The 56,276-nt window shown below is 73.9% G+C and carries 49 protein-coding genes and 1 tRNA gene (1 of these 50 running past the window's edge); 33 read left to right on the top strand and 17 right to left on the bottom strand.

Annotated elements, in window-relative coordinates:
* From ACFU74_RS09095 to ACFU74_RS09060, 8 genes are all read left to right on the top strand, one after another.
* Positions 1-808, top strand: partial view of an ROK family protein gene (locus tag ACFU74_RS09095; protein ID WP_380754089.1) — the 3' portion only. Its footprint begins 383 nt before the window's first position; the window shows 808 of its 1,191 coding nt (coding positions 384-1,191); its start codon lies beyond the left edge, outside the window; it ends in the stop codon at positions 806-808.
* A gap of 107 nt (positions 809-915) precedes the next feature.
* Positions 916-2,277 (top strand): ABC transporter substrate-binding protein, encoded by a 1,362-nt coding sequence (locus ACFU74_RS09090; protein WP_380754087.1) that lies wholly within the window; start codon positions 916-918, stop codon positions 2,275-2,277.
* 38 nt (positions 2,278-2,315) lie between these two features.
* Positions 2,316-3,314, top strand: a complete 999-nt coding sequence (locus ACFU74_RS09085) for a carbohydrate ABC transporter permease (RefSeq protein WP_380754085.1) — start codon at positions 2,316-2,318, stop codon at positions 3,312-3,314.
* 14 nt (positions 3,315-3,328) lie between these two features.
* Positions 3,329-4,252 (top strand): carbohydrate ABC transporter permease, encoded by a 924-nt coding sequence (locus ACFU74_RS09080; protein WP_380754082.1) that lies wholly within the window; start codon positions 3,329-3,331, stop codon positions 4,250-4,252.
* Positions 4,252-5,547, top strand: a complete 1,296-nt coding sequence (locus ACFU74_RS09075) for a 6-phospho-beta-glucosidase (RefSeq protein WP_380754080.1) — start codon at positions 4,252-4,254, stop codon at positions 5,545-5,547. Before ACFU74_RS09080 ends, ACFU74_RS09075 begins: the two co-directional genes overlap by 1 nt.
* A 130-nt stretch (positions 5,548-5,677) precedes the next feature.
* A complete protein-coding gene (locus ACFU74_RS09070; protein ID WP_380754077.1) occupies positions 5,678-6,697 on the top strand; it encodes an N-acetylglucosamine kinase in 1,020 nt (339 codons plus the stop codon).
* A 134-nt stretch (positions 6,698-6,831) separates the two neighbouring features.
* Positions 6,832-7,374: a hypothetical protein gene (locus tag ACFU74_RS09065; protein WP_380754074.1), complete on the top strand. Its 543-nt coding sequence runs from the start codon at positions 6,832-6,834 to the stop codon at positions 7,372-7,374.
* Positions 7,375-7,484: 110 nt separating this feature from the next.
* Complete coding sequence (locus ACFU74_RS09060) at positions 7,485-7,919, top strand: YybH family protein (protein ID WP_380754072.1); 435 nt, start codon at positions 7,485-7,487, stop codon at positions 7,917-7,919.
* A gap of 72 nt (positions 7,920-7,991) precedes the next feature.
* Here ACFU74_RS09060 and ACFU74_RS09055 read toward each other — a convergent pair whose 3' ends face one another.
* Together ACFU74_RS09055 and ACFU74_RS09050 are read right to left on the bottom strand one after the other, a co-directional pair.
* On the bottom strand, positions 7,992-8,399 hold the full coding sequence (locus ACFU74_RS09055) for a RidA family protein (RefSeq protein WP_380754069.1): 408 nt from the start codon (positions 8,397-8,399) through the stop codon (positions 7,992-7,994).
* A gap of 85 nt (positions 8,400-8,484) precedes the next feature.
* A complete protein-coding gene (locus ACFU74_RS09050; RefSeq protein ID WP_380754066.1) occupies positions 8,485-9,051 on the bottom strand; it encodes a DUF4291 domain-containing protein in 567 nt (188 codons plus the stop codon).
* 209 nt (positions 9,052-9,260) lie between these two features.
* Between ACFU74_RS09050 and ACFU74_RS09045 the strand changes: the two genes are divergently transcribed.
* Genes ACFU74_RS09045 through ACFU74_RS09035 form a run of 3 tightly spaced genes read left to right on the top strand, consistent with a single transcriptional unit; the run spans position 9,261 to position 11,348 of the window.
* Complete coding sequence (locus tag ACFU74_RS09045; protein ID WP_380754063.1) at positions 9,261-9,677, top strand: hypothetical protein; 417 nt, start codon at positions 9,261-9,263, stop codon at positions 9,675-9,677.
* 2 nt (positions 9,678-9,679) lie between these two features.
* Positions 9,680-10,417, top strand: coding sequence for a hypothetical protein (locus ACFU74_RS09040; RefSeq protein WP_380754060.1), 738 nt, complete (start codon positions 9,680-9,682; stop codon positions 10,415-10,417).
* A gap of 22 nt (positions 10,418-10,439) precedes the next feature.
* Positions 10,440-11,348, top strand: coding sequence for a transporter substrate-binding domain-containing protein (locus ACFU74_RS09035; protein WP_380754057.1), 909 nt, complete (start codon positions 10,440-10,442; stop codon positions 11,346-11,348).
* 26 nt (positions 11,349-11,374) lie between these two features.
* Here the strand turns inward: ACFU74_RS09035 and ACFU74_RS09030 are convergent, their stop codons facing one another.
* Positions 11,375-13,153, bottom strand: coding sequence for a glycoside hydrolase family 3 protein (locus tag ACFU74_RS09030; protein ID WP_380754054.1), 1,779 nt, complete (start codon positions 13,151-13,153; stop codon positions 11,375-11,377).
* Positions 13,150-13,902 carry a tyrosine-protein phosphatase gene (locus ACFU74_RS09025; protein WP_380754051.1) on the bottom strand — a complete coding sequence of 251 codons (753 nt, stop codon included), beginning with the start codon at positions 13,900-13,902 and terminating at the stop codon, positions 13,150-13,152. Before ACFU74_RS09025 ends, ACFU74_RS09030 begins: the two co-directional genes overlap by 4 nt.
* A gap of 237 nt (positions 13,903-14,139) precedes the next feature.
* Between ACFU74_RS09025 and ACFU74_RS09020 the strand changes: the two genes are divergently transcribed.
* Positions 14,140-14,937 (top strand): GntR family transcriptional regulator, encoded by a 798-nt coding sequence (locus tag ACFU74_RS09020; protein ID WP_380754048.1) that lies wholly within the window; start codon positions 14,140-14,142, stop codon positions 14,935-14,937.
* Between the two features lie 4 nt (positions 14,938-14,941).
* Here ACFU74_RS09020 and ACFU74_RS09015 read toward each other — a convergent pair whose 3' ends face one another.
* Entirely contained in the window at positions 14,942-15,574 is a 633-nt protein-coding gene (locus ACFU74_RS09015; RefSeq protein WP_380754045.1) for a TetR family transcriptional regulator, read from the bottom strand.
* A gap of 237 nt (positions 15,575-15,811) precedes the next feature.
* Between ACFU74_RS09015 and ACFU74_RS09010 the strand changes: the two genes are divergently transcribed.
* The 7 genes from ACFU74_RS09010 (at position 15,812) to ACFU74_RS08980 (ending at position 23,154) form a co-directional block, all read left to right on the top strand.
* Positions 15,812-17,386: an ABC transporter substrate-binding protein gene (locus tag ACFU74_RS09010; protein WP_380754042.1), complete on the top strand. Its 1,575-nt coding sequence runs from the start codon at positions 15,812-15,814 to the stop codon at positions 17,384-17,386.
* The gene (locus ACFU74_RS09005) at positions 17,383-18,354 is read left to right on the top strand and encodes an ABC transporter permease (RefSeq protein WP_380754039.1); all 972 of its coding nucleotides are present in this window, start codon (positions 17,383-17,385) and stop codon (positions 18,352-18,354) included. Before ACFU74_RS09010 ends, ACFU74_RS09005 begins: the two co-directional genes overlap by 4 nt.
* Positions 18,341-19,207: an ABC transporter permease gene (locus ACFU74_RS09000; RefSeq protein WP_380754036.1), complete on the top strand. Its 867-nt coding sequence runs from the start codon at positions 18,341-18,343 to the stop codon at positions 19,205-19,207. The genes ACFU74_RS09005 and ACFU74_RS09000 overlap by 14 nt, the downstream gene beginning before the upstream one ends.
* A complete protein-coding gene (locus ACFU74_RS08995; RefSeq protein ID WP_380754033.1) occupies positions 19,204-20,223 on the top strand; it encodes an ABC transporter ATP-binding protein in 1,020 nt (339 codons plus the stop codon). The genes ACFU74_RS09000 and ACFU74_RS08995 overlap by 4 nt, the downstream gene beginning before the upstream one ends.
* The gene (locus ACFU74_RS08990; RefSeq protein WP_380754030.1) at positions 20,220-21,251 is read left to right on the top strand and encodes an ABC transporter ATP-binding protein; all 1,032 of its coding nucleotides are present in this window, start codon (positions 20,220-20,222) and stop codon (positions 21,249-21,251) included. The genes ACFU74_RS08995 and ACFU74_RS08990 overlap by 4 nt, the downstream gene beginning before the upstream one ends.
* A gap of 136 nt (positions 21,252-21,387) precedes the next feature.
* Entirely contained in the window at positions 21,388-22,509 is a 1,122-nt protein-coding gene (locus ACFU74_RS08985; RefSeq protein ID WP_380754027.1) for a PucR family transcriptional regulator, read from the top strand.
* A 186-nt stretch (positions 22,510-22,695) separates the two neighbouring features.
* Complete coding sequence (locus ACFU74_RS08980; protein ID WP_380754024.1) at positions 22,696-23,154, top strand: hypothetical protein; 459 nt, start codon at positions 22,696-22,698, stop codon at positions 23,152-23,154.
* 21 nt (positions 23,155-23,175) lie between these two features.
* Here the strand turns inward: ACFU74_RS08980 and ACFU74_RS08975 are convergent, their stop codons facing one another.
* A complete protein-coding gene (locus ACFU74_RS08975; RefSeq protein ID WP_380754021.1) occupies positions 23,176-24,843 on the bottom strand; it encodes a 4Fe-4S binding protein in 1,668 nt (555 codons plus the stop codon).
* Between the two features lie 51 nt (positions 24,844-24,894).
* Positions 24,895-25,836: a diiron oxygenase gene (locus tag ACFU74_RS08970; RefSeq protein ID WP_380754019.1), complete on the bottom strand. Its 942-nt coding sequence runs from the start codon at positions 25,834-25,836 to the stop codon at positions 24,895-24,897.
* Positions 25,837-26,077: 241 nt separating this feature from the next.
* On the opposite strand from ACFU74_RS08970, the gene ACFU74_RS08965 reads away from it, so the two are divergent.
* Together ACFU74_RS08965 and ACFU74_RS08960 are read left to right on the top strand one after the other, a co-directional pair.
* Positions 26,078-28,651, top strand: a complete 2,574-nt coding sequence (locus ACFU74_RS08965; RefSeq protein WP_380754017.1) for a SpoIIE family protein phosphatase — start codon at positions 26,078-26,080, stop codon at positions 28,649-28,651.
* Between the two features lie 525 nt (positions 28,652-29,176).
* Entirely contained in the window at positions 29,177-29,413 is a 237-nt protein-coding gene (locus tag ACFU74_RS08960) for a chaplin (RefSeq protein WP_380754014.1), read from the top strand.
* Positions 29,414-29,507: 94 nt separating this feature from the next.
* Here ACFU74_RS08960 and ACFU74_RS08955 read toward each other — a convergent pair whose 3' ends face one another.
* Positions 29,508-30,857 (bottom strand): glycoside hydrolase family 18 protein, encoded by a 1,350-nt coding sequence (locus ACFU74_RS08955; RefSeq protein WP_380754011.1) that lies wholly within the window; start codon positions 30,855-30,857, stop codon positions 29,508-29,510.
* A 278-nt stretch (positions 30,858-31,135) separates the two neighbouring features.
* Here ACFU74_RS08955 and ACFU74_RS08950 point away from each other — a divergent pair, with 278 nt between their 5' ends.
* Both ACFU74_RS08950 and ACFU74_RS08945 read left to right on the top strand, forming a co-directional pair.
* Positions 31,136-31,609: a carboxymuconolactone decarboxylase family protein gene (locus ACFU74_RS08950; protein WP_380754008.1), complete on the top strand. Its 474-nt coding sequence runs from the start codon at positions 31,136-31,138 to the stop codon at positions 31,607-31,609.
* 58 nt (positions 31,610-31,667) lie between these two features.
* Positions 31,668-32,591: an RNA polymerase sigma-70 factor gene (locus ACFU74_RS08945; protein ID WP_380754006.1), complete on the top strand. Its 924-nt coding sequence runs from the start codon at positions 31,668-31,670 to the stop codon at positions 32,589-32,591.
* A gap of 9 nt (positions 32,592-32,600) precedes the next feature.
* Here ACFU74_RS08945 and ACFU74_RS08940 read toward each other — a convergent pair whose 3' ends face one another.
* A complete protein-coding gene (locus ACFU74_RS08940; RefSeq protein WP_380754003.1) occupies positions 32,601-33,242 on the bottom strand; it encodes a TetR/AcrR family transcriptional regulator in 642 nt (213 codons plus the stop codon).
* Between the two features lie 172 nt (positions 33,243-33,414).
* Here ACFU74_RS08940 and ACFU74_RS08935 point away from each other — a divergent pair, with 172 nt between their 5' ends.
* A complete protein-coding gene (locus tag ACFU74_RS08935; protein ID WP_380754000.1) occupies positions 33,415-34,650 on the top strand; it encodes a glycoside hydrolase family 1 protein in 1,236 nt (411 codons plus the stop codon).
* Positions 34,651-34,693: 43 nt separating this feature from the next.
* On the top strand, positions 34,694-36,985 hold the full coding sequence (locus ACFU74_RS08930; protein WP_380753997.1) for a glycoside hydrolase family 3 C-terminal domain-containing protein: 2,292 nt from the start codon (positions 34,694-34,696) through the stop codon (positions 36,983-36,985).
* A 6-nt stretch (positions 36,986-36,991) separates the two neighbouring features.
* On the opposite strand, the gene ACFU74_RS08925 is transcribed toward ACFU74_RS08930, so the two are convergent.
* From ACFU74_RS08925 to ACFU74_RS08910, 4 genes are all read right to left on the bottom strand, one after another.
* Positions 36,992-37,864 (bottom strand): ABC transporter ATP-binding protein, encoded by an 873-nt coding sequence (locus ACFU74_RS08925; protein ID WP_380754092.1) that lies wholly within the window; start codon positions 37,862-37,864, stop codon positions 36,992-36,994.
* A gap of 53 nt (positions 37,865-37,917) precedes the next feature.
* Complete coding sequence (locus ACFU74_RS08920) at positions 37,918-40,758, bottom strand: hypothetical protein (RefSeq protein ID WP_380753994.1); 2,841 nt, start codon at positions 40,756-40,758, stop codon at positions 37,918-37,920.
* 37 nt (positions 40,759-40,795) lie between these two features.
* Complete coding sequence (locus ACFU74_RS08915; RefSeq protein WP_380753991.1) at positions 40,796-44,143, bottom strand: FtsX-like permease family protein; 3,348 nt, start codon at positions 44,141-44,143, stop codon at positions 40,796-40,798.
* 244 nt (positions 44,144-44,387) lie between these two features.
* The gene (locus ACFU74_RS08910; RefSeq protein WP_380753989.1) at positions 44,388-44,708 is read right to left on the bottom strand and encodes a hypothetical protein; all 321 of its coding nucleotides are present in this window, start codon (positions 44,706-44,708) and stop codon (positions 44,388-44,390) included.
* A gap of 283 nt (positions 44,709-44,991) precedes the next feature.
* Here ACFU74_RS08910 and ACFU74_RS08905 point away from each other — a divergent pair, with 283 nt between their 5' ends.
* The 5 genes from ACFU74_RS08905 to ACFU74_RS08885 all read left to right on the top strand — a co-directional run bounded on the left by ACFU74_RS08905 (position 44,992) and on the right by ACFU74_RS08885 (position 52,878).
* Positions 44,992-45,438 carry a peptidase inhibitor family I36 protein gene (locus tag ACFU74_RS08905; RefSeq protein ID WP_380753986.1) on the top strand — a complete coding sequence of 149 codons (447 nt, stop codon included), beginning with the start codon at positions 44,992-44,994 and terminating at the stop codon, positions 45,436-45,438.
* 104 nt (positions 45,439-45,542) lie between these two features.
* Entirely contained in the window at positions 45,543-49,292 is a 3,750-nt protein-coding gene (locus tag ACFU74_RS08900; RefSeq protein ID WP_380753984.1) for an endonuclease/exonuclease/phosphatase family protein, read from the top strand.
* Positions 49,293-49,425: 133 nt separating this feature from the next.
* On the top strand, positions 49,426-50,778 hold the full coding sequence (locus ACFU74_RS08895; protein ID WP_380753981.1) for an NAD(P)/FAD-dependent oxidoreductase: 1,353 nt from the start codon (positions 49,426-49,428) through the stop codon (positions 50,776-50,778).
* A 99-nt stretch (positions 50,779-50,877) separates the two neighbouring features.
* The gene (locus ACFU74_RS08890) at positions 50,878-51,975 is read left to right on the top strand and encodes a hypothetical protein (RefSeq protein ID WP_380753979.1); all 1,098 of its coding nucleotides are present in this window, start codon (positions 50,878-50,880) and stop codon (positions 51,973-51,975) included.
* A gap of 33 nt (positions 51,976-52,008) precedes the next feature.
* On the top strand, positions 52,009-52,878 hold the full coding sequence (locus ACFU74_RS08885; protein ID WP_380753977.1) for a DUF3592 domain-containing protein: 870 nt from the start codon (positions 52,009-52,011) through the stop codon (positions 52,876-52,878).
* Positions 52,879-52,926: 48 nt separating this feature from the next.
* On the opposite strand, the gene ACFU74_RS08880 is transcribed toward ACFU74_RS08885, so the two are convergent.
* From ACFU74_RS08880 to ACFU74_RS08870, 3 genes are all read right to left on the bottom strand, one after another.
* A tRNA-Leu gene (locus ACFU74_RS08880) sits at positions 52,927-53,010 on the bottom strand.
* Between the two features lie 43 nt (positions 53,011-53,053).
* Complete coding sequence (locus ACFU74_RS08875; protein ID WP_380753974.1) at positions 53,054-53,194, bottom strand: DUF397 domain-containing protein; 141 nt, start codon at positions 53,192-53,194, stop codon at positions 53,054-53,056.
* Positions 53,151-54,104, bottom strand: a complete 954-nt coding sequence (locus ACFU74_RS08870) for a helix-turn-helix domain-containing protein (RefSeq protein ID WP_380753972.1) — start codon at positions 54,102-54,104, stop codon at positions 53,151-53,153. The genes ACFU74_RS08875 and ACFU74_RS08870 overlap by 44 nt, the downstream gene beginning before the upstream one ends.
* 167 nt (positions 54,105-54,271) lie before the next feature.
* Between ACFU74_RS08870 and ACFU74_RS08865 the strand changes: the two genes are divergently transcribed.
* From ACFU74_RS08865 to ACFU74_RS08855, 3 genes are all read left to right on the top strand, one after another.
* Positions 54,272-54,733: an ATP-binding protein gene (locus tag ACFU74_RS08865; protein ID WP_380753969.1), complete on the top strand. Its 462-nt coding sequence runs from the start codon at positions 54,272-54,274 to the stop codon at positions 54,731-54,733.
* Between the two features lie 40 nt (positions 54,734-54,773).
* Positions 54,774-55,145 carry a hypothetical protein gene (locus ACFU74_RS08860; protein WP_380753967.1) on the top strand — a complete coding sequence of 124 codons (372 nt, stop codon included), beginning with the start codon at positions 54,774-54,776 and terminating at the stop codon, positions 55,143-55,145.
* A 129-nt stretch (positions 55,146-55,274) separates the two neighbouring features.
* Positions 55,275-55,568 carry a hypothetical protein gene (locus ACFU74_RS08855; protein WP_380753965.1) on the top strand — a complete coding sequence of 98 codons (294 nt, stop codon included), beginning with the start codon at positions 55,275-55,277 and terminating at the stop codon, positions 55,566-55,568.
* Positions 55,569-55,624: 56 nt separating this feature from the next.
* On the opposite strand, the gene ACFU74_RS08850 is transcribed toward ACFU74_RS08855, so the two are convergent.
* A complete protein-coding gene (locus tag ACFU74_RS08850; protein WP_380753962.1) occupies positions 55,625-56,128 on the bottom strand; it encodes a cupin domain-containing protein in 504 nt (167 codons plus the stop codon).
* Positions 56,129-56,276: the final 148 nt, after the last annotated feature.

Raw genomic sequence — 56,276 nt, 5'->3', positions numbered from 1 at the left:
TCCCCGGGTCGCCGGCGCGGTCGCCGAGGCGGTCCGCGCCGCCGGGCTCGCCGAGGACGCGCTGCACACCGTGGTGATCGGCGTCGGCGGCGCGCCCGACCCGGTCACCGGCAAGCTGCGGTACGCCTCCCACCTGCCGGGCTGGCACGCACCGCGGCTGGCCGAGGGCCTCGCGCGGGCGATCGGCGCCCCGGTGACCATCGAGAACGACGTGAACCTCGCCGCCGTCGCCGAGCAGGCCTCCGGCGCGGCCCGCGGCTTCGAGGACTTCGTCCTGCTCTGGGCCGGCGAGGGCATCGGCGCGGCGATCGTGATCGCCGGCCGGCTGCACCGCGGCTTCACCGGCGGCGCCGGGGAGGTCGGCTACATGCCGGTGCCCGGCGCACCGGTGGTCAAGGACGTCCGCCGCCGCAACTCCGGCGGGTTCCAGGAGCTGGTCGGCGCCCCCGCCGTCCGGGCCCTGGCCAAGGAGCACGGGCTCGGCGCGCCGACCGCCGAGGAGTCGGTCGCCAAGGCCCTGGAGACCCCGGGCGCCGGCGACGCGTTCCTCGCCGAGCTGGCCACCCGGCTGGCCGTCGGACTGGCCGTGATCGTCGCCGTCGTGGACCCCCGGCTCGTGGTGGTCTCCGGCGGGGTCCCGAACGCCGGCGGCGAACGGCTGCGGGCCCTGGTCGCGGAGGAACTGGCCCGGATCGCCGCCGCCCGGCCGGAGGTGCGCGGCAGCGCGCTGACCGGCTCCCCCGTCCTGCTCGGCGCACTGCAACGCGCGCTGGCGGCCGCCCGCGAGGCGGTCTTCTCCACACACTGACGCTCCGCCCGCTCCACCGCACGTCCCTGCACCCACCTCTCCCCCATCCCCCAACGCGGGACCCGAGGCAATGACGCCTGCCCGCGCAGCCCCAGGAGGACCTCGAAGTGCACTCCACCACCTCACGCTCGCGCAGAAGCCGCCGGACCCTCGCCGCCGTCACCGGCAGCGCCGTCCTCGCCCTGCTCGCCACCGCCTGCACCGGCAGCAGCGACGGCAGCGGCAGCGACGACTCGGCGAGCGGCAAGGACGTCACCATCACCTTCTGGCACGGCTGGAGCCAGGAATCCGAGGTGAAGGCGATCAACGACAACATCGCCGCCTTCGAGAAGGCCCACCCCAACATCAAGGTCAAGGCCGTCAGCAACATCGCCGACGACAAGGTCAACCAGGCGCTGCGGGCCGGCGGCGACGACGCCCCCGACGTGGTCTCCTCCTTCACCACCAACAACGTCGGCATGTTCTGTTCCACCAAGGCCTTCGCCGACCTCAAGCCGCTGCTCGCCAAGGACGGCATCGACCCCGCCAAGACCTTCCCGGCCGCGATGCTCAACTACACGCAGTTCCAGGGCAACCAGTGCTCCCTGCCGCTGCTCGGCGACGCCTTCGGCCTGTACTACAACAAGAAGGCCTTCGCCGACGCGGGCATCACCAACCCGCCGAAGACCTTCAGCGAGTTCGCCGAGGCCGCCAAGAAGCTCACCATCGCCGAGGGCGACAGCTACAAGCAGCTCGGCTTCATGCCGCTGTACCACGGCTACGAGTCGACCACCGAGCACCTCCTCGGCCAGTACGGCCCCAGCTACTTCGACGCCGCGGGCAAGTCCACCATCGCCACCGACCCGAAGATCGCGGCGATGATGAACTGGCAGAAGGGCCTGGTCGACCAGCTCGGCGGCTACGACAAGCTGGAGAAGTTCCGCGCCACCTTCGGCGAGGAGTTCAGCGCCAAGAACCCGTTCCACACCGGCCAGGTCGCGATGGCCATGGACGGCGAGTGGCGCACCGCCTCGCTCGCCGCCGACAAGCCGGACTTCGAGTGGGCCACCGCGCCGTTCCCGGTGCCGGACGACCAGGCCGGCACCTACGGCCGCGGCTACCAGACCGGCACCATCGTCGGCATCGCCAGCACCAGCAAGAAGCAGGCCGCGGCCTGGGAGTTCGTCAAGTTCCTGACCACCGACACCGACGCGGTCGTCTCCTTCGCCAACACGATCCACAACGTGCCGAGCACCTTCGCCGCGCTGGAGTCGCCGAAGCTGATCGCCGACGAGAACTTCAAGACCTTCGTCGAGATCGCGAAGAACGCCAACTCCGGCACCACGCCGCCGGTGGTCAACGGCGGCGGCTACATCGTCTCGCTGCAGAACCTCGGCTACGACTACGAGTCCGGCAAGCAGACCGATCTCGCGGCCGGCCTCGCCGCCACCGCCAAGGAGATCGACGCCGCCATCGCCCAGGCCAAGTAGCGCCCGGCGCGTCCGGCCGGCCCGTCCACGGAGCTCCCATGTCACTCGCGTCCGCCACCCGCAAGGGGGCCGGAGCGACCGCCCCGGCGGCGCCTCCCGCGCAGCAGTTGCTGCGCCGGAAGCGCCGCCGGGCGGCGGCCCGCACCCTCGCCTTCCTCTCCCCCTGGCTGATCGGCTTCAGCGTCTTCTTCCTGTACCCGCTGATCTCGACCATCTACTTCTCGTTCACCAAGTACAACGGCTTCGGCTCGCCCACCTTCAACGGCCTGAAGAACTGGGACTACGTCTTCAACGACCTCCCGGCGTTCTGGCAGGGCATGCGCAACACCCTGTGGCTGGTCGTCATCATGGTGAGCCTGCGGGTGGCGTTCGGCCTCGGCATCGGCATGCTGATCACCAAGATCAAGAGCGGCGTGGGCCTCTTCCGCACCGCCTTCTACCTGCCGTACCTGGCCCCGCCGGTGGCCGCCACGGTCGCCTTCGCCTTCCTGCTCAACCCCGGCACCGGCCCGGTCAACCACTTCCTCGGCGAGATCGGGCTGCCGCAGCCCGGCTGGTTCGCCGACCCGGAGTGGTCCAAGCCCGCGCTCACCCTGCTCGCCATGTGGGGCGTCGGCGACCTGATGGTCATCTTCATGGCGTCCCTGCTGGACGTCCCGAGGGAGCAGTACGAGGCCGCCGAGCTCGACGGCGCCGGCCCGTTCCAGCGCTTCCGGTACGTCACGCTGCCGAACATCTCGCCGATCATCATGTTCGCGGTGGTCACCGGCGTCATCCAGACCATGCAGTACTACACGCAGGCGATCGTCGCCGGCAAGGTCGCCGGCGGCATCGCGGGCAACTCCGGCCAGCAGTTCGAGCCCGGCTACCCGTCCGGCTCCACCTGGACCCTGCCGCAGATGGTCTACAACCTCGGCTTCCAGCGCTTCAACTACGGTGCGGCGTGCGTCGTCGCACTGGTGCTGTTCGTCATCTCGATGGCCGTCACCTCGGTGCTGATGCGCCGCCGGTCCGGCTTCATGGCCAGCGACGACTAGCGGGGACACGAATCATGACTCTCAGCCAGACCCTCCCCGCCGAGGCACCCGGCAAGCGGCCGGGCCGGGGCACCGCCCGCGGCCCCGTCACCGCCGCCGCCCGCACCGCCCGCCGCCGCGCGCTGCTCAACTGGGTGGCCGTCCACTCGCTGGCCGTCGCCGCCGCACTGTTCTTCCTGCTGCCGTTCGTCTTCGCCTTCCTGACCTCGGTGATGTCGGACGGCCAGGCGCTCACCACCAACTACTGGCCGACCTCCTGGAACTGGGGCAACTACGGGAAGGTGTTCGACACCCCCGGGTTCCTCACCTGGTGGCGCAACACCCTGCTGTACGCGGGCCTCGGCACCGTGCTGACCATCGTCTCCAGCCTGCCGGTCGCCTACGCGCTCGCCAAGTTCCGCTTCCGCGGCCGCAACCTGGCGCTGATGGCGGTCATCGCGATGATGATGCTGCCGCCGCAGGTCACCATCATCCCGATGTACCTGTTCTGGGCGAAGCAGATGGGCCTGGGCGGCTCGCTCTGGCCGCTGATCATCCCGATGGCCTTCGGCGACGCCTTTTCGATCTTCCTGCTGCGGCAGTTCCTGCTGACCATCCCCCGCGAGTACATCGAGGCGGCCCGGATCGACGGCTGCGGCGAACTGCGCACCCTGCTGCGGGTGGTGCTGCCGATGGCCAAGCCCGCCATCGCCGCCGTCGCGCTGTTCCAGTTCTTCTACTGCTGGAACGACTACTTCGGCCCGCAGATCTACGCCAGCAACAACCACGACGCCTGGACGCTCTCCTACGGCCTGGAGTCCTTCAAGGGCGCCCACCACACCAACTGGAACCTCACCATGGCCGCCACCCTCCTCGTGATGGCCCCGGTGATCGTCCTCTTCTTCTTCGCACAGAAGGCCTTCATCGAAGGCGTGACACTGACAGGGGTCAAGGGCTGATGTCCGCACTCAAGCTGGCCATCGTTGGCGGCGGTTCGACGTACACCCCGGAGCTGATCGACGGCTTCGCCCGGCTGCGCGACACCCTGCCGATCGGGGAACTCGTCCTCGTCGACCCGGCCGCCGACCGGCTGGAGCTGATCGGCGGGCTGGCCCGGCGGATCTTCGCCAAGCAGGGCCACGGCGCGGCCGTCACCACGACCACCGACGTCGCGGCGGGCGTCGCCGACGCCGACGCGGTGCTGCTGCAACTGCGGGTCGGCGGGCAGGCGGCCCGCAACGAGGACGAGACCTGGCCGCTGGAGTGCGGCTGCGTCGGCCAGGAGACCACCGGCGCCGGCGGCCTCGCCAAGGCGCTGCGCACCGTCCCGGTGGTGCTCGACATCGCCGAGACCGTCCGACGCGCCAACCCCGACGCCTGGATCGTCGACTTCACCAACCCGGTCGGCATCGTCACCCGCGCCCTGCAGAACGCCGGCCACAAGGCCGTCGGCCTGTGCAACGTCGCCATCGGCTTCCAGCGGCGCTTCGCCAAGCACCTGGGCGTCGAGCCGGAGCTGGTCCGGCTCGACCACGTCGGCCTCAACCACCTCACCTGGGAGCGCGGGGTCACCCTGCTCGACGCCCCGGGCGCGGCGGGCGGCCGCGAGGTGCTGCCGGAACTGCTCGCCGGCTTCGGCAGGGAGATCGCCGAGGACCTGCACCTGCCGCAGCGGGTGATCGAGCGGCTCGGCGTCGTGCCGTCCTACTACCTGCGGTACTTCTACCAGCACGACGTGGTCGTGGAGGAGCTGAGGACCAAGGGCTCGCGGGCCGCCGAGGTCGCCGAGATCGAGCGGCAGCTGCTGGAGATGTACGCCGACCCGGCCCTGGACACCAAGCCGGAGCTGCTCGCCAAGCGCGGCGGGGCGTTCTACTCCGAGGCGGCGGTGCAGCTCATCGCGGCGCTGCTGGGCACCGGCGGCGGCACCTCCGTGCAGGTCGTCAACACCCGCAACGACGGCGTGCTGCCGTTCCTGCCGGACGACGCCGTGATCGAGGTCCCGGCCGAGGTCGACGCGGCGGGCGTGCGCCCGCTGCCCCAGCGCCCGCTGGAGCCGCTGTACGCCGGCCTGGTGGCCGCCGTCACCGCGTACGAGCACCTCGCCCTGGACGCCGCCCTGCGCGGCGGACGCGACCGGGTCTTCGACGCACTGCTCGCCCACCCGCTGGTCGGCCAGATCGAACTCGCCGACCAGCTGACGGACCGGCTGCTCGCCCACAACCGCGAGCACCTCCGCTGGGCGCGGGCCTGACCCGCCCGGCCCCCGGTCTCCGGCCCGCGCTCCGTGGGGGAGTGCGGGCCGGATCGCGGGCGGAGCCACGCCACCCCCGGCCGGGAAAGACCCCCGGCCGGGCCACGTACGACGAGCCGCGGGAACCCCAATGACCCACCAGCCCGAACCGCACCTGCCCGGCGTCCTCGCCATCGACGCCGGCAACTCCAAGACCGACGTCGCCCTCATCGGCGCCGACGGCACCGTACTCGGCTCGGCCCGGGGCGGCGGCTTCGTCCCGGCGTCCGTCGGCGCCGCCGCCGCCGTCGCCGGACTCGCCCCGCTGGTCGCGGAGGCCGCCGCGGCCGCCGGCGTCACCGGCTGGAGCGGCCCGCTGACCACCCACGTCAGCGCCTGCCTCGCCAACGCCGACCTGCCGGTCGAGGAGGAGGCGCTGCGCGCCGCCCTGGAGTCCCACCCCTGGGGCGCCAGCAACACCGTCGTCAACGACACCTTCGGCCTGCTGCGGGCCGGCACCGACGGCCCGCGCGGCGTCGCCGTCGTGTGCGGCGCCGGCATCAACTGCGTCGGCCTGCTGCCCGACGGCCGCACCGCCCGGTTCCCGGCCCTCGGCCAGCTCACCGGGGACTGGGGCGGCGGCTGGGGCCTGGCCGGTGCCAGCATGTGGCACGCCGTCCGGGCGGAGGACGGGCGCGGCGGGCCGACCGGCCTGGCCCCCGCCATCGCCGAGCACTTCGGCCTGCCGACCACCGGCGCCGTCGCCGAGGCCGTCCACCTCGGCCACCTGCCGTCCATCCGGCTGCACGAGATCGTCCGGGTGCTCTTCGCCGTCGCCGGGACCGGGGACGCCACCGCCCTGTCGCTGATCAACCGGCAGGCCGACGAGATCGTCCGGCTCGCCGTGGTCGCCCTGCGGCGCCTGGAGCTGCTGGAGACGCCCACCCCGCTGGTGCTCGGCGGCGGGGTGCTCGCCTCCCGGCAGCCGCTGCTGCTCGACAACCTGACGGACCGGCTGGCGGCGGTGGCACCGCTCGCCGAGCCGCGGGTCGTCGTCGCCCCGCCGGTCCTCGGTGCGGCGCTGCTCGGTCTCGACCACCTGGAGGCCGGGCCGCAGGCCCAGGAGCGGGTCCGCAAGGCCTACGACCCCGCGCACCCGGTCGCGGCGTAGCGGCCGCGCTCCGCCCGCCTCCGCCCCCGCCGGGTCCGCACACCCGGCGGGGGCGGGCCCCTCCGGCCCCGGTCCGGCGGATTCCACATGCGGCCGGATGTCCCGTCCGGCCCGCTCCTGGGAGACTTCACCCCATGACCGCGCCCCGTCGCCTCCTCCTCGCCGTGCTGCTCTGCTGCACCGCCACCGCCGGGCTCGCCGCCTGCACCCCGATCGACGAGGACCCGACACTGGCGATGGCCTCGGACGACCTGGAGGGCCCCGAGGATCCCGAGGACCCCGCAGACGCCGGGACCGACGGGGACGCCGGGGCCGACGTGTTCGGGGCCGCCCCCGACACCTACTCCCCCGACGCCTGCGCCGCCCACACCACCCGCCGCACCGTCCAGGTCCTCGACGCCACCGCCGGCCGCCTCACCGTCCGCCCCACCTGCGCCCCCGACGCCGCGTCCGCCGTGCACCCCCTCGCCGCCCACGCCACCGCCACCCTGGTCGACCTCCCCCACGACGAGCCCGCCAAGGAGGTCCAACTCCCCGTCCTGCTGGACCACCTGGACTCCTGCCTCGCCCCCGACGCCGCCCCCGAACCCCCGTACGCCTGCTACGGCAACACCTACGACATCGTCCTCGACTCCCGCGGCCGGATCACCCGGATCCGGGAGCTTCCGGACCGGTGACCGGGCCCGGCGGCCCCCGGACTTGACCTCAAGGGCGGTTGAGGTTGTCGGATGGGGGTCCGGCGGTGATCACCGCCGGATGTCACCGAGTTCGGGGAGAGGTGCTGGTCATGGCCGGCGAGGTGCTGGTGGCGGGAGACGTACCGGTGGAGGTTCGGGAGGCGGTGGCCGGGGTGGTCGCGGCGCTGGAGGAGGCGTTCAACCGCAAGGACGCGGAGGCGCTCGGCGCGCAGTTCGGCGAGCGGGCGTCCTGGACCAACGCGGCGGGGCGGCGGCTGGACGGGCGGGCGGAGATCACCGCGTTCAGCGCGCCGGCGATGCGGGAGTTCCTCAAGGACTCCTTCGCCCGGTACGAGGTGGTGAAGCTGCTGGCGATCGCGGACGGCGTGGTCGCCGTCAACGTGGCCCAGACGCCCACCGACGCCGAGGGCCGGCCGGTGGAGGGTCCGCACGGGCGGGCGCTCTACGTGGTCGCCCGGCAGCCGGAGGGGTGGAAGATCGTGGCCGGTCAGAACAACGCGGTCGATGCCCAGTCCGCGGCGTAGTTCCTGACCGGTCCCGGACCGGGGCCGCCTCCCGATCCCGTGATCGTGCCGGGGAGGCGGCTCCACCGTCCGTCAGGGGGCCGGACGCACGGCGATGGCGTCGATCTCGACGAGCATCCCGGGCAGCGCCAGGGTGGCGACCCCGCTGAGGGTCTGCGCGGGCAGGCGCTCGCCCCAGGTGTAGCGCAGGGCCTTGTTGAGGACCGCCAGCTTCTCCTCGTCGTGGTCCACGATGAACGAGCCGAGCCGGACGACGTTCTCGAAGCCGAGGCCGACGGCGGTCAGCGCCCGGCGGAGGTTCTCCAAGGAGAGCTCGACCTGGGCGGCGAAGTCCTCCACCGCCACCTGGCCGTCGGCGCCGGAGGCGTACTGCCCGGCGAGGTAGACCGTGTCGCCGGGGGCGGAGACGATGTGGCTGTAGCCGAACGGCCTGGGGTCGTGCAGGTCGGCGGGGTTGATGATGGTGCGGTTGTCGGTCACGGGTGGTTCCTCTCCGGTGCGGTGCGCGCGGTTCGACCGGGACAACGCCGCACCGGTGCGCGATCATCCGGCACTTGACGGAACATCACCCGTTGGCACCAATCCTGGCGGCGAGCGGGCGCGGGAGCGGGTACGGGCGCTCCGGGGGCAGCAGGCGCTGGGCGTGGGCGGTGCGGCCCTGCTGGAGCAGGCCGGCGATCCGCCGCACCTGCGGGGTGAGGTCGGTGATCCCGGTGATCCACTCCTCGGCGAAGGTCCGGATCAGACCGCGGCCGACGCCGACCTGGATGCTGTAGTGGTTGAGCGCGGCGCCGCGCAGGGAGCGCTCCGGGTCCCACTGGACGTGCACCTCGGCGCGGTCCAGCAGCGCCGGGTCGCCGGTGGTGAGCACGGCCCTCCCCAGCGCCTCCTCCCAGCCCGCCCGGGTGATCCGGACGGCCAGCACGCGTTCCTGACCGGGCTTGCGGGCCCAGTTGCTGCGGTGCATCAGCCAGCTGAACGAGGGCTTGATCCACGTCATCCGCCCGAAGGAGAACGGCGCGACGAACCGCCCGGCGGCGAGCGCCGGCCCGGCCACCGCGGGGGCGTACGCCTGGTAGACGACGATGGTGTCGGCGTCGAAGTCGGCCCGGATCCCGTACAGGTGCTGCATGACGGCGGACTCTGCCAGCGCACCGCCGCCCGGCGCGAACGGTTTTCGGCACGCCCCCGCCGACCTGCGGCTCTCCGCCCCGCCCGCCGCGCGGGCCGAGCACCCCGGAAACGATTCGGTGAGGACCAGTGCGCCGCCGCCCCTCCATCGCTACCATCGCAGTCGCCGCGGCCACCGACAGCGAGTGGCCAGGACATTCTGGGGGGCCTGTGTCCGAGCTGCTCACCGACATCACCGCGATCGCTCCGTACTTCACGGTAGCCGCGACCGCCTTCGGAACCCAGCTGGCCGAGGAGGCGGCCCAGCGCGTCGCCACCGGGACGGCGGACGCGGGCGAGGGCTTCTTCCGCCGGCTGTTCGGCCGGCGCTCCGGCGAGGTCGCCGAGGTGCTGAACCGTCACGACCTGCCCGAGGAGCGGGTCGACGAACTGCTGACCGGCCTCGACGAGGCCGATCGCGCCCGGCTGTCCGAGGCGCTGAAGACCTGGCTGCAGGGCCCGGAGGCGGAGCCGCCCTCCGCGGAGCGGCTGGTGGAGGCAGTCCGGACGGTCACCATCAACTCGTACGGCGACCGGGCGTTCATCGCCTCCCACATCGAGAACTCCACGTTCAACTTCAACAACTAGCGGTGGACGAGCACCCGGGCCCGGACAAGCCCGTCGACATCAAGACGTACGGCGACAACTCGTGGAGCGCCGGCCACATCTACCGCTCCACGTTCAACTTCCTGAAGAAGCTCGATTCGTGGCCGCTCGTGGCGCCGCTGCCGCTCCTGCTGGCCGTCGGCACCGCCGGGTACGCGGCCCTGTCCTGGCCCGGCGGTCCGCAGGACCAGTACCTCTGGTTCTACGCCGCCCTCGTACCCGGCTTCGTGCTGTCGGTGAAGTGCGCCGTCACCGGATCGGCGGGGGCCTCGCGCAAGTGGCCGAGGGCGGGCCTGCTCGTCCTGGCGTCCGCGCTGGTCCTCTCCCTGCTCGGCCTGGCCGGCCTGGAGAACGTCCGGCGCAACGGCGAGGTCCCGGTGGACGTCTCCGTCCGGGGTACCGGGCCGCTGACCGCCACCGGGCCGCAGACCCTCGTGCTGCCCGCGCAGGCCCCGGGGAAGGCCCGTGACCGGCTCCGGCTCGCGCTGACCATCGCGGACGACGATCCGGCGGCGCCGACCTGCGTCCACCGGACGACCGCGACGCTGACGGTTCTCACGCCGGGGGTCACCCCGGGCGTGCAGCGGGTGCCCGCGCAGTCGGTGGTGGAGTTCGACCTCGGCGGACAGCGCGGCGAGGTGGCCGTCGAGCTCTCGCTGCAGACCCGGGAGAACTGCGTGATGCGGGTGGCGAAGGCCGACGGGACGCTCTTCAACGACTGACCAGGACCATGGGGGGAAGCACATGAAGGACACCGGACGGCGGGTGCCGCCGCTCCGGGCCGCCACGGCGGCGGCCCTGCTCGCCGTCACCGCCGCGGGGTGCGGGGCGGACCCGGATCCGTCGATCTTCGCCGACCGGAAGAAGGTCCGGATCGGGGCGAAGAGCGACCAGCCCGGCACCAGCCTCGAACGGCACGCCGGCGACTTCGACGGGCTGGACATCGCGGTGGCCAGGGAGCTGCTGGACCGGGTCGGGGCGGAGCCCCCGATCTTCAGCGGCATCCTCTCCAAGAACCGCGCCCCCGCCCTGCGGGAGGGGGAGGTCGACCTGGTGGTGGCGACCTTCTCGGTCACCGCCAAGCGGATGCTCCCGGTCGGGGAGGGCGGCGACGGGCTCGACTTCGTCGGCCCCTACGCCTCCACCCAGCAGGGCATGCTGGTGCGGGCGGCCGACCTGGAGCGCTACCGCACCCTGGACGACCTCAACGGCCGGCTGGTGTGCGTGTGGAAGGGCACCACCTCGGCCGACGAACTGCGCAAGCCCGCCTACCAGGCGATCCGGCTGCGGGAGGAGGAGGACGCGGGCTACTGCGTCAACGCGCTCAAGGCCGGCGAGGTCGACGCGGTCTCCACCGACCAGCTGATCCTCTACGGCTTCATGGAGGCGGAGCCGACCCTGGCGGTCGCGCCGGCGATCGCGTTCGCGGAGACCAACGACTACGGCGTCGCCATGGCGAAGGGCCACCGCGAGGACTGCGAGCGGCTGCGGGACGCGCTGAAGAAGTACGTGGTCAGCAACGAGTGGGACCGCGACGTCGAGAACAACCTGCCCCGGCTGCCCCTGGAGCGGCGCAACGAGGCCAGGCCCACGGAGGCCGAGATCGACGGCGTGTCCTGCCGCGACCGCCCGGTCGGCGCACCCGTGGGCTGACCCCGGGTGCGCCGGCCGCGCGGGTGTCAGACCGTGCGCGGGGCCGTCGGGTGGCCGGCCGGGAAGAGCGGGTCCTTCGTGTCGAAGGGCACGTCCTCGCGGGAGGCCGCGACGGCGGCGTCCGAGCGGGGCAGGTCGAACGGCAGCGTGCCGGGCATCGGGGCGCGGCCGAACACGGCGTCCAGCACGACCTCGTCGGCGGCGCCGAACTCGCCGACCAGCAGGGCCGCGTGGGGCGCGAACGGGGTCAGCACGGCGGGGCGTTCGAGCAGCGCCACGACGGCGGTGGGGACGGCGTCGGCCAGCGCGGCGATCCTGGCGGCCTCGGCGGGCTCGAACTCCAGGGTGCCGGTGTGGAAGTGCTGCTCCAGCATCCCCTCGCGCTTCTCGTACGGCGTGGCGAGGCGGACGACGGCGACGTCGGCGTCCTCGGGGCGCTCGACGACCGTCCCGTAGCGGGCCGCCACCTCGGCGTCCACGCCCTCGGCGTAGATCCGCCCGCCGGCCAGCGGCTGTCCGGCGAGGCGGACCAGCGAGGCGGCCTGGACCCTGCGACCGAGCTCGCGGCCGGCCGGGGCGCCGACCAGCGCCGCGGCGGCCTCGACGTCCACGTACGGGTCGTCGAACAGGCCCAGCCGGAACTTGTCGCGCAGGATGCGGCGCACGGACTCGTCGAGGCGGGCCTCGGTGACGGCGCCGGAGCGCACCACGCCGAGGATCAGCTCGGGGTCGGTCTCGCCGCCGAGCTGGTCGGCCCCCGCGTGCAGGGTCATCGCGACCTGCTCGGGCACCGACAGCTCCTCGACGCCCCAGTGCCGCGGCGGCAGGCTGACGACGCCGGGGATCTCCATGCCGGTGATGGCGTTGAAGTCGGTGCAGACCACGCCGTCGAAGCCGTACCTGCCGCGCAGCAGGCCGGTGATGACGTCGTGGTTGAAGTTGGCGCCGACCTCGGTGAGCCCGGAGCCCGCCGGGATCGCGTAGGCCGGCATGATCTGCGCGGTGCCGGCCTCGAACGCGGCTTCGAACGGACGCAGGTGCTGCTCGAAGGCGCCGCCCGGGTAGGCCAGGCTCCGGCCGGCCGCGAAGTGCGAGTCCTCGCCGTTGTGCTGCGGGCCGCCGCCGGGGAAGTGCTTGGTCATGCAGGCGACGCTGTCCGGCCCGATCCGCTCGCCCTGGAGGCCCCGGATGTAGGCGGCGATGATCCGGGAGACCCGCTCGGGGTCCTCGCCGAAGGTGCCGCTGATCCTGGCCCAGCGCGGCTCGGTGGCGAGGTCGGCCATCGGGTGGATGGCGACCCGGATGCCGACGGCCCGCAGCTCCCGGGCGATCAGCGCGGTGTACTCCTCGACCAGTTCCGGATCGTCGGTGGCGCCGAGGCCGATCGGCTCGGGGCCGACCGAGAAGCCGCCGCCGGCGAAGGCGGTGGCCGGGTTGGTGGTGAAGCCGTGCCGGGGGTCGGAGGCGAGGGTGACGGGGATGCCGAGGCGGCTCGCGGCGGCGAGGTCCTGCACGTGGTTGTTCCACGCGGCCATGGTCCGGGCGTCGGGGACCATCGTCATGCCGAAGGAGGTGAGGCCGCGCTCGGTGATGAGGTGGTCGCCGGACGGGAAGGGGCCCAGGTTGCCGGCGATCATCCGGCCGACGAACATCTGCGCGGCCTTCTCCTCCAGGGTCATCCGGGCCAGGAGGTCCTCGACGCGCTCCTCGACGGGCAGCCGCGGGTCCTCGTAGGGCTCCATGGTGCCGTTGTGGTTGAGGTCGCGGAACGGCGTGCCGTCGGTGTGGTGCAGCAGGGCCCTCATGCCGTCACCTCGGCGGCGGCGGGGGCGGCGGCCTTGGCGCGGAAGGCCTCGACGGTCGCGGCGTCCACTCCGCAGTGGGCGAGCAGGCCCTCGGTGCCCCCGTAGCGGGCGTCGACCAGCTCCAGGAAGGCGGCCATCGCACCGGCCGGGGCCTCCAGCAGCGGGCGGGGGACGGTGAAGGTGCCCGCCGCGTGGTCGTTCAGGGCGGCGCGGTTGCGCTCGGCCAGGTTCGCCCAGATCTGCGGCAGCGCCTCGGTGGTGCGGTGGTAGTCGGCGACGATCTCCTCGGCGGGGACGCCGAGCAGGTCCAGCAGCAGGGCGGTCAGCCAGCCGGTGCGGTCCTTGCCGGCGGCGCAGTGCACCAGCAGGCCGCCGGGGCGGACGGCGGCCTCCACGGCGAGCTTGACCGCCCCGGGGGCGGACTCGGCCATCAGCAGGTAGAAGGCGCCGAGGTCCTCGTCGGTGACCATGTCCTTCATGGCCGCCTCCAGCCGGCGGTCGGTGGGCTGGACGCGGGCGGCGACCACCTCGATGCCGGCCGCCCGGGACTGCGCCCAGTCGGTGTCCTCCGCCTCGATGTCGCCGCGCAGGTCGATGATCGTGCGGATGCCGGCGGCGTTCAGCTGCTCGACGATCGCGGCGTCGTCGCCCGGGTACGGCTGGGCGGAGCGGTGCAGGACGCCGTGGCGCACCCAGCGGCCCTCGGGGTCGGCGAGGGCGGCGGGGTCGCGGAAGTTGACCAGGGTCATGGCGGGGCCTTTCGGGGCGGGAGAACCGAGGGGGACGACGGAGCGGGATGACAGGGGGACGACGAGGGGGATGGCAGGAACGGCGGGGATGGCGGGGATGGCGAGAGGGTGAGAGGGTGAGACATCTAGACGTCTAGATGTCTACCTGGCGGATGGGGCACCCGGCAAGCGGCGACGAGGTGAACTTCCGGCAAACCTGGACCGGATGCCGCCCCCCGGCTCCGTAGGATCTGCCGCGTGGCGACGCACCGAACCGAGACCCCGCTGTACCGCCGGCTGGCCCGGCAGCTCCAGGAGCGCATCGACGCCGGGACGTACCCGGCGGGCTCCCGGCTGCCCAGCGAGCCCGAGCTGAGCGCCGAGTTCGGCGTCAACCGGCTGACCGTCCGGCAGGCGGCGGCCGAGCTGGAACGGGCCGCGGTGCTGGAGATCCGCCGCGGCGTGGGGACGTTCGTCCGCCCGCCGGCGGTGCGGGTGTCGATCACCGTCGACCCGCGCAGCCAGCGCTTCGACCTCGGCAGCGTGCACACCGGGCTGCCGCTCGGCGCACAGGCACCGGACCCGGCGGCGGACGGCGAGTTCGTGGTGGCCGCACCGCCGGTGAGCGGGAGCCCGGAGGACGAGGAGGCGGCCCGTCAGCTGGGACGCGACAGCGCGCAGCTGTCCCGGGTGGACACGGTGATCCGGCTGGGCGGCCGGCCCCGGGTGGTGAGCAGCTACTGGACGGCGTCCGGGCCGCTGCCGGCCGAAATGCTGCGGCCGGGCCGCCCCGGCAACATGGTGCTCGACCTGGCCCGGGCGGCCGGGGTGGAACTGGAGTACGACTGGCGGGCGTTCGGCGCGATCGGCGCGGACCTCGCCGACGCGGAGCTGCTCGGGGTGCCGCCGGGCACCGCCCTGCTGGTCCGCGAGGGCGTCAGCTGCACGCCGGACGGCGCGCCCGCGCTGTACGTGCGGCGGCGGATCGACGGCAGCAGCGCGCGGTTCGTCCTGCACTACCGCGAGCCGGGCGGCGGATCGGGACCGGCCCGGTAGGCGCTCACCGGACGGCCCCGGCCGCGGCCGCCCGTTCGAACGCCCCGAGCACGTCGCGGAAGGCCGACACCCAGTCCCGCAGCGAACGGACCTCCGCACCGCCCACGATGCGCTGCCGGGTCATGCCCGCGAGCAGCGCCGCGAACGCCTGCGGCCGCAGGTCGACGGCCGGGTCCACGCCCAGCCGTTCGGCCGCGATCGCCACCGCCCGCTGCGAGAAGGCGTCGACCACGGTCAGCCCGAAGTCGTGCACGCTGCGGACCCCGATGAACCGGTGCCGCAGGGCCCGGCGCCGCACCGAGTGCTCGGCCGGCTCCTCCAACTCGCCGTCGGTGGTGGCCACCGCGTGGTCGAAGGCGGCCCAGAGGTCGAGCCCGGCCGGCGCGGCGGCGAAGGCGTCCAGGACGGCAGCGCCGAAGTCCATGCCGAACAGCAGCGCCTCCTTGCACTCGTAGTAGCGGAAGAAGGTGCGGTGGGCGACGTCGGCCCGGCGGCAGATCTGGTCCACCGTGGTGCCCTCGAAGCCCTGCTCCTCGAAGAGGTCGAGCCCCGCCGTGCGGATGGCCTGCCTGGTCCGCGCCCGTTTGCGGTCGCGCAGCCCGGGCTCCGCCGCGGTGTCCGTCCCCTGCCCCTGCATCCTGCTCGCCCCTCGTCAACTGCTGTGCCGCACGCGGCCGTAGTCGTACCGAATCACGCCCGGCGCGGCCCGCTCAAGCCGCGCGCCAAGTCGTCGGCATTTCGTCATCCGAAGTTTGCATAACTGCCAGTTGGCAGTTGTGCCACTTCCAAAGGGTGGTGTCCGGCGGCCACCGGTCCGGCTGCGCCCGCCGGTCTTCCCCCTCCCCCGTAGCCCCCCGAACCCTCCCGAGGAATCATGAAGCGGCACACGCTCGTCCTGGCGTCCACGGTCTGCACGGCGGCCCTCGCCCTCACCGCCTCCGCCTGCTCCGCGTCCGACGACGCGGTCTCCGGCGGCGGCGCGGCCGCCGCCACGGCCCAGGACGACGGCCCCGCCGTCGACGGCGGCACCCTGAGAATCGGCCTCGACCGTCCGTTCACCAAGCTCGACCCGGCCGAGACCACCCTCACCTCGATGCCGATGATGATCCTGGCCAACGCGCTCTACGACCCGCTGATGGTCAACGGCGACAACGGCGCCGTCGAGCCCTACCTGGCCAAGTCCTTCACCGCCGCCAGTACCGACGCCACCGCCTGGACGCTGGAGCTGCGCGAGGGCGTCACCTTCAGCGACGGCAAGCCGCTCGACGCGCAGGCCGTGATCGACCACGTCAACCGGCTCGCCACGCCCGAGGCCAAGTGCAGCTGCGCCAGCGACGCCGCCACCATCGGCGGCATGACGGTGAACTCCCCGACCTCCGTCGGCTTCACCCTCAAGTCCCCCAACGCCGCCTTCCCCAGCCTGTTCACCCGCTCCCTCGGCTACGTCTCCGAGGCCCCCGCCGGAACCGACACCCCCGCCGTCGGCTCCGGCCCGTACACGATCGAGAGCGTGCAGCCGGGCGTCTCCGCCACCCTCGTCCGCAACCCCTCCTACTGGGGCGCCAAGGGCCACGCCGACAAGCTCGTCTACAAGGTGCTGCCCGACGCCGACAGCCGCTACCAGTCGCTGCGCTCCGGCGACGCCGACGTGGTCTGGGCCGAGACCCCCGCCCAGCACAAGCAGGCCGCCGCCGACGGCCTGCGGGTGGCCGCCGGCCCCGGCTCCACCTCCACCGTGCTGTTCAACACCAAGGTCGCGCCCTTCGACGACCCGAAGGTGCGCAAGGCGCTGCAGCTCGCGGTGGACCGCTCGGCCGTCGAGAAGGTCGTCTACCTCGACCAGGGCAAGGTGTCGGACGGCCCGATCGGCTCCACCTCCCCCTACCGCGCCGCCGGCGACGCCTCCGGGTACCCCGCGCACGACCCGGCCAAGGCGCGGGCCCTGCTCGCCGAGGCGGGCCACCCCGACCTCTCCTTCGAGTACCTCGTCGACAGCCGCCCCGAGGGCCAGCAGCGCGCCACCGTGCTCCAGCAGATGTTCGCCGAGGTCGGCGTGAAGGTGACCATCAAGCCGCTGGACGCGGCGGGCCTGGGCACCGCGATGTTCCAGCGCAAGTTCCAGGTGATGGACTTCGTCACCAGCATGTTCGGCGACACCGACACCGCCCTGGCCAGCCTCTACGTGCCCGACGCCCCCTTCAACTTCACCGGCTGGAACAACCCGAAGGCCGGTCAGGCGATCGCCGCCGGGCGCGCCGCCGTCGACCCGGCCCAGCGCGCCCGCCACTACCAGGAGGCCGCGCAGGAGGTCGTCAACGACGCCCCGATGCTCTTCCTGACCGAGAACCGGACCGGCCTGCTGACCTCCGCCAAGATCGGCGGCCTGCCCGACGTCTCCAAGCGGACCGTCGTCAACGTCTCCCCGGCCGTGCTGTGGGTGAAGAAGTGACACCCACCGCCCTCCGCACGGCGGGACGCACCGCCGGACGGCTCGCACGGGCCGCCGCGGTGCTCCTGCTGGTCATCGTCGCGGCGCTCTCCCTGCCGCACCTGATGCCCGGCTCCCCCGCCCTCGCCGCGCTCGGCCCCACCGCCACCCCGGAGCAGGTCACCGCGTACGAGGCCAAGCTCGGCCTGGACGAGAACGTGCTCACCGCCGCCTGGCGCTGGCTCGGCGACGCCCTGCACGGCGACCTCGGCCACTCGCTCTCCACCGGCGTCGCCGTCACCACCGAGCTCGCCGACCGGATCCCGGTCACCCTCGAACTCTTCATCGCCGCCCAGGTGGTGGCACTCGGCCTGGCCCTGCCGGTCGCGCTCTGGTCGGCCTGGCGGCCGGGCGGCGCGCTCGACCGGATCGCCACCGCCGGCGCCTTCGTCTGGCTGGCCGTGCCCGGCTTCGTGCTCGGCCTGCTGCTGATCTGGCTCACCGCCGTCCAGCTGCGGCTCCTGCCGGCCACCGGCTGGACCCCGTTCACCGAGGACCCGCTGGAGAACCTGCGCCACCTGGTGCTGCCCGCGCTCACCCTCGGCCTCACCGAGGCCGCCGTCTTCACCCGCACCCTGCGCGGCCAACTGCTCGACACCCTCGACCAGACCTACATCGCCGCCGCCCGCAGCCGCGGCATGGGCACCGTGCGGCTGCTGCTGCGCCGGACGCTGCGGCCCTCCTCGCTGCCGCTGGTCACCCTGGTCGGCATCGGCATCGGGACCTCGCTCGGCGGCTCGGTGCTGGTCGAGACGCTGTTCGCGGTGCCCGGCGTCGGCACCTGGGTCTCCGGGGCGATCAACAGCCGCGACTTCCCGGTGGTGCAGGGGGTCGTGGTGGTCAGCGCCGTCGCCGTGGTGGCGGCCACCTTCGCCGTGGACCTGCTGTACCGCACGATCGACCCGAGGATCGCCGATGAGCGCCGCTGAGACCGTCCCCGTTCCCGCTGCCGCCGCCACACCGCGCAAGAGGGCGGCGCGCCGCCGCCCCTCCGCCGGGGTGCTGGTCGCCGGCGCCTGGCTGGCCGTCGTCGCGCTCGCCGCCCTGCTGCTCCCGCTGCTGCCCGGCTTCGACCCGCTGCACGGCGACTTCGCCAACCCCGCCGCCGCCCCCGGCCCCGGCCACTGGCTGGGCACCGACGCCGGCGGACGCGACGTCCTGCAGCGCACCGTGGCCGGCGCCCGCGCCTCCTTCACCGTCGCCGGGCTGACCATCGCCGTCGGACTGCTCGGCGGCGGGGCGCTCGGCGTGGCCGCCGGCTGGTTCCGCGGGCCGGTGGACAAGGTGATCGGCTTCGCCACCGACCTGCTGATGTCCGTCCCCACCCTGATCCTGGTGATGATCGCGGTCTCGCTGCGCGGCCCCAGCCTGACCCTGATCGGCTCGCTGATCGGCCTGTTCACCGTGCCGCACTTCACCCGGGTGGTGCGCGCCGTCGTGCTGTCGCTCAGCGAGCGCGGCTTCGTCCAGGCCGCCCGGATGATCGGCACCGCGCCGCTGCGCATCCTGCGCCGCGAGGTGGTCCCGCACGTCGCGCCCGCCGCGCTCACCTTCGCGTTCACCGCCACCACGGTCGCCATCGTCGCCGAGGGCTCGCTCAGCTTCCTCGGCTTCGGGCTGCGCCCGCCGGAGCCGTCCTGGGGCGGCATCATCGCCGAGGGCCGAACCACGCTCGGCAGCGCCCCGTGGATCTCGCTCGCCCCGGCGGCGGTGCTCTGCCTGACCGTCCTCGCCCTCAACTACCTGGGCGAGCAGCTGCGTTCGAAGGGAGGGCGAGGATGACCAGCCCGGTTCTGGAGGTCCGTTCGCTCGACACCACCCTGCACACCCCCGACGGCCGGACGCTGCACGTGCTGCACGGCATCGACCTGACCATCGACGCCGGCGAGTGCCTCGGCGTCGTCGGCGAGTCCGGCTCCGGCAAGTCCGTACTGGCCCGCACCGTGCTCGGCGTCCACCCGCTCACCACCCGGGCCACCGCCACCGGCTCGGTGCGGCTGAACGGCGAGGACCTGCTCACCGCCACCGCCGCCCGGCGCGCCGAACTGCTCGGCACCGGCGTCGCGATGGTCCACCAGGACCCGATGACCTCGCTCAACCCGGTCGTCCGGATCGCCGACCAGGTCACCGAGTCGCTCACCAACCGGCGCCGGATGCCGCGCCGCGAGCGGCTGCGCACCGCCGCCGAACTGCTCGCCGCCGTCGACGTCCCCGACCCGGCCCGGCGCGCCCGCGCCTACCCGCACGAGCTGTCCGGCGGGCTACGCCAGCGCGTCGGCATCGCCGCCGCACTGGCCGGCTCCCCCGCCCTGCTGCTCGCCGACGAGCCCACCACCGCGCTCGACGTCACCGTCCAGCGCACCGTGCTCGACCTGCTCGACCGGCACCGCGAGACCCGGGGCCTGGCCACCCTGCTGATCACCCATGACATCGGCCTGCTCTACGGCCGCGCCCGGCGGATCGCCGTCATGTACGGCGGACGGGTCGTCGAGACCGGCCCCACCGAGGCCGTCACCGGGACGCCCGCCCACCCGTACACCGCCGCGCTGCTGCGCTCGGTGCCCCGGGTCACCGGGCCGCTGCGCCGCACCCTGCCCGCCGTGGCCGGCTCGCCGCCGGACCTCTCCAAGCCCGTCCCCGGCTGCCCGTTCGCGCCCCGCTGCGAGCGCGCCGAGGCGGTCTGCTCGACGGACGCGCCGCCGCTGCACCGGGCCGGGGCCGGGCACACGGCCGCCTGCCACTTCCCGCTCACGCCGTCGGCCGCACCGCCGGCCAAGGCCGAGGAGGCCGCCGCATGACCACCGCCCCCGCCGCCCCGTCGACCGGCGCCGACACCCCCGTGGTGCTGCGGGCCACCGGGCTGTCCGTGGTCCACCGCACCCGCTCCGGCCCGCTGCACGCCGTCAGCGGCGTCGACGTGGAACTGCGCGAACGCCGCACCCTCGCCCTGGTCGGCGAGTCGGGCTCCGGCAAGAGCAGCATCGCCAAGGCCCTGCTGCGGCTGCCCCCGCCCACCACCGGCACCGTCACCCTGGACGGCACCGACCTCGGCTCGCTCGCCCCGCGCGCGCTGCGGGCGCTGCGCCCCCGGATGCAGATGGTGTTCCAGGACCCGGTCTCCTCGCTCAACCCGCGCCGCACCGTGCGCGACCTCGTCGCCGAACCACTGGACGCCCACCCGGACCCGTCGGTGGACCGGGCGGCGGTGGTCGAGCAGCAGTTGGAGGCCGTCGGCCTGCCGGCCGCGCTGTTCGGCGACCGCCGGCCCGCCCAGCTCTCCGGCGGCCAGGCCCAGCGGGTCGCCATCGCCCGCGCGCTCGCCGCCGAACCGCGGGTGTTGATCGCCGACGAGGCCGTCTCGGCGCTCGACGTCTCCGCCCAGGCGACCGTGCTCAACCTGCTGCGCCGGCTCACCGAGGAACGCGGCCTGGCGAGCCTGTTCATCTCCCACGACCTCGGCGTGGTCCGCGCCGTCAGCGACGACGTCGCGGTGCTCCACCTCGGCCGGCTCTGCGAGCAGGGCCCCACCGAGGAGGTGCTCGCCGCGCCCGCCCACCCCTACACCGCGGCGCTGCTCGCCGCCGTCCCCGAGCCCGGCCGTCCGCTCGGCGACACCGGCCTGCTCCCCGCCGACCCGCCGTCCCCGCTCGACCCGCCGTCCGGCTGCCGGTTCCGCACCCGGTGCCCGTTCGCCGACGACCGGTGCGCCGCCGAGGTGCCGCGGCTGCGCGAGGTGTCGCCCGGACGGACCGTCGCCTGCCACCGGCCGCTCGGGACGAAGGCGGCGTCCGTGGACACCGGAGCGGCCTCGACGCCGACCCGGTAGCATGCCCGGGCTGGGCGGCCGGCAGTCCGACGGATCGAAGGAACGCACCGGCTGACCGGCCGAGAAGCCGAGCGGCCGACCGGTGGAGCCGCCGGCCGACTGGACCACACCGACGGACCGGGCGGGACACGACGACATGACGGTGGCCAACGGAACCGGCACACCCGACATCCCCAACGAGCTGGCCCACCACTGCCTGGACCTGCTCACCGACGTCTCCCGCACCGGCCGTCTGCTGCGCCGCGCCGAACTGGAGCGGCTGCGCGACCTCGGCGAACGCGGCGCCGAGGCCGGCCACGGCCTGCGCGTACTCGTCGGCGCCTGCCTCGGCGCCACCCGCGCCGCCTGGCAGCACCTCCCCGGCCCCGCCGCCGCCACCGCCGCCGAACTGCGGCGCACCGGCGACGCCCTGCTCGCCGCCATCCAGGCCGCCCTCGGCGCCCTCGCCGAGGGCCACGAGCGTGCCCAGCGGATGGCCGTGCGGCAGGAGGAGGCCAACCGGCGCGAGCTGGTCAACGACCTGCTGCACGGCCGCTCCGACCTCGGCCGGCTCGCCGAGCGCGCCGAGCGGTTCGGCCTGCGGCTGGCCGCCGGGTACACCGTCGCGGTCGCCGTCGCCGACGAGCCCTACCTGGAGGGCGCGCCCGCCTCCCACCGGGTGCTGCGCGAACTGACCGGCCGCTACGACGACCGCACCCTGCTGCTGGCCGCCCGCGACGGACGGCTGGTCTGCATCGCCTCCGACGGCGAACGGCCCGTGCTCGCCGCCTTCACCGAGCTGGCCCTGCGGCCCGGCGCCGGCTACACGCCCGCCCGGCGGGTGGCGACCGGCCGCCGGCACGCCGGCACCGGGGGCATCGTGCGCAGCTACGAGGAGGCGCTCTCCGCGCTGGAGTACGCGCAGCGGCTGGGGCTGCCGGCGCAGCGGCTGCGCGCCGAGGAGCTGCTGGTCTTCCCGGTGCTGATGCGGGACAAGTCCGCCATGGCCGACCTGGTGCGCACCGTGCTGGGCCCGCTCACCTCCGCGCGCGGCGGGGCCCGTCCGCTGATGGAGACCATCACCGTCCAGGCGGAGGCCGGCTACGTGAACGCGGAGACCGCGCGGCGGCTCGGCCTGAGCGTGCGCGCGCTCGGCTACCGGCTGGAGCGCATCCGCGACCTCACGGGCTACGACCCGGCGGACGCGCTGCACCGCTACACCCTGGAGACCGCCGTGATGGGCGCGCGGCTGCTCGACTGGCCGGACCGGCCGCTCTGACCATGAACGTTTCATGTTGAACGTTTCAGCGGCCCGTGCGTTGCTTTCGGTTTCCGGATATTTTCCGGTGTCAAAACACCGACAAGACTGCCAGGTCCTGGCAGTGTGCGGACGCTTTCCTCCTGACAGGATCACCACGGCGCCCGGGGGGTCCGGCGCCCTGTGAAAGTCGGGGGGCACGGGCGGATGCTGGGGGATTTCAAGGCCGCACCGGACCTCCCGACGCTGGTGGTCACCGCCGAGTACTGGATGCTGGCCCTGCTCAGCGGCCTGGGGGCCGACGCCGTGTCCGGGGGGCACGACGTCGGCCGCCCCACCGGCACCCGGGGCGGGGGGCACGGCGCCGATCCCCACGTCGGCGCCGCGCCCGGGGAGCTTCCGGACGACCTGCCCGGCGACCTCCTCGCTTCCGAACCCTTCCCCCTGGTCGGCCGCGTCTGCACGGTCCTGCGGGGCGGCGCCTCCACCACCGGCGGCTGGGCCGAGGCCACCACCGACGACGGCTCCCCCGCCCTCCTCGCCGTCCGCACCCCTACCGGCGACCCGACGGTCCCGGCCGGCCGTACCGCCCTCCTCCACGCCCACGACCCCGCCACCGACACCTTCCTCATCACCCCCCTCGACCTCGGCGCCCTCTTCAGCTGAGGCCTCGGGTCCGTCGCCGGGTCAGCGGCGGGCGGCGGCGAGGAGGGCGGGGACGGTGGGGAGTTTGACGCGGGGGCGGCCGGTGGCCGCGCCGCGGGCGCGTTCGGCGCGGTCGATGGCGCGCAGGTGGCGCAGGCCGAGGGCGTCGGGGCAGCGGGTGCGGACCAGGCGGGCGAAGGCCCTGCGGTCGGCGGTGGGGACGGGCAGGAGGCCCGCGACGGCGTCGTCCAGGAGGGCGTGGACGGTCTCCTCGGCGCAGGCGCGGTTGGCGCCGATGCCGCCGGAGGGGCCGCGTTTGGCCCAGCCGACCAGGTAGCTGCCGGGCAGCGGACGGCCGGTCGCCGGGTCGAGGACGCGTCCGCCGCGGTGCGGGACGGCTCCGGCGGCCTCGTCGAAGGGCAGTCCGGGGACGGGGACGCCGCGGTGGCCGATGGAGCGGACGACCAGGGCGGTGTGCAGGAGTTCGTCGGTGCCGGCGAAGCGGACCGCCTCCACCCGGCCGTCGCCGAGGAGTTCGGCCGGCGTGGCGTGGAAGCGCAGCACGATCCGCCGCCCGGGCCGGGGCGGCGCGGCGCCGTCCAGCCGGACCCGTGGGAGGCCGGCGAGCAGCGGCACGGCGTCGGCCTCCGGGTGGTCGTCCACCACGACGTCCACGCCCGGGAGCTGGGTGAGGGCGCGGAACTCGGGCGCGCTCCAGGCGGCGTGCCCGGGCCCGCGCCGGGCGGCCAGCACCACCTCGCGCACCGCGCTGCGGCGCAGGGCGGCGAGGGCGTGGTCGGCGATGTCGGTGACGGCGAGCCGGTCGGGGTCGGTGAGCAGGATCCGCGCGACGTCGACCGCGACGTTGCCGTTGCCGATCACCACCGCCCGTTCGGCGCCCGGCCCCTGCTCCCGGCCCGGCCACTGCTCCCGGCCCGGCCTCTGCTCCCGGCCCGGCCCCGGATCGCCGGGGAGCGTCACCGCGTCGGCGGGTACCGTCGGCTCCGCGTTGTACCAGCGGACGAAGGTGGTGGCGGGCACGCTGCCGGGCAGGTCCTCGCCGGGCACGCCGAGCCGGCGGTCCGCGGCGGCCCCGACCGCGTACACCACCGCGTGGTGGTGGTCGGCGAGTTCGGCGTGGCCGACGTCGGTGCCGACCTCGACGTTGAGGTGCACCCGCAGCCGCGGGTCGTGGAGGACGGGCGCGAAGCTCTCGGCGATCCGCTTGGTCGACTGGTGGTCCGGGGCGACCCCGTACCGCAGCAGCCCGCCCGTCACCGGCAGCCGGTCGATCATGGTGATCTCGGCGCCGGTGGAGCGCAGCAGCGCCTGCGCGGTGTAGCCCGCGGACGGCCCGGTGCCGACGACGGCGACCCGCAGCGGGCCGGCCCCGAGGTCGAGGCCGGCGGGCAGGCTGCGGGGGAAGACGGGTGCGCCCCAGGCGTGGTCGGCGGGGTGGTCGCGGAACCGGTCGCGGTTGAGGTCGCGGTAGACCGCGTCGGGCCCCGTCAGCCGGTCGGCCGGGAGGACGGCGTCCACCGGGCAGGCGTCGGCGCAGGCGCCGCAGTCGATGCAGGCGGCCGGGTCGATGTACAGCATGTCGGTGCGGCCGAAGTCCGGCTCGTCCGGGGTGGGGTGGATGCAGTTGACGGGGCAGACGGACACGCACGAGGCGTCGTTGCAGCAGGTTCGGGTGATCGCGTAGGCCATGGCGGGGGCGGGGTCCTCGCTGGGTGGGGGTCGGGGGCGGCGGGGCGCTGCTCAGAGCATGTGGACGCGCCGGTAGATCCGGGCCGCCGCGTCGGTGAGCAGGCCGTTCTCGGCGAGGAACGCCATCAGGTGGCGGCTGCTGGTGCGCATCATGGCGCGCCGGTGCCCGCTGGCCCGGACCTCGGCGAGCGCCCGTCCGACGTCCAGCCCGGCGGCCCGGTACACGGACGGGTGAACCATGCTGGTGACGATGACGTAGGCACCGGCCGCGATGCCGAAGGCGGCGTTGCGGCGGCGCAGCGCGCCGGCCCCGCGCAGCCGCTCGCGGATCTCCTGGCGGGCGAACTTCATGTGCCGGGACTCCTCGACCACATGGATCCGGGAGGTGCCGCGGACGATGTCGAGGACGTTCTCGCCGCGCATCCAGTCGCGCTGCATGACGTCCAGCACCTCCTCGGCCACCAGGATGCCCCCGTAGGCGAGTTCGCCGCGGGCGAGGGACTTGTAGGCGCGTCCGGCGTGGGCGACGACCCGGTGCGGCCGGTACCGAGGGACGCCCATCTTCTCGCAGGCGCGGGCGAACATGATCGAGTGGCGGCACTCGTCGGCGATCTCGGTGAGCGCGAAGCGGAACTCGGCGCCGGCCGGGTCCTTGAGGTACTGGTCGCGCAGCACCATCTGCTGGAGGATCATCTCGAACCAGATGCCGGTGGTCATGATCGAGCCGACCTCGTGGCGGGTGAGGGTGACCCGCTGCTCCTCGGTCATCTCCGCCCAGAGCGCGGTGCCGTAGAGGGTGCTCCACTCGGGGTTGAGCCCGTAGTGGCCGGGCGGGAGCGGGGCGTCCCAGTCGATCTCGACGGCCGGGTCGTAGGAGAGGACGGCGGCGGAGTCGAGGAGCCGCTTGGAGACGTCGTCGCCGGCCGGGGTGTGAACCGGGCTGGGGACCGGGCTGGGGACCGGGCTGGGGATGCGTTCCGTCGAGTGGGCCATGACTGCCTCCGTCGGGTGCGTGGCCTGCGCGGGAACCCGCACGCCCCGCTTATTGACGGAGATTACAATAAGAGCCGACGCCCGAGAAGCCCCTTCACGGCGCCGCCTCACCAGGCGCGCGGCTCGCAACCTGGGCGCGTGCCGCCCGTCCACGCGCCGTCCGGAACTGGCGGGCTCGCCGGGCCGGGGGATGATGGAGGGGTCGCGGCAGCGAACCCGCCGACGGAGAGGAGCGGACCGGATGGACACGGCGGACGCCCTGTACCGCGGCCGATCCCCCTTCGTCGTCAACGCCGTCGGAGCCCTGCTCGACGCGGACGGCCGCATCGTCCGCTGGACCCCGGAGGCGGAACGGCTGCTCGACCTCGGCGCCGCACAGGTCCACGGCCGCCCCGTGCACGACCTGCTCGCCGACCCCTCCGGCTGGCCGGCCATGTCCGCCCTCAGCACCCGGCAGCGCGCCGAGGGCTGGTCCGGCGAGGCGGTGCTGCGCACCGGCCGGGGCGAACGGCTCCCGCTGTCGTACCAGGTGCTGCCGCTGAACGCGCCCGACGGCGGCCCCGCGGGACCGGAGGCCGGCGGTTCGGCCCGGTACTTCGTGCTCGCCGCCCCCACCCCGCAGATCGCCCGCTCGCGCCAGGACCAGGCCTTCACCCGCGAACTGTTCCTCCAGGACCGGGTCGGCCTGGCCGTCTTCGACGAGCGGCTGCGCCTGGTGCGCACCAACACCCATCTGCTCCCCTACAGCGGCCTGCCGCCGGACCTGCGCGGACGGCGGCTCGGCGACTTCCTCCAGGCGCAGGACGCCGCCGCCGTCGAACGCGGGCTGCGCGACGTGCTGCGCACCGGGCGGCCGCTGATCGGCGCGGAGGAGATCGTCCGCACCATCGAGGACCCGGCGGGCGGCGCGGTGATGGCGATCTCGGCGTTCCGGCTGCAGGCCCCGGACGGGCAGGTGATCGGGGTGACCGCGCTGTTCACCGACGTCACCGAGCTGCACCGGTCCGGCGAGCGGCTCGCCCTGCTGCACCGGGCCACGGCGGCCGTCGGCGGCTCGCTGTCGGTCACCGGGACGGCGGAGGAACTGGCGGCCGTGCTCGCCCCGCCGTCGTCCGGGGGCGGGGCCGCCGAGGCGGACGGCGGGTCGGTGCCGGGGCTCGCCGACCTCGCGGTGGTCGACGTCGCCGAGGCCGTCTTCACCGGCGGGGAGCCGGTCGCGGGGCGGGACGGCCGGGTGCCGCTGCGGCGCACCGCCGTCGCCGCCGCCATCGCAGCGGGAGCGGGCGGGGCGGGAGCGGGCGGAGCGGGCGACCGGGCGATGCCGGAGCCCCCGCCCACCGGCGTGAGCGTGCACGCCGACCCCGGCGAGCAGACCGCGCACACCGACTTCCCGCCGTCGATGACGGTCCCGCTGCGGGCCGGCGGCAGCCTGCTCGGCCGGGTCACCGTTCACCGCGCCCCGCACCGGCCGCCGTACCTGCCGGCCGATCTGGAACTGCTGCGCGAGATCGCCGACCGCGCCGCCCTCGCCCTGGACAACGCCCGCCGCTACGCGCGCGAGCACCGCGCCGCCGTCGGGCTCCAGCGCAGCCTGCTGCCGCCCTCGCAGGCCGAGACCACCGCGGTCTCCACCGCCAGCGTCTACCTGCCCACCGACACGGCGAGCGGGATCGGCGGCGACTGGTTCGACGTCATCCCGCTCTCCTCCGCCCGGGTCGCGCTGGTCGCGGGGGACGTGGTCGGGCACGGACTCGCCGCGAGCGCGACCATGGGGCGGCTGCGCACCGCCGTCCGGACGCTGGCCGACCTCGACCTGGAGCCGGACGAACTGCTGGTCCACCTCGACGACCTGGTCGCCCAGCTGATGGTGGAGGCCGAACGGCCGGAGGAGGAGGACGGGGACGCGGGCCTCGGCGCGGAGCCCGGGGCGGGCGCGGCCACCCGGCCGCCGGTGAGCCACGGCGTGTGGAGCGACGCAGGCCACGACACCCCGGACGACCAGCAGACCGTGCCGTTCGGCGCCACCTGCGTCTACGCGGTGTACGACCCGGTGTCCCGGCGCTGCGCGATGGCCTCGGCCGGCCACCCGCCGCCCGCCGTCGCGGCCCCGGACGGCCGGGTGACGTACGTGCCCCTGCGGCCGGGGCCGCCGCTCGGCGTGAGCGGGCTGCCGTTCGAGGTGACCGAGGTCGACCTGGAACCCGGCAGCCTGCTCGCGCTGTACACCGACGGGCTGCTCCTCGGGTACGCGGACGACCTGGAGGAGGGCATGGACGAACTGTCCCACCGGCTCTCCGCCGCAGCGGCCCCGCCGGAGGGAGCCGTCCCGCCGGTCGGCGCGGCACTGCGGGAACTCGGGCGGGACCTCGTCGCCGACCTCCCGGCGCACCGGCTCACCGACGACGTCACCCTGCTGCTGGCCCGCACCCGGGAGGTGCCGCCCGAGGCCACCGCGGGCTGGACGCTGGACGCCGACCCGGCGGCGGTCGCACGGGTCCGGGAGGCGGCCACCGAGCAGCTGGCGGCCTGGGGGCTGGAGGAGTTGGCGTTCACCACCGAGCTGGTGCTGAGCGAGCTGGTCACCAACGCGATCCGCTACGCCGGCGGCCCGGTCGGCGTCCGCCTCATCCGCGCCGAACGCCTCACCTGCGAGGTCTCCGACCCCAGCGCCACCCAACCCCGTATGCGCCGCGCCCGCCTCACCGACGAGGGCGGCCGCGGCCTCTACCTGGTAGCCCAACTCACCACCCGCTGGGGCAGCCGCTACACCCGCCACGGCAAAACCATCTGGGCCGAACAGGACCTCCCCACCTAACCGGAGCCAAAAGTCGGCCCACCCGACTTCCCACTCCACACGCCCCCAAATATGCAGACCGGTCTACATACCGGCGGGCCGGCGGGCACCGCCGGAGTAGGAAGTCGGCCCGTCCGACTTCCCACTCCACGCACCGGGCGGCGGGCGGCGTGCTGGCAGCAAATATGCAGACCGGTCTACATGCCAGCAGGCCCAAGGAGTGGAAAGTCGAGCCGGCCGACTTCCCACTCCACGCACCGGGCAGGGCGGCGGGGCTGGCGGAGCGGCGGGGCTAGCGGCGGGGCTGGCGGCAAATATGCAGACCGGTCTACATGCCAGCAGGTCCATGGAGTGGAAAGTCGAGCCGGCCGACTTCCCACTCCACGCAACAGGCGAGCCCGAGGCCCGAATATGCAGACCGGTCTACATAGCGTTTTGAGCCGGGTGGTTTGGACACGCCCTCGATTTGGCCAATGCGGGGGGATCGCAGCTTCTCACCGGTGTGATTGGTGCTCTGATCTGCCAACTCATCTCTTAAGGAGAGACATGCGCACTCGCACCGCCCTCGCCGCCGGTGTCCTCGCGGCCGCCGCCCTGCTGGCCGGCGGCGGGACCGCCGTCGCCGACTCCGTCGCCTCGGGCGTGGCCGCCAACTCGCCCGGTGTCCTGTCCGGCAACCAGATCCAGATCCCGGTCCACGTGCCGATCAACGTCTGCGGCAACTCGATCAACATCATCGGGCTCCTCAACCCGGCCTTCGGCAACACCTGCATCAACAAGTAGTCCGCCGGAAGGCGAGCAGGCCGGAACGCACAACAGCGACGCGGGCCCGTCCAGCCGGGCGGGCCCGCGTCCCGTGTGCTCCAGGGGGTGAGCGTCAGCGGCGGTTCAGGCCGCGGTCGAGCGCCGTGATCAGCTCGCCGTCCGGGGTGTCACCGTCGAGCGACCAGATCATCGCCCCGCCGAGGCCCTCGCGGCGCACGTACTCCGCCTTGGTCCGCACCACCGTCGGGTCGTCGTACGTCCACAGGGTGTTGCCGTCGAACAGCCAGGCGCTGCCGTTGCCCGGCCCCCGGTAGAGCTTGTACGCGCCGGACGCGGCGAGCTTCTTCAGCGCCTTGTAGTCCTCGGAGCCGGCCACCCAGGTCGCCGGGGCGGGGCCGGCGGCGGGCTGCCCGAGACCGTCGCCTCCGCCCGTGACGCCCGTCCAGCCCTGGCCGTAGAACGGCATGCCGGTGACCAGCTTGCGCGCCGGGGCGCCGCGCCGCAGCCAGGCGTTGACGGTCTGGTCGACGCTGAAGTCCTTCTTCGCGTACAGCGCGGACTGCTGCGCGGTGGTCGACTCGCCGGAGACGTGGAAGTCGTAGCCCTGGAGGTTCACGAAGTCGAAGTCCCGCATGATCTTGGAGACCTCGAAGCCCGCGTCGATCTTCGCGGGGGCGGTGGGCACGTACGCGCTGAGCTCGAAGTGCTTGCGCCCCTTGAGCGTGCGGCCGTACGCGTCGACCTGGGTGCGGAACTCGCGGACGAGCTTGGTGAAGTTCTGCTTGTCCTCGGGGCGGATCACATTGCCCTCGGCGCCGTCCGAGCCCGGCCACTCCCAGTCGATGTCGATGCCGTCGAAGATCCCGGCCGCCGCACCCGCGCCGCCCCGTCCCTCGTTCAGGGGCAGGTTGCCCTTGAGGTAGAGGTCGATGCAGGAGGAGACCAGCGCCTTGCGCCCGGCGTCGGTGCGCACGGCGTCCGAGAAGTACTTCGAACCGCTCCAACCACCCAGCGAGATCATCACCTTGAGGCCGGGGTGTTCGGCCTTGAGCTTGCGCAGCTGGTTGAAGTTGCCGGCCAGCGCCTGCCCGGCGGTGTCGCCGACGCCGTCCACCGACCCGGCCGCGTCGACCTGGCGGGTGTAGTCGGCGTACGGGTCGGAGCCGGGGCCGCCCATCTGGCAGGTGCCGGCCGGGCCGACGTTGCCGAAGGCGTAGTTGATGTGGGTCAGCTTGCCTGCGGTGCCGCTGGTCTCCAGGTCCTTGACGTGGAAGTTGCGGCCGTAGACGCCCCACTGGATGAAGTAGCCGACCCGCTTGTACGAGACGGTGCCGTGCCGGGAGGAGTCGGACTTCCCGTCGGAGCCGGCCGCCGAGGCGGCGGGCGCGAGCGGGACGACCAGGCCGAGAACGGCCGCGGTCGCGGCGCCGAAGGTCAAGCGGGTCGGGAATCTGTGACGCATGGACGAGATCACCCCTTGTGCGGTGGGGCCGCACGGTCGTGGGAAACGGTGGACGGCACAGGGAGTCCGCAGGGTGCACCCGAGGCGGGCGGCGACGACTCAACACCCACCGTCCCGGCATGTCAACGGAGTTCGGCAAAGTTTTTGCAAAGCGGAACGACGAGTTGACGATCAGTCAGCTCACGAAGTTCTCTCCCCGGACCCGGCGCATGTCACAGGACGGCGGGCCGGTCCGTCTCAGGGGGTGGAGCACCGACCACCACGACGAAGGGCACACCATGGACGCGCGACTCGACTTCTTCGCCACCACGACCGGCAACCGGCTCGTCAAGAGCCTGATGACGCTCGGCCGGGAGCTCAAGGAGATGCCGCTGCCCGTCGGCACCCAGGAGCTGGTGTCGCTGCGGGTCAGCCAGATCAACGGCTGCGCCGTCTGCATCGACATGCACACCAAGGAGGCCGCCGCGGCGGGCGAGAGCGCACTGCGGCTGAACCTGGTCGCGGCCTGGCGGGAGGCCACCGTCTACACCGAGGCCGAGCGCGCGGCGCTGGCGCTCGCCGAGGAGGGCACCCGGGTCGCGGACGGCGCCGGCGGGGTCTGCGACGAGGTCTGGGCGAAGGCCGCCGAGCACTACGACGCCGAGCAGCTGGCCGCCCTGGTCACGCTGATCTCGTTCATGAACCTGGCCAACCGGGCGAACATCATCACCCGCCAGCCCGCGGGCGGCTATGTGGCCGGCCGGTTCCACTGACCGGCCCCGGCCGCGATGATCACCCAGTAGCCGTCCGTTCGAAGGAGAGGGAAGCCGCGTGAGCAAGGTCGAGGAGTTCGAGGAGCTGCGGCCGCTGCTGTTCTCGATCGCCTACCGGATCCTGGGCAGCGTGGGCGAGGCCGAGGACGCCGTCCAGGAGACCTGGCTGCGCTACGACGCCTCGTCGACCCGGCCGACGTCGGTCAAGGCGTTCCTGTCCACCACGGTGACCAGGATCGCGATCGACGTGCTGCGCCTGGCCCGGGTCCGCCGGGAGGAGTACGTGGGGCCGTGGCTGCCGGAGCCGCTGCTCGACGACCCCTACGCGGACCCGGCCCGGGCCGCCGAGCTGGCCGACTCGGTGTCGGTGGCGGCGCTCCTGCTGCTGGAGCGGCTGAGTCCGCTGGAGCGGGCGGCGTTCGTGCTGCGGGAGGTGTTCGGCTTCGGCTTCGACGAGGTCGCCGCCGCGGTGGGCCGCTCCGAGGCGGCCTGCCGCCAGCTGGTGGTGCGGGCGCGCCGGCACATGCGGGAGGGCCGGCCGCGCTTCGAGGCCGAGCGCAAGGAGCGGGACGAGCTGGCCGCGCGCTTCTTCGAGGCGCTGAGCGAGGGCGACATCGCCGGCCTCCAGGAACTGCTGGCCGCCGACGTCACCATGGTCGGCGACGGCGGCGGCAAGACCCCGCAGCTGGCCAGGGCGGTCGCCGGCGCCGCGAACGTGGCCCGGTTGCTGGCTGCGGTCGTCCCGCTGATGGCCCGGATCGACGTGACCTTCGAGCCGCACGAGGTCAACGGCCAGCCCGGTGCCGTCTTCCGCGACCGGGCCGGACGGGTGCTGAACACGCTGGTCCTGGACGTCGCGGACGGCCGGATCCAGACCGTCCGCTCCGTCATCAACCCCGACAAGCTGGCTCACCTCGGGCCGGTCGCCGACGCCTGGGCCGTGCACCACGCCCTCAAGCGGGCCCGCCGCGCCGGGGGCTGACCCGCTCGCTCAGGACGGCGCCGGGCGCTCCCCCTCGGGAGCGTCCGGCGCCGGGCGTTCCCGGGCGGGGCCGGCGGTCCAGTGCGGGCCGACCAGGGTGGCGCCGAGGCGCTCGATGTCCGCGGCCATGTCGATGTCCGGGTCGAGCAGCCACTGGAGCTGGAGGCCGTCGGCGGCGGCGATGAAGATCCGGGCGAGCCAGGCCGCGTCCACCTCGGCGGGGTCGGCGACGCCGTGCTCGATGCGTTCCGCGAGCCGGGCGCGGAGCCGCTCGTAGCGCTGTTCGAAGAAGTCGTGCGCGGGGTGGTCGGGCTCGGCCGCCGCGGCCGCGAGGTCGACGAAGAGCTTGACCAGCCCCGGAGTGGACGCGTTGTGCCGCAGGACCGCCGAGAACGACGGCTCGGCGCCCCCGGATCCGGGGCCGAACCGCTCCTCCGCCGCCACGTCCCTGGCCTCCAGCACGGCCGTGAGCAGGGCCTCCTTGCTACCGAAGTGGTGCATCACCCCGGCGTAGGTCATCCCGGCCCGCTGGGCGATGTCGCGCAGCGAGACGTTGCGGCTGCCCGCCTCCGCGTAGGCGGCGAGGGCGGCGTCGATGATCTGCTGCCGCTTCGCCGAGGTCTTGGCGTACGGCCCCCGAGGCTTGCTCATGGGGCGGATCCTACCGGGTGCGGCACGAAAACATATTGCTGCCAGGTTTTCACTCTCGAAAGCATTGCGTTGTCATGTTTTCAAGCCTAGGGTCGAGGCACTCCCTGCGCGAAGCGGCCGCGGACGGGCCTCACGGGCAGCGGAACGCACCCCGGACGAAGGAGACCCGCCGATGACCGGCCCGACCAGCACCCTGCCCGAGGGCTTCCTCTGGGGCGCCTCCACCTCCGCCCACCAGACCGAGGGCGGGAACACCACCAGCGACTGGTGGCCGCTGGAGCGCGCCGCCGGCCCCGGGGGCCACATCGAGGAGCCCAGCGGCGACGCCTGCGACAGCTACCACCGCTGGCGCGAGGACATGGACCTGCTCGCCGGACTCGGCTTCACCGACTACCGGTTCAGCATCGAGTGGGCCCGGATCGAGCCCGAGCCGGGCGAGTTCTCCCGCGCCGCCATCGCCCACTACCGCCGGATGGTGGAGGGCGCCCACGAGCGCGGCCTGCGGCCGATGGTGACCCTGCACCACTTCACCGCGCCGCGCTGGTTCGCCGAGCACGGCAGCTGGAACGCCCCGGACGCGGGCGAGCGGTTCGCCCGCTACATCGAGGCCGCCGCCCCCGTCTACGCCGACGGCGTGGACCACGTCTGCACCATCAACGAGCCCAACATGCTCGCCATCATGGCGCCACTGCTCGACCTGATGCTCGGCCGCGTCGACCCCGCCACGATGTCGCTCCCGGCGGCCGGCCTGCCGATGCCGGACGGGAGGGCCACCGAGGCGCTGGTCCGGGCCCACCGGCTGGCCGTCGAAGCGGTCAAGTCCCGTGCGCCGCACGTGCGCACCGGATGGTCGGTGGCCAGCCAGGTGAGCCACGCGCTGCCCGGCGTCGAGGGCGCCGAGGAGGCCCGCGCCGCGTACCTGCGCCCGCGCGAGGACGTCTTCCTGGAGGCCGCCCGCGGCGACGACTGGCTCGGCGTGCAGGCCTACACCCGCACCCTGATCGGGGCGGACGGACCGCTGCCGGTCCCGCAGGAGGCGGAACGGACCATCAAGGGCTGGGAGTTCTACCCCGGCGCGCTCGGCGACGCGCTGCGGCACGCCGCCGCCACCGCGCCCGGCGTACCCCTGATCGTCACCGAGAACGGCATCGCCACCGCCGACGACAGCCGCCGCATCGCCTACACCGCGGGCGCCCTGGAGGGCATGGCCGCCACCATGGCCGACGGCGTCGACGTGCGCGGCTACTTCCACTGGAGCGCCCTGGACAACTACGAGTGGGGCAGCTACGCCCCCACCTTCGGCCTGATCGCGGTGGACCGCGAGACCTTCGCCCGCACCCCCAAGCCGTCCGCCTCCTGGCTGGGCGCCGCCGGCCGCAGCCGGGTCCTGCCCGTCGCCGGGGCCTGACCCGCACCGCCGCTCCGAAACCCCCGACCCGCAGGAGGACGACATGAACGACCGCACCCACAACGCCGACGCTCGAAGCACCTTGACGATCCATCAGCAGGCCGCCCTGACCTCCGGCGGCGACTTCTGGCACACCCGTGCGCTGCCCGAGGCCGGCATCGAGAGCATCATGCTCACCGACGGCCCGCACGGCCTGCGCAAGCAGCCCGAGGACGGTGACGCCCTCGGCATCGGCAGCAGCGAGCCGTCCACCTGCTACCCGCCCGCCTGCGCCCTCGGCTCCTCGTGGGACCCGGCGCTCGCCGAGCGCATCGGGCGGGCCATCGCCCTGGAGGCCGTCGCCGAGAACGTCTCGGTCGTCCTCGGCCCCGGCGTCAACATCAAGCGCTCCCCGCTCGGCGGGCGCAACTTCGAGTACCTCTCCGAGGACCCGCTGCTCACCGCCCGGATCGGCGCCGCCCTGGTGAACGGCGTGCAGTCCCGGGGCGTCGGCACCTCGCTCAAGCACTTCGCCGTCAACAACCAGGAGACCGACCGGTTCCGGGTGAACGCGAACGTCGACGAACGCACCCTGCGCGAGATCTACCTGCCCGCCTTCGAGCACATCGTCACCACCGCCCGCCCCACCACCGTGATGGCCGCCTACAACACCGTCAACGGCGTCCCGGCTGCGAGCAACCACTGGCTGCTGACCGAACTGCTGCGCGGCGAGTGGGGCTTCGACGGCCTGGTCGTCAGCGACTGGGGCGCGGTCGCCGACCGGGTCGCCTCGCTCGCCGCCGGCCTCGACCTGGAGATGCCGCCCTCCCGCCGGGAGGCGCAGGTCGTCGCGGCCGTCGAGGACGGCAGGCTCGACCCGGCCGCGCTGGACACCGCCGCCCGCCGGGTCCTGGACCTGCTGGCGCGCACCGCCGCCGCCCGGGTGCCCGGCGGGAGCTACGACGAGGACGAGCACCACGCGCTGGCCCTCGCCGCCGCCGTGCAGAGCGCCGTCCTGCTCAAGAACGACGGCGGCCTGCTGCCGCTCGCCCCCGACGGCACCGGAACCCTCGCCGTCATCGGCGAGTTCGCCCGCACCCCGCGCTTCCAGGGCGGCGGCAGCTCGCACGTCGTGCCCACCCGCCTGGACACCGCCCTGGACGCGATCCGCGCGACCGTCACCGACCCGCGGAGGATCCGCTTCGCCCCCGGCTTCACCCTGGACGGCGCGGCCGACCCGGCCCTCGTCGCCGAGGCCGTCGAAGCCGTGCGCGGTGCCCGGCACGCCGTGCTCTTCCTCGGCCTGCCCGAGTCGTACGAGTCCGAGGGCTACGACCGCACCGACATCGACCTGCCCGCCGACCAACTCGCCCTGCTCGACGCCGTCACCGCCGCCGCCGGGGCCGCCGGCGCCGACGTCACCGTGGTGCTCTCCAACGGCGCGCCGGTGCGGCTCACCCCGTGGCAGGACCGGGTCGGGGCGGTCCTGGAGGGCTGGCTGCTCGGCCAGGCCGGCGGCACGGCGCTGGCACGGCTGCTGTTCGGGCTCGACAACCCCTCGGGCCGGCTCGCCGAGACCGTCCCGCTGCGCCTGGAGGACAACCCCAGCCACCTCCACTTCCCCGGCGCGGACGGCCAGGTCCACTACGGCGAGGGCCTGTTCGTCGGCTACCGGTACTACGACACGCTCGGCCTGCCGGTCGCCCACCCGTTCGGCCACGGCCTGAGCTACACCACCTTCGGCTACGACGGCCTGGAGGTGACGGCGACCGGGGACAACCGCTACGACGTCTCGTTCACGGTCACCAACACCGGCACCCGGGCCGGCGCCGAGGTCGCCCAGCTGTACGTGCACGAGCGCGCGCCGCGGGTGCGCCGCCCCGAGCACGAGCTGAAGGGCTTCGCCAAGGTCCACCTGGAGGCCGGCGAGAGCACCCGGGTGACCATCGCGCTCGACGAGCGCTCCTTCGCCCACTGGTCGGTGCGCGACCACCGCTGGCGGGTCGAGGGCGGCGAGTTCGAGCTGCGGATCGGCGCGTCCTCCCGCGACCTGCGGCTGCGCACCACGGTCGACTGCGCCCCCGACGGCCACCGCCCGGTGCTCACCGCGCAGTCCACCGTCGGCGACTGGACGGCCGACCCGGTCGGCGCGCAGATCATCGGCGCGGCGATGCGGGCGATGGCGGACTCGGTCGGCATCGCCACCGACGACCCGCTCACCGCCGCGATGGGCGCGAGCCTGCCGGTCGGCCGCATCCCGGCGTTCGTCGACAGCGTGACGCCCGAGGACATCGACCGGCTGGTCGCCGCCCACCGCGACCTGACCGCCGCGCAGGACCCGGCCGCCCGGGCCTGATCCCGCTCACCGCCGCGGCTGGTCCCGGTCCGGCCACACCTCGATGTGGTCGGCCTCCAGGACCAGCCGCACCCGGTGCGCCAGTCCCAGCGACTCGGTGAACTCGCGCGGCAGTTGGAGCCGGCCGACCCGGTCCAGGACGGTGTACTCCTGCTCCCCGTCGATCCCGGCGGCGGCCGGGCGGCGCAGCACCTCGGTGGAGGTGCGCCCGTCGCGGATCCGCACCGTGCGGCGGACCTGGTCGGCCACCAGCGCGTCGTGGGTGACGATCAGCACGGTGGTGCCCAGCTCGTCGTTGGCGGTGCGCAGCGCGTCGAAGATCTCCGCCGAGGTGGCGGTGTCCAGCTCGCCGGTGGGCTCGTCGGCGAGCAGCAGCCGTGGTTCGTTGGCCAGCGCGACGGCGATCGCCACCCGCTGCTGCTCGCCGCCGGAGAGCGCGGCGGGGGTGCGGTCGGCGGCCTGCGCGATGCCCATCAGGTCGAGCAGTTCCCCGGCCCGGTCGGCCCGTCGGCGGCGCGGCACGCCCGCGTAGCCCATCGGCAGCTGCACGTTCTCCCGGGCCGTCAGGTAGGGCAGCAGGTTGGCGGCGGTCTGCTGCTGGATCGTGCCGACGGTGCGGCGCCGGTAGGCGGTCCGCGCCCGTCCCTTGAGCGTGCCCAGGTCGGTGCCGGCCACCACGGCGGTGCCGGCGCTGGGGCTGTCCAGCCCGGCCAGGATGCCGAGCAGGGTGGACTTGCCGGAGCCCGAGGCACCGACCAGGGCCAGCAGTTCACCCTCCCGCACGGTCAGGTCGAGTCCTTGCAGGGCCTGCACCTCGACCCCGTCGCGGCCCCGGGTACCGGTGCGGAAGATCCGCACCAGGCTCTCGCACAGCACCATCGGCCGCTCGGCCGCGGTGGTGCGCTCCTCGGGCTCCACAGGCTCTCGGACGGTCACAACGCCTCCCCCAGTCGTAGCACGGCGCCCAGTCCGCGGCGCCGGCTGACCGCCGCCTCCAGGACGGCGGCCGCCGTCATCAGTACGGCCAGCGCGAGGCCGAGCCCCGCGGTGACCGTCCAGTCGATGTGTGTGGCGGGCTCGAACGGCCCGCCGGTGACGGCCCCCAGCCGCAGGCCGGAGCCGAGCACCGGAGCCAGCAGCAGGCCGAAGGCACCGCCGCCGAGCGCCGCCAGTGCCAGCAGCGGCAGCAGTTGGAGCGCCTGGAGGGCGAACACCGCGCGTCCGCCGGTCCCCAGGGTGCGCAGGTAGGACGTGGTCCGGGCGCGTTCGGCGGCGCTCAGCAGCAGGTCCAGGGCGAAGGCCCCGAGCCCGAGCAGCAGGCCGAGCAGCGTGGTGGCCCGGAAGGCCAGCCCGACCGAGCGGGCCAGCCCGTCCGAGCGCAGCTCCTCCAGTTCCCCGGCCCGGTCGCGGAGTTCGGCCTGCGGCCCGGCCGCGGCGCTGGGGGCGAGCTGCGCGACGGCGGCGGCCCGCACCGCGGCCGGGTCCACGGCCGGTCCGCCGGCGGCCGGGTAGAACAGGACGGCGGACGGGCTCTTCTGGGCGGGCAGGCGCTGCGCCGACGGGCCGGTGAACACCAGCAGCGGCCCGCTCCGGCGCGCGTCGCCGAGCACCGGGCCGAGCACCGGGTCGCGCAGTGCCTCCTCGGGCAGGGCGCCGACCACCCGGACCCGGGTCCGGGGCAGGCCCAGCGTGGAGAGTTCGAAGTCGCCGTCGGGGAACCGGGCGGTCAGGGCGGGGGTGGCCAGCGCGGTGAGCACGGGGGCCTCGTCGCTGCCGCCCACCGGTGCGTCGGCCCCGGGGGCGGCCGCCAGGGCGCGGGCCACCGGGGAGGACGGCCGGGCGGCGGCCAGGGCGGCGGCGTCCAGGCCGACGAGCGGGGTGTGCTCGAAGGCGGTGCCGTCGGACTGCGCGACGACCTCGCCGATCGCGCCGGTGACGGCGATCTGGTGGCCCACGGTGGGGACCTTCGACAGGTCGCCGGCCAGCCGCTCCTTCGACCCGACCAGGGCGACGGGCGCCCCGCCGGTACGCCAGTCGGCGAGCCGCTGCTGGGCGTCCTCGACGGTGCGCGGGACCGTGCCGCCGTAGACCCCGTAGCCCATCGCCAGGACCAGGACCAGCAGGGCGAGCGCGGCCGCGCCGCTCTGCTGCCCGGCCCGGGCGAGCGCCATCAGCGGGACCAGGCCGCGCGAGCGGCGCGCCTCGCGGGTCGCCCGGCGCAGCAGCGGGGGCAGCAGGCGGAGCAGCACCCCCACCACGACCAGTGCCAGGAGCACCGGTGCGAGGGCGAGTTGGGGGTCGATGCCGGAGCTCGCGTAGGCGCCGCGGGTGCGCAGCGCGGCCAGTCCGCCGACGGCGAGCAGCAGGACCAGGGCCTCCAGGACGAGCCGGCGCGAGCGCGGCAGCGGCCGGCTCCGCCCGGCCGAGGTGAGCAGCACCGCGGCCGGCGCGCACCAGACCAGCAGGGCGGCGACGATCACCGGCACCGGCGAGCCGAGGGCGGCGCCCGGCGGCGCGAGCGCGCGGCCGATCGCCCAGCCCGCCGCGACCCCGGCGCCGACCGCCACCGCGGACTCGGCCAGCAGGCGGCCCGCGAGCCCGGCCGTCCCGGCTCCCCGGGAGCGCTGGAGCGCGAAGGCCCCGGCCCGGCGGCGCGCCCCGAGCCGGGCGGCGGCGAAGGCGGTGGCCACCACGACGGCGAGCAGGCCGGCCAGCGCGAAGCCCTGGAGCTGCTCGGTGCGCAGCCGCTGGGCGGCGAAGGCGTCCAGCTCCGGGGTGAGCCGGTCGGAGACGGTGAGCGCGCGCACGTCCTGGCCCGCCACCAGGCAGGGGTCGTCCCGGAGGGCTTCGCACAGCCGGTCCTGGGGGGTGGCGCGCCATCCGGCCAGGGCGTCGCGCGCCTCGGCGATCCCTGCCGGGGTGGCGCCCGGCCCGGAGCGGTCGACGGCCACCGGCAGCTCCCAGGCGACGTCGAACCCGCCCGGGTTCCGCGCGAGCAGCTCGATCCCGCCGGCGCTGGTCAGCAGCTGGCCGTCCAGCTCCCACTTGGTGCCGTTGCCGGCCACGGCCAGCACGGGCCAGGGCTTCACCAGGAACGGGGAGCGCTGCCAGAGCCGTTGCGCGCCCTGGTCGGTGCGGAAGACCCCGACCAGGACCGCTTCGGCGGTCCACCCGTATCCGCCCAGGTCGATCTGCTGCCCCAGGGTCAGGTTGAACTTCTCGCGGGTCGCCTCGGAGGCCGCGACCTCGACCGGCGCCGGCTTCTCGGGCCGGACGCTCAGGTCCAGGTCGGCGGCGGGCTGGCGCGGCGCGCGGCCCTGGAGGTACTCGACCGGCCCGTCCGGGCCGTCGTGCTGGGCGTAGACCAGGTTGACCCTAGGCGGGTCGCCGCCGTAGAAGGTGGCCACCCCGGGCCCGCGGACGGTCGCCAGGCCGGTGGTCACCCGGGCCCACGGTGTGCCGAGTTCGGCGGCGAGCCGCGGGCCGGCGGCGGCGCGCACCCCGTTGCCGATCCGGTCCAGGTTCCCGTCGAGCGTGCCGGGCGGCGGGGGCGACAGCCACGGCATCGGAAGGGTGGCGGCGCCGGCGGACAGCGCCGGCCCGGCCGTCTGGGCGCGGTCCACCCGGTCCGCGAGCGTGTCGGCCGCCAGCCGGTCGAACCTCGGCGGCCAGCTCAGCGGGACCGCCGTGAGCAGGACGGCGAGCAGCGCGAGCACGGCCAGGACCGGCCAGGCGATCCGCGCCTCGCGCCGGATCAGGCGCAGTGTCAGCATGTGGGGCTCCCCTCGAAACGTCCCGCCGCGGCCGGCCTCATCCGTCCTCCCCCGCGCGCAGGGCCCGGACCAGGTCGACCCGGGCCAGCAGCCGGGTGAGGACCACCACCGCGAGGGCGAGCAGCAGACCGGCCGCCAGTGCGGTGAGCGCGGCTCCGGGCCGGCCCGGGGCGGTGGCCAGGGCCGGGAAGACCGGCGCCGCGGTGTCGTCCAGCACGGTGGACGCCAGCAGCAGCGCCGCGAGCAGCAGGCCCAGCAGCCCGCCGAGCAGCACCGGCGGCACGGTCACCGCCACCTGTTCGGCGCGCAGCAGCGCGGTCAGCTCGCCGCGCCGCACGCCCAGCGCGCGCAGTACCGCGAACTCCCGTTGACGGGACCGGACGGCGCTCACCGTGTGCAGGGTCAGGGCGGTCACCGCGAACAGCGGCGCGGTGACCAGGACCAGCAGCCAGGCGCAGCGCAGCCCGCTGCGGAACGGGTCGTCCGCCAGGCCGGCGGCCACCTCCGGGACGCTCTGCGGGCGGCCGAACCCGCCGTTGCCTTCGACGGCGGCCCGGGTGGCCGCCGGGTCGTCGCTGGCCAGCCACCAGCGGGTGGCGGTGGGCGGCGGCGCACCGGTGAGCGCCCGGTTGGCGGCGATGGAGCGCAGGTCCAGCAGCAGGTGGCCGTGGGTCCGGTCGTAGCCGGGCAGCCCGTCGACCACCCCGGTGACCAGGACCTTCTGGGCGCTCCTGCCGTCGCGTTCCCAGTCCAGTTCGACGGTGTCGCCGACCTGGGCGCGGACGGCTTCGAGCAGCGCGCGGTCGGCCAGCGCGGGCAGCACCGGGGGCACGGGGGCGCCGGTGCCGGGTCCGGGCCGCACCGTCAGGACCGCGCTCGTCCGGGCGGCCGCGTCCCCCACGTTCTGGGAGCGCAGCACCGCGTGCAGGAGTTCGGCGCCGCCGCCCTCCCAGCCGCAGGCGTCGGCGTCGTGGCCCGGGACGAACTCGGGCCCGGCGTCCTCGGGCGAGGCCTCGGTGCCGGGGCAGCCGAGCGCCGCCGGGTCGACGGGGGCGGTGTCGGCGCGGGCCCAGCCCCGTCCCGGTGGGAGGGCCAGGTCGGTGCGCTGCCCGCCGGTGACGGCGGTGATCCCCGTCAGGCGCAGGTCGAGGGTGGTGCGTACGCGCTGCCGGTCGGTGAAGTCGATGCCGAGCCGGCCGAGGGTCAGCGGGTGGGCGCGCCGTTCGCCGTCGGCCAGCGGGACGGTGACGGTGTGCGGCTGCCCGTCGGCCGTCAACGGGACGGACAGCTGCTCGGTGAGGCCTCCGGCGTCCTGGATCCACAGCAGCAGGTCGGGTCCCGGTGCCGGGAGCGGACGGTCGGCGCTCGCCGTCACGGTCAGCTCCAGCGCGGTCGGCTCACCCGGCACCGTGATCCCCTGCGCGGGTACGGCGGTCAGCGGGGCCAGCAGGTCGGGGGCCGGACGGTCGGCGAGGTCGGGGCGCAGGAACGGCAGGCCCGCGGCGGAGGCGGCCGCGGTGTCGACGGCGACCGTCTGCACCACGGAGGAGCCCACGAAGGCGGACTGCTCGGCGACCGGGGTCAGGCCCGTCACGCCCGGCAGGGCGGCCAGCGGGCCGTGCTGGCGCGCGGGCGGGCCAGACACCCCGGACAGCCGCAGATCGGCACCGACCGTGTGGGCCGCCCGGTCGCGGTCGCTGGCCGGCAGGGCGCCCAGCACCCCGGCGGCCAGTCCGGCGCAGGCCACCGCCAGCAGCGTCACCAGCACCGGCACCGCCTGGCGGCCGGTGTCGCGGCTGAGCCGCCAGGCCCCCAGCGGCAGGACCAGGCCGCGGGCCCGGCGGGCCGCCCGTTCCAGCAGCCGCCCGGCCGGCGGCAGCACCCGCAGCAGCAGGACCGCGCCGGCCACCGCCATCGCCACCGGGGCGAGCACCAGCGTCGGGTCGGCCCAGGAGTCGAACCCGGCATCCGCACCGCCGGCCACCACACCGCGGTAGCGGCGGAGTTGGACGAAGCCGAGGACCGCCACGGCGAGCAGCGCCAGGTCGGCGCCGGCCCGCTGCAGTCCGAGCCGGCGCGGACCGCGCCGGCGCAGCGCCCGCAGCGCGCCCGGGTCCAGCGCCTGCCGGGCGAGCGGCAGCAGCAGTGCCGCGCCGTGGACCAGCAGCGCGAACCCCGCGGCCCACCAGACCGTCCCGCTGTCGGCCGCGGCCAGGCCGCGCGCACCGGCGGCGCGCAGCACCCCGGCGAGCAGCGGCTCGGCCAGCAGTAGCCCGCAGAGCCCCGCCGGCACCGCCGCCACCGCCCACTCGCCGGCCGCCGACGCGATCAGCCGGGCCACGCCCGCTCCCCGGGAGCGCCGGAGCGCCTGCTCGACGGCGACCGTGTCGGCGAGTCGGCGGGCCGTCAGGACCAGCACCACCGCCGCGAGCAGGGCCAGCAGGGCGCCCGGTACGGCGATCCCGGAGCGGACCGTCAGCGCCGGCAGCACCTGGCCGTCGACCGCTGCGGGCAGGGGGCTGTGCACCGTGGTCCCGGCCAGCGCCGGTTCGGCGCCCCGGTAGACCGAGCGGGCGGTGTCCGAGCGGGCGAAGGCGGCCACCCGGCCGCGCAGTGCGGAGAGTTCGGACAGGCTGGAGCGCGCGGTGTCGGGCAGCGCCAGCCAGACGGCGAGGGTGCGGTCGCCGTACACGGGCAGCGCGGTCAGCCCGGCGCCGTCGACCAGCATCAGGGGGCGGCCCGCGCCGTCGGCGCCCTCCAGACCGGCCCAGAGCGCGGCGGTGTCCGGGTCGGGCCGGTAGACGCCGGTCACGGCGAGGGTGAGCGGGTCACCGGTGCCGGGGTGGCGGACGACCACGGTGCCGCCGCTGTCGACGCCGATCCGGTCGGCGGCGTCCGCGGGGAGGGCGACGCGCAGCGCGCCGTCGGCGGCGGGGGCGGTGTCCGGGGCGTCGGGCCAGGTGCCACTGCGCAGGTGGGCGTAGCGGGCGGCGCCGGGTACGGCCACCGGGACGGCGGCGAGGACGGTGTCGGTGGCCCGCTGGCGTTCCGCGGGCGGCAGCGGCAGGTTGATCGCGGCGGCGCCGCGCATCGCGGTCTCGGTGCGGAACGGGGTGCCGGCCATCGTCCGGTCCAGCGCCGCGCGCACCGCCCGGTCCGCGGCGGGCAGCCCTTGCGCCGACCAGCGCCCGGTCACCGCGATCGACCGTCCGGCGTCGACGGCGAGCCGCTCGCGAACCCCGGCGGTGGCGGCCGACCTGGCCAGCCCGGCCACCGCGGCCAGCACCGCCGTCGCCACCAGCACGCTCACGGCCACGGCGGCCAGTACCGGCCCGCGCCGTCCGATCCGCCGCCCGATCCGGCGCCCCGCTCCCGCCAGTGCCATCCACCGCTCCCCTCGCCGCCCTCCGCGCCGGAGGGGCGGACCCGCCACCGGACCGGCCAGGGCGCGGAGTCGAGGTGCTGCCGCGGCGATCCACACGTGGTCTGTACCAATCCGGCCAGGGCCCGAATCATGCCTGACTGGTCGACAGATCGCTTCATCGGCGGGCGCTTTGTGTCCGCCCGGGCGGAGTGTCTGCCCGGACGGACCAGCGGCCGGCGGGGTGCGGGTCCGGCCGCCGCGGGGATCAGCCGCCGAAGACCAGCGGGCCGCCCGCCTCGGGGACCAGGACGGGCTCCTCGTCCCTGACGAGCGTGGCCGGAGCGCTGATGCAGGCGTACCACTGGCCGGTGGCGAAGGCGGCGCCGCCCGACCAGTAGTTGGCGTTCCACATCGTCCTGCACTGCTCGTAGCGGATCGGCGAGACCTCGTAGGGGACCGGCGGAGGCAGCGGCGGCCCGTAGGCGGACTGCGTCGCGGCGCTCGCCTGGGCGCCGGCGGTCAGCACCAGCAGCGGGGTCAGCACGGCCGCGGTGGCCGCCGCGCCGGCCAGTCGACGGATTCGCATGGGTATGGGCCTCTCCTTCGGGAACGGCCGGGGGTGTCCCGGCGGGTGAACGCCGTTGTCGGCGCGTGTGCCGAATCCTCGCGGCAACGGCCGCCGCGGCGACATCCCAGGTTTCTGGGCCCCTTCCCGATACGAAGCGTCACTCAGTCGGGGCCGCGACGGCCCGCAGTCATTTGACTGATGCCGCCGCATCCCGCCCTGCCGCACTCTCCTAGTGCGGCGGGCCCGGCCCGGGGCGCCGCCGCGCACGTGCACTGTCCCCACCCTGAAAGCGAGTTCCACCGTGGCCCTCAAGTCCTTCAAGCCGGCGACCGCCGTGGCGAGCGCGGTCGCCGGAGCGGTGCTGCTCCTCTCGGCGACGCCGGCGTCCGCGGCGAACCCCCCGTACGACGGCTGCCCGGCCTGGGCGCTCTGCCTCTACCAGAACAGCGGCGGCACCGGCACCAAGGCGATCGTGGTCCCGCCGGCCGCCGGCGGCAGCACGGAGATCGTGCGCCTCACCAAGGTCCACTTCCTGAACAACGTCCTGGCGGACAACCAGGTGTCCTCCTGGCTCAACAACTCCCAGTGCTCGGTGGAGTTCTGGGACGACCCCTACGGCGAGCTGCACCCGTCCCAGGTCGACTACACCCCGACCTGGAGCTGGGGCGCGAAGGCCGACTACGACACCGGCGGCCCCGAGTACTACAAGAACGACCGGATCTCCAGCCTCCGCTTCTACTGCCCGTAGCGGACCGGTCCGTCCACCACGCCCCGCCCCCGGCCCGCCAGGAGCCGGGGGCGCTTCCACGCCCCCTGGAACGAGGTCCCGTGAAACGTCTACGACCAACGGCCGTGCTGCTGTCCGGCCTGCTGCTCTCCGTCACCCTGCCCGCCCTCGCCGCCACGGCTCCGGCCTCCGCGGACCCGGTGGCCACCGGCGCCGTCACGGCCGGTCCCGGCGCCGAGGGTCCGGACCTGAGCCATGCCAACCGCACCGGCCCGCCGCCCGGCATGCCCGACTGGTCGCGGGTCGGCTTCCGCGGTGGCCGGCCGCTGCCCGGTGACGGCGAGCTGACCGGCGACGCCGGCTGCCGCGTCACCCCGGACCGGCTCGCCTCGCAGTACGCCGTCCGGGCGGACGACGGCGCCGACGACACCACCGGCCTGCAGAAGGCCATCGACGACATCAAGGCCAACTGCTCGCCGAACGCCAACTTCAACAGCCTCTCGCTGATCTCCCTGCCGGCCGGCCGGATCGACCTCTCCCGGCAGATCTACGTGGACGCCGACTACCTCGTCCTGCGCGGCCAGGGCTCCGGCAGCGGCGGCACCCGCCTGGTGTTCCGCCCCGACGTCAACACCCGCTACGACACCCTGGTCAACGGCCGCTGGGACCAGGACGGCATGAAGGCCGGCAGCGGCAGCGACATCGGCACCGGCGGCTGGATCTGGCCCGGGCGAGGCCTGTTCCGCGTCCAGACCCGGGACATCGCCGAGCGCTACCAGGACGACTGGGCCGCCGCCCCGGCGAACCGCAAGGACATCTTCGAGGGCAGCGTCAACCAGCACTGGGCCTCCGGCATCAAGGTCGCCACGAAGGCCGCCGACCCCGGCTGGGCCGGCCGGCAGGGCCAGGACGTCGTCCAGCTCGACGCCAAGGCCGACATGAAGAAGTTCGCCCCGGGCGGCTACGTCTGGGTCGGCGCGGCCAACAGCGTCAAGTTCTACGAGCAGCAGGGCGTCTCCGACCGCAGCCAGATGGACAACCTCCACATGCGGCAGCAGATGTTCCGGGTCAGCGCGGTCGACGCCGCGGCGAAGACCCTCACCCTGGACCGCCCGCTGGAGTGGGACGTTCCGGTCGACTCCACCTCGGACGGCTCCCCCGCGCTCGGCGACAAGCCGTACGCGAGCAAGGTCACCCCGCTGAAGGTGGTCCAGGGCGTCGGCTTCGAGGACTTCGCCTTCACCCAGGACATGACCGGCCTGCCCAGACTCGGCGGCGGCAGCTACGACCTGACCCCCGCCCAGGCCGTGCACAACTACGGCAACCTGGCGCCCGAGTACGCGATGCACGGCATCGTCTTCAAGTGGGCCGCCAACGACTGGGCGCGCGGGCTGAAGGCCGAGATGACCGGCTCGCACCCGATCGTCACCGAGGACGCCCGCAACATCCAGATCGAGCGCAACAGCTTCGACGGCGCCTGGAACAAGGGCAAGGGCGGCAACGGCTACCTGCGCGGCAGCCGGGTCTGGGACTCGCTCTACGCTTACAACCTCAGCCGCAACCTGCGCCACTTCACCTTCCAGTGGTCGGCCAGCGGCAACGTCGCCTTCCGCAACGACCTCGACTCCGACCTCAACCTGCACGGCGGGTGGGAGCACAACAACCTGTTCGAGCAGAACACCCTGCGGGTCCCGTACGAGCACCGCTCCGGCAACTGCCAGACCAACTGCGGCGGCGAGGGCGGCGAGATCGACGAGGGGACGTGGTACCCCGTCTGGTGGGCGGCCGGCCCCAAGGCGGTCAAGTGGTCCGGCTCCTCGGGCCCGCAGAACGTCTTCTACAACAACACCATGGTCAAGCAGGCGACGCCGGGCGGCCCGTTCGAGCCGTACGCCCCGTACGGCACCCAGTCCGGCACCGCCTTCCAGTTCGGCTCCGCCAACGGCAACCCGGCCAGGTTCCAACCGCTGGGCCAGGGCGGCCAGGCCATCCCCGACTGGGGCAGCCGGGAGACCCTCGACTTCACCGGCCAGGGCGTCGTCCCGACCGACGTCGGCAAGCGGCCCTCGCTGTTCCTGCGGGACACCGGCGGCGACCTCGACCCCCGCGTGGGCAACCGCCGCACGATCGTCACCTGGAACATGCAGGGCGCGGGCACCACCGGCGGGACGGGCGAGGGCGACACCGCCTACGAGAACAAGTACACGCTGGGAGTGAACCAGCTGGCGCTGCAGAACCAGGCCGACATCGTCGCCCTCCAGGAGGCCGGCGCCCCGCCCCGCGGCGCGGTGTTCCTCCAGGACATCGACCAGAACCCGCCTGTCTACTTCGACTGGGGCGGCCGCATCCCCCCGGTCCGCGAGTACCGGTACGGGGGAACGGCCGCCAGGCCGCAGGGATACCTGTACTGGCTGCACACGGACTCCAACCCCCAGACCAACACGGGCCGGGTCAACCTGGCCATCCTGAGCCGCACCCGGATCCAGCCGCAGAACGTGTTCGTCGTCGGGGCGGGGCTGAACCACGGCTTCACCGGCCGGCCCGCGCTCGGCATCAACGTCGACGGCGTCGCGTACTTCACGGTGCACGGCCTCTCGGGGAGCGGCAACGACGACCCCGGGCAGCTGCAGAACATCCGGACCCGGATGTACACCGCGGGCCCCAACCAGACCCCGCTGCCCTGGATCGCCATCGGCGACTACAACCGGATCCCGCTGCCCCCGGACGACCCGAACGTCCCCGACACGTCGCTGGCCACCGCCGTCGCCGGCCAGTTCACGGTGACCGCCCCGGGGCTGCCGACCCATCCGACCATCCGGCGCCTGGGGAACCAGACCCCGGACCGCATCCTCGACTACGCGGTCGCTCCCGTCGGCGCCACGAGTCCCCGCGTCCTCGGCATCAACCGGGCCGACGCCGTACTGCTGTCGGACCACTATCCCGTCGTGATGTCGGTCGGCAATCTGCCGGACCCGCCGGGGGGCGACCAGTCGGTGACGGTGCCGGTGCCGACCTCCGCGGTGCTGCGCAGCGCCGCCACCACCAACGTGGCCGCTCCCGGCAGCAGTACCCACGTGGTCGGTGACCAGCCGATCAACCGGACCGGCATCCTGTCCCAGGTGTTCAGCCTGTCGCCCGACCCGGAGTACAGCGGCTACTACCGCCTGTTCCACGCCAACGTGCCCTATGCCGGCCGCTACCTCGGCCAGGAGGGCGGCGCCCGCGACGCGCGGACGGTGCTGTGGCCGAACCCTGCGCTCGACCAGCTCTGGCAGCCCGTCCGCCAGGGCGACGGCACCTGGACCCTGCAGAACTACGTCACCCGCCAGTTCCTCACCGACCTCGGCCCGGGCCTCGGCATCGTGGCCCGCGACCAGGACGGCACGACCGGCCAGCGCTGGTTCCTCCAGGCCCCCCAGGAGGCCACCGCCCTCACCGAGATCGTCGCGACCGACTCCACCGGCTCGACCCCGGCGCTCGCGGTCGACGACCTGGAGACCGCGCCCTACCCGGTCCACCTGGCCTCGGACTCGCACGGGGACTCCCGGCGGTTCAGCACCATCTCGGCGGGACCGAGCGACAACTGCTTCTACCTCGTCCAGGGCCACCAGTACGCCAACTCCACGACGGCCCACCCCGGGACGACCCCGCAGAACGGCGACTCCGTCACCATGGGCGCCTACCGGGCCAACGACGACGGCTACCTGTGGTGCAAGGTCGACGACGGCCCCAACGGAACGCTGCTGTCCAACTTCTCCAGCCCCGAGGAGCACCTCGACGTCACCCAGAGCACGGTCGTCGACACGGTCACCATCACCCGCCCCGGAGCCGCCACCGCCCGCCTCCACTGGCTCTTCCGCACGGTCACCCAGTAGCCGGCGGGTCCCCGGGGCCGGCACGGCCCCGGGGACCCGAGCCCGGACAAGGCGTGGCGCACGGTGAACATTCGCACACGCACCGTAGGCTTCGGGGCAGTCGAACCGCCCGCCGCCCGCAAGGAGGAGCGTCATGTCGAAGTTCAAGGCCACGATCTCGGCGAAGACCAAGGACCGGAAGGTCGAACGGATCAAGCGGTACCTGGAACTCAACGACTACGACGTCGAGTTCTCCCCCAGCCTGGACGCGGACATCGTGGTGACGGGAGTGGGCCCGGCGCCTCTCAAGAACCCCACGATCGCCAAGCTCGCCGAGCAGTTGGGCCTGCTGCTCCCCAAGACGAAGGAGGCGTACGACCTCGTCGTGATCGGGGGCGGCCCCGCCGGCCTGGCCGCGGCCATCAACGCCCGGAGCCTCTACGGCCTCACCACGCTCATCATCGAGCAGTACGCTCCGGGCGGGACGGCCGCCACGTCGATCAACGAGATCGACAACTACTTCGGGTTCGATGACGGAATCGAGTCCAGGCTGCTGTGCCACAAGGCCGTCGTCCAGGCGAAGAAGTTCGGGGCCGAGTGGCTGCCCGGCTACGGTGTGACGAAGCTCAAGCTCAGCGACAATCCGAAGACGACTAAACACGAGATCACCGCGACCGACTCCGAGGGCTCCCCGGAGGTCACGGTGGAGGCCTCGCTGGTCCTGCTCGCCACCGGCCTCGTCCCGCGCAAGCTGACGCAGAAGACCGCCGCCGACTTCGAGGACCAGGGCATCTACTACTACGCCCTGCCCGGGGACGCGGAGGGTGTGACGAAGAAGGACACGATCATGGTCATCGGCGGCGGCGACTCCGCCGGACGGGCCGCATTGATGTTCTCCAGCAAGGGGGCCGACGTCGTCCTGCTGATCCGCGGCAAGACCGCGGGCGCCGACATGCTCAAGGTGGTCTACGACAAGGTCAAGGAGGACAAGAACATCACGGTCGTGGCCGACACCGAGGCCATCGAGTTCAAAGCCGCCGCGTCCGCGAACGCGAAGCTGACGGTGAGCACCGGCGAGACCGGCAAGACCATCGTCACCAAGTCGTACGACGTCACCGCCGTCTACGCCGTCATCGGTGCCGACCCCGACACCAAGTGGATCGAGGACGCGGGCGTCACCGTGGTCCGCAAGCGGAAGCCGGACGGCACGAAGGCGAAGTACGGACTGGTCGCCACCGACCTGGACATCTACTACGACGCGATGAGGGACGGCACGTTCGACCCCAAGACGCACGCGGAAGAGCTCAAGAACGTGACCGCCATGGCCACCAACAAGCCCGGCGTCTTCGCGGCCGGCGACGTCCGTTTCCGCAGTGAGCGCCGCATCCCCAGCGCCGTGGGCGAGGGTACGGCCGCCGCCCTGGCCATGAGCAACTACCTGCTGGGCAAGCCCGAGGTCCTCTACGCCCTGGTGCGCCGGGCGGCACCCGCCTACTACCTGTCCTGATCTCCCGTTCGACCGGCAGAGAACGGACCGGACGGTCTCCACCAACGAGGTCGTCCACGAGCCTGTCGGCCGTCACCCGCACCGTGCACAATCAGCCGTATGACGATCACCGCGGTCGCGCCGCCCTCGCGCACCACGCCCGCAGGCCTCGCCCTGGGGTTCCTGACGGGTGGCGCGATCGGGGTGTCGCTGACCGCGTTCATCAGCGGGTGTGTCGTCGGGAAGGCGCCGCTGATCGTCCTGGGGCTGGCCCTGCCCGCGGTCTACGGCCTGCTCTTCCACCTCTGCACCGTGCCGCGCCGCTCCCGGGAGAGGGCCGTCGCGCCGCGCACGGCGCTCGCGATGATCGAGAGCCGGGAAGCCCTCGGGAGCAACACCAGCGACGTGCCGGTGCGGTTCGAACTGACCGTCGCACCGGACGACGCGCCGGCGTACCGGGTCGAGATCCGGCAGGGCGTCAACCTCGTCGAACTGCCCGACTACCGCCCGCGCGGGATCGTGGTGGTCGAGTACCAGCCGGACCGGCCCTGGAAGGTCCGGATCGTGACGCGGCCGACACCGGCGTGGGAGGAACGGGCGGCCGGCGCGCGCCTGGACTCGGTGCCCGGTCCGGCCATGAGGAACGATCCCCCGGAGAGCCGTGCCGGTGGGTTCCTCACCCTCCTCGGCCTGCTGCTCGGCGCGGCCGGCGTACTCCTGTTCTTCCGTGCCGACCTGTTCGGCCACGATGGGAGCGGCGCCGCCCCGAATCCGTCCGTCTCCTCCTCGTCCTCCTCGTCGTACTCGTCGTCCACGACCACCGTCACGTCGGCGACCGGCACGGTCACCCTCGGGCCGGGCCGGTCGATGCTCGACCACGGCGAACTGCGCAAGGCCGTCGAGTCGTTGACGCAGGACGGGGACACCCGCCAGGCGCTCACCGTCGTCGTGCAGGACCGCCTGCTGACGGTCGTCTTCTCCCCCACCGGCGTGCGGACCGCCGGGTTCGACCCCCGCCTGCTGCCCTTCGATCGCGTCGCCGCGCTGGTCGAGGAGGCCAGGACCGGCCTCGGCGTCGACTCCCCGCGGAGCTGGCAGCTGATCGCCGACGGCGTCGGCGGCTCGCTCGCGCTCAGGGTCACAGTGACCGGCGACCGGGGCAGCGGAAGCCTGGAAGCGGACGGGCAGGGCACAGTACTCCGGCGCAACGGCAGTTGACCGGATCGGACCGGATCGGCCGGAGGAGAGCGCGTGGGGTGGCACGAGTCACTGGTGCTGTGGTGTGCGGTGTGGGGTGCGGCGGCGCTGATCGGGGTCGGCATGTCGCTGGCCGGCGTGACCAAGGCTCAGCGAACGGTCCGGCTCACGGGGCGGATCGACCGGGTGCGGGCGCCCCGGCACGGCGGGTCCCGGTCGGGCGGGATATCGGTGGTCGTCTCCTACCGCGACCCGGCCTCCGGGCAGGACGTCATCGTGACGAACGACGGTGAGCGCGGCGAGATGATCACCTCGGCGTGGGAAGGCCGGGAGATCGGGCTCAGCCATCCACGGGGCAGGCCGCACGCCTACCGGTTCTCCAACGTCCCCGAGAAGCCCGCGCGCGGGTTGGGCCGACCGAGCTGCGCGGCCTTCCTGGTCTACGTCGGGCTGGTGGTCCTCGCCTCGGTGGACTGGGGGTGGCCGTGGGCGCTGATCGGTTCCGGCGGGCCGCCGGCGCTCCTCGGCGCCGTTCAGCTGCCCGGGGCGGTGCGCGCCAGGAACGACCGCCTCGGCAGGCTGGCCGCGATGGAGACCGTGCCGGGGAGGGTCGTCGCCGTCCTGAAGGACGTCAGCGTCGACCAGGACGACGGCCACACCACGACCACGATCACCCCGGTCGTGTCGTTCGTGACGCGCGGGGGCACCGTCGTCACGGCCCACTGCACGTCGCACCTCCCGGACCCCGCCGGCGCGTACGGCCGTGAGGTCACGGTCCACTACACGGCTGCCGACCCGGCCGAGTTCACGCTGGACCGCGCCGCGGAACACCGCTCGGAGAAGTGGGACGTGAGGGTCCACGCACTGGTGATCGCCGTGCTCGCGGCGGTGGCCGTGGCGGGCGTGGTGTTCCTCCGGGTCTGAGAAACAGAACGGCCGGTCGATCCGAGGATCGACCGGCCGTTCTCTGTGTGCGCGAGGGGGGAGTTGAACCCCCACGCCCTTTCGGGCACTGGAACCTGAATCCAGCGCGTCTGCCTATTCCGCCACCCGCGCAACTGGGTGATGGGTAAATAGTAGCCCACCCCCGGGGGTGCTCCTAACCAACGGGGAGGGAGCCGTCCCGGAGGGAGGTGAGGAAGGCCTGCCAGGAGGCGGCGGGGAAGAGGAGGACCGGCCCGGAGGGGTCCTTGGAGTCACGCACCGGAACGACGCCGGGGGTAGGGGACGCGAGGGCCACCTCGACGCAGTCGCCCCCGTCCGGTCCGCTGTAGCTGCTCTTGCGCCAAGCGGCCGTGTCGATCTCGAACCTCGCCATCCCGGTAGCCCTCCATCGCATCGGCGATCAGCTCCAGCGATTCCCTCACCGAGAGCACTTCCCCCCGAAGCAGATCATAGCCACGACGATGTGCCGCCACGATGGCCGGAGCATCGCTCAGATGCCCCCTGTCCAGACTTTCCGAGTAGACCCAGTTCCGCCCATCGGGCATCTCCAGCAACACCATCGACGTCTTGATCACCGTTTGCCGCCCGGCGAACGGCGCCACCTGGATGCTGATGTTGGGAAGCCGGGCGACATTGAGCAGGTGCTGCATCTGGCGACGCATGACCGCCGGACCGCCCAGCTCCGATCTGATCGCGCTCTCATCCAGAACCGCCATCAGCAACGGACCATTCGAAGCGAGGAAGCGCTGCTGCCGACCGATGCGAGCGGCAGTCCGCTCAGCGATCAGCTTGGCATTTCCCGCCGCTTCACCAGCCGTGAACATCTCCTGGGCGTACTCCCGGCACTGCAGCAGGCCGTGCATGAATCCGTACTGGAAGAGCCGGAGAGCCACCGCCTCGGCTTCCAGATCCGCACGGTCCCGAAACCAGTCCGGGTGCTCGATCTCCGCATTCCAGTCCACCCGGTCCCACAGCCGCTTCAGCGAGCCGCCCGTGTCCAGCAGCCGGTCCGCATCCTCGACCATCTCGGGCTGCATCCGGCGCTTGCCGCTCTCGCAGCGCGTCAGCACGGTGCGGTCGCAGTGCAGGAGTTTGGCCAACTCCTCCTGGGTGTAGCCGGCCAGCTCCCGGTAGAACCGCAGCTCCTCGCCGAACATCACCGCCGAGCTCGCCGTCGGTCCCCGCTTGATCCTCCGGTGTGCCATGACCGCTCCCCTCACGTGCCGCACACACCCCGCACGGCGATCTGGTCGTCACCGTACCTCCGAAAGCCGATGATTGATCTCGGAACGGAGTTATTCGCTTGCACAGTGTGATTTCCACGCCCCATTCGCGCGCCCGTTCCAGTCCCCCCTCATCCCCGGAGGTCTCCATGCCCTGTCACCGGCCGCGCGAGTTCGCCGCCCGACTCACCCCCCGGACCGAATCCACCCCCCTCGCCCGCACCATCCTCCGCGCCTATCTCGCCGGGATGCCGCAGGGCCAACGATTCTCCGACGTAGGCGAGTTGATCCTCGGCGAGCTCTTCGCCAACGCCGTCCGGCACGGCGACGCACCGCCGGACCGCCTCATCGAGATCCGGTTCGCCGTCACCGCCGGCCGCCTCCGCATCGAGGTCCACGACGCCGGCACCGGCCGCCCCACCCTCCGACCCCCGGCCTCCCCCGACGACGAGCACGGCCGCGGCCTCTTCCTCGTCAACGAGCTCGCCGAACACTGGGGCTGCCGCCCCCGCACCGGCGGCATCGGCAAGTTCGTCTGGGCCCTCATCGCCCCCGCCCCCGACTTCACCGATCTCACCCTCGACAGCACCCCGAAGCTCGTTCCGGCCTGACCCAGGGCGACCACACCGCCGACCCGGCGTGGCGTACTTCATGGGTCGCCCAACTCCCTCAGGAGACACCGTTGTCCTGCCGGACGGCGAGCCGGCGGGAACGGTCTCGACCATCCTTCAACTCGCCGAGCCAGCCCATGAGTTGCTCAACTTCATGCTCAACAGCGGGCGGTCCGCCGAGGGCGTCACCGCCCAACTGCCCCACCTCGGCCGGGACATCAGCCTCGACTCGCTCCTCATCCCCGTGCGCGCCCACCATCACCAGGACTGCTTCAGCACCCGCCTCCCCCGGCTCCCCCACGAGACCGGCTGCATCGTAGTGACCGGCGTGTCGGCGTACTGGTCCACGCTCTCCGCCCTCGTCCTGCGCGAGCCCGCCGACTTCCCGGACACCCACCTCCACGGCCGATAGCCGCCCACACCCATTCGCGCGTACACAGATCACCCGCTCGGCGGGCGCGGATTGCGGCCGCTCCTACGGGCGGAGAGGTTGTGTTCGGGGCACGTCCGCCCCTGATCCCCCGCCCTCAAGGAGTCATCCATGCGACGTCTCGCGACCGTCCTCGGCACTCTCGCCGCCGCCGGAACCATGGCCCTCGCCCTGCCGGGCACGGCCCTCGCCGCCAACGGGCAGCTGATCATCGCGCCCAATACGATCATCAACAACCCGAGCGGCTGTTACAACGCCCCGATCGTTCCGCTCATCGCGAGCAACAACACCGACGAATACGCCCTGGTGTACAACGGCCCGAACTGCACCGGCTATGTGATCGCGGTCGTTCCCCCCGGCGGCCAGACCACCCAGGAGTTCGGCGCCTCCGTATTCGTCGACTGACCCCCGTTCGCGGCGCAGGAAGCCGGCCCGCCCGACTTCCTGCACGACCGCCGTCCTCACGCGCCGGCCGCGGCCGCCTCCAGGGTGGCGCGCCAGAGGGGGCTGTCGACGTAGTGGTTGTCGTACAGCTCGGAGGAGTCCTTGATCTCCTGCGGGCTCGCCTCGCCGCGCATCACGCGGCCGAGGAGGCGCAGGTAGTCGAAGCGCGGCATGCCCGGGGTGAAGACGAAGAGGACGTCGGCCTCGGAGCCGGGGGCGGCGGCGAAGGCGTGGGGGGTGTGCGGGGGGACGAGCAGGAGGTCGCCGGCGCCGAGCAACTCCACCTCGTCGTCCAGCAGGACCCGGAGCGAGCCGCCGATCACGAAGAACAGCTCGGAGGCCCGGGTGTGGAAGTGGGCCGGGGCGCCGACCGCGCCCTCGGCGAAGGTGGAGCGGTAGCTGGTGACGGGGCTGCCGTCGGTGCCGCAGTCGGCGAGCAGGGTCATCACACTGCTCGGGTCGCTGGTGGTCTCGGCGGTGGCGGCGCGGGTCAGCAGGGGCTTCAGCGGGCCGGCGTTCACGGTGGTTCTCCCCCGTCTCGGGCGGCCCCGGCTCCCCTGCCGTGGCCTTGTGATGATCACTCTACGGAGGCCGGAGACCGGAGGTGAGGGGCATTTCCGGAGCGGAATCATGGGTCAATCCCGACCCGGAAACGCCCGAGGGCCGCAC

This window comes from Kitasatospora sp. NPDC057500, from assembly GCF_042802195.1.
In the GTDB taxonomy this organism is placed as follows: domain Bacteria; phylum Actinomycetota; class Actinomycetes; order Streptomycetales; family Streptomycetaceae; genus Kitasatospora.
The sequence above is the reverse complement of the archived record's forward strand: the minus strand, read 5'-3'. Positions and strand labels throughout refer to the sequence as shown.

What these genes read in the sequence shown, in the direction of transcription:
- ACFU74_RS09085 (WP_380754085.1), top strand. Translation starts at nt 2,316, where the DNA reads ATGTCACTCGCGTCCGCCACCCGCAAGGGGGCCGGAGCGACCGCCCCG.
- ACFU74_RS09080 (WP_380754082.1), top strand. Translation starts at nt 3,329, where the DNA reads ATGACTCTCAGCCAGACCCTCCCCGCCGAGGCACCCGGCAAGCGGCCG.
- ACFU74_RS09075 (WP_380754080.1), top strand. Translation starts at nt 4,252, where the DNA reads ATGTCCGCACTCAAGCTGGCCATCGTTGGCGGCGGTTCGACGTACACC.
- ACFU74_RS09070 (WP_380754077.1), top strand. Translation starts at nt 5,678, where the DNA reads ATGACCCACCAGCCCGAACCGCACCTGCCCGGCGTCCTCGCCATCGAC.
- ACFU74_RS09065 (WP_380754074.1), top strand. Translation starts at nt 6,832, where the DNA reads ATGACCGCGCCCCGTCGCCTCCTCCTCGCCGTGCTGCTCTGCTGCACC.
- ACFU74_RS09060 (WP_380754072.1), top strand. Translation starts at nt 7,485, where the DNA reads ATGGCCGGCGAGGTGCTGGTGGCGGGAGACGTACCGGTGGAGGTTCGG.
- ACFU74_RS09050 (WP_380754066.1), bottom strand. Translation starts at nt 9,051, where the DNA reads ATGCAGCACCTGTACGGGATCCGGGCCGACTTCGACGCCGACACCATC.
- ACFU74_RS09035 (WP_380754057.1), top strand. Translation starts at nt 10,440, where the DNA reads ATGAAGGACACCGGACGGCGGGTGCCGCCGCTCCGGGCCGCCACGGCG.
- ACFU74_RS09030 (WP_380754054.1), bottom strand. Translation starts at nt 13,153, where the DNA reads ATGAGGGCCCTGCTGCACCACACCGACGGCACGCCGTTCCGCGACCTC.
- ACFU74_RS09025 (WP_380754051.1), bottom strand. Translation starts at nt 13,902, where the DNA reads ATGACCCTGGTCAACTTCCGCGACCCCGCCGCCCTCGCCGACCCCGAG.
- ACFU74_RS09015 (WP_380754045.1), bottom strand. Translation starts at nt 15,574, where the DNA reads ATGCAGGGGCAGGGGACGGACACCGCGGCGGAGCCCGGGCTGCGCGAC.
- ACFU74_RS09010 (WP_380754042.1), top strand. Translation starts at nt 15,812, where the DNA reads ATGAAGCGGCACACGCTCGTCCTGGCGTCCACGGTCTGCACGGCGGCC.
- ACFU74_RS09000 (WP_380754036.1), top strand. Translation starts at nt 18,341, where the DNA reads ATGAGCGCCGCTGAGACCGTCCCCGTTCCCGCTGCCGCCGCCACACCG.
- ACFU74_RS08995 (WP_380754033.1), top strand. Translation starts at nt 19,204, where the DNA reads ATGACCAGCCCGGTTCTGGAGGTCCGTTCGCTCGACACCACCCTGCAC.
- ACFU74_RS08990 (WP_380754030.1), top strand. Translation starts at nt 20,220, where the DNA reads ATGACCACCGCCCCCGCCGCCCCGTCGACCGGCGCCGACACCCCCGTG.
- ACFU74_RS08985 (WP_380754027.1), top strand. Translation starts at nt 21,388, where the DNA reads ATGACGGTGGCCAACGGAACCGGCACACCCGACATCCCCAACGAGCTG.
- ACFU74_RS08980 (WP_380754024.1), top strand. Translation starts at nt 22,696, where the DNA reads ATGCTGGGGGATTTCAAGGCCGCACCGGACCTCCCGACGCTGGTGGTC.
- ACFU74_RS08975 (WP_380754021.1), bottom strand. Translation starts at nt 24,843, where the DNA reads ATGGCCTACGCGATCACCCGAACCTGCTGCAACGACGCCTCGTGCGTG.
- ACFU74_RS08970 (WP_380754019.1), bottom strand. Translation starts at nt 25,836, where the DNA reads ATGGCCCACTCGACGGAACGCATCCCCAGCCCGGTCCCCAGCCCGGTC.
- ACFU74_RS08965 (WP_380754017.1), top strand. Translation starts at nt 26,078, where the DNA reads ATGGACACGGCGGACGCCCTGTACCGCGGCCGATCCCCCTTCGTCGTC.
- ACFU74_RS08960 (WP_380754014.1), top strand. Translation starts at nt 29,177, where the DNA reads ATGCGCACTCGCACCGCCCTCGCCGCCGGTGTCCTCGCGGCCGCCGCC.
- ACFU74_RS08955 (WP_380754011.1), bottom strand. Translation starts at nt 30,857, where the DNA reads ATGCGTCACAGATTCCCGACCCGCTTGACCTTCGGCGCCGCGACCGCG.
- ACFU74_RS08950 (WP_380754008.1), top strand. Translation starts at nt 31,136, where the DNA reads ATGGACGCGCGACTCGACTTCTTCGCCACCACGACCGGCAACCGGCTC.
- ACFU74_RS08940 (WP_380754003.1), bottom strand. Translation starts at nt 33,242, where the DNA reads ATGAGCAAGCCTCGGGGGCCGTACGCCAAGACCTCGGCGAAGCGGCAG.
- ACFU74_RS08935 (WP_380754000.1), top strand. Translation starts at nt 33,415, where the DNA reads ATGACCGGCCCGACCAGCACCCTGCCCGAGGGCTTCCTCTGGGGCGCC.
- ACFU74_RS08930 (WP_380753997.1), top strand. Translation starts at nt 34,694, where the DNA reads ATGAACGACCGCACCCACAACGCCGACGCTCGAAGCACCTTGACGATC.
- ACFU74_RS08925 (WP_380754092.1), bottom strand. Translation starts at nt 37,864, where the DNA reads ATGGTGCTGTGCGAGAGCCTGGTGCGGATCTTCCGCACCGGTACCCGG.
- ACFU74_RS08920 (WP_380753994.1), bottom strand. Translation starts at nt 40,758, where the DNA reads ATGCTGACACTGCGCCTGATCCGGCGCGAGGCGCGGATCGCCTGGCCG.
- ACFU74_RS08915 (WP_380753991.1), bottom strand. Translation starts at nt 44,143, where the DNA reads ATGGCACTGGCGGGAGCGGGGCGCCGGATCGGGCGGCGGATCGGACGG.
- ACFU74_RS08910 (WP_380753989.1), bottom strand. Translation starts at nt 44,708, where the DNA reads ATGCGAATCCGTCGACTGGCCGGCGCGGCGGCCACCGCGGCCGTGCTG.
- ACFU74_RS08895 (WP_380753981.1), top strand. Translation starts at nt 49,426, where the DNA reads ATGTCGAAGTTCAAGGCCACGATCTCGGCGAAGACCAAGGACCGGAAG.
- ACFU74_RS08890 (WP_380753979.1), top strand. Translation starts at nt 50,878, where the DNA reads ATGACGATCACCGCGGTCGCGCCGCCCTCGCGCACCACGCCCGCAGGC.
- ACFU74_RS08870 (WP_380753972.1), bottom strand. Translation starts at nt 54,104, where the DNA reads ATGGCACACCGGAGGATCAAGCGGGGACCGACGGCGAGCTCGGCGGTG.
- ACFU74_RS08865 (WP_380753969.1), top strand. Translation starts at nt 54,272, where the DNA reads ATGCCCTGTCACCGGCCGCGCGAGTTCGCCGCCCGACTCACCCCCCGG.
- ACFU74_RS08860 (WP_380753967.1), top strand. Translation starts at nt 54,774, where the DNA reads ATGGGTCGCCCAACTCCCTCAGGAGACACCGTTGTCCTGCCGGACGGC.
- ACFU74_RS08855 (WP_380753965.1), top strand. Translation starts at nt 55,275, where the DNA reads ATGCGACGTCTCGCGACCGTCCTCGGCACTCTCGCCGCCGCCGGAACC.